The organism is Sulfitobacter sp. JL08, from assembly GCF_003352045.1.
In the GTDB taxonomy this organism is placed as follows: domain Bacteria; phylum Pseudomonadota; class Alphaproteobacteria; order Rhodobacterales; family Rhodobacteraceae; genus JL08.
This window is the reverse complement of the sequence record NZ_CP025815.1, coordinates 618,410-676,080: the sequence shown is the minus strand read 5'-3', so window position 1 is coordinate 676,080 and position 57,671 is coordinate 618,410. Positions and strand designations below refer to the sequence as shown.

Annotated in this window: 47 protein-coding genes, 1 tRNA gene and 1 pseudogene (1 of these 49 cut by a window edge); 31 read left to right on the top strand and 18 right to left on the bottom strand. The window is 56.3% G+C overall.

All coding sequences use genetic code 11. The features are described 5' to 3' along the window. The 6 genes from C1J05_RS03455 to C1J05_RS03430 form a co-directional block, all read left to right on the top strand. Positions 1 to 519 carry the end of an acetate/propionate family kinase gene (locus C1J05_RS03455; protein ID WP_114869049.1) on the top strand. 675 nt of this gene lie to the left of the window's left edge, so the window shows 519 of its 1,194 coding nt (coding positions 676–1,194); its start codon lies off the left edge, out of view; the stop codon is at positions 517 to 519. A 136-nt stretch (positions 520 to 655) separates the two neighbouring features. Further along, a complete protein-coding gene (locus C1J05_RS03450; protein ID WP_114869048.1) occupies positions 656 to 1,906 on the top strand; it encodes a sarcosine oxidase subunit beta family protein in 1,251 nt (416 codons plus the stop codon). Positions 1,907 to 1,918: 12 nt separating this feature from the next. Next, entirely contained in the window at positions 1,919 to 2,206 is a 288-nt protein-coding gene (locus C1J05_RS03445) for a sarcosine oxidase subunit delta (RefSeq protein ID WP_114869047.1), read from the top strand. After that, complete coding sequence (locus tag C1J05_RS03440) at positions 2,203 to 5,160, top strand: sarcosine oxidase subunit alpha family protein (protein WP_114869046.1); 2,958 nt, start codon at positions 2,203 to 2,205, stop codon at positions 5,158 to 5,160. The genes C1J05_RS03445 and C1J05_RS03440 overlap by 4 nt, the downstream gene beginning before the upstream one ends. Further along, the gene (locus tag C1J05_RS03435) at positions 5,153 to 5,719 is read left to right on the top strand and encodes a sarcosine oxidase subunit gamma (RefSeq protein ID WP_114869045.1); all 567 of its coding nucleotides are present in this window, start codon (positions 5,153 to 5,155) and stop codon (positions 5,717 to 5,719) included. The genes C1J05_RS03440 and C1J05_RS03435 overlap by 8 nt, the downstream gene beginning before the upstream one ends. Positions 5,720 to 5,784: 65 nt before the next feature. Beyond that, positions 5,785 to 6,627 carry a DMT family transporter gene (locus tag C1J05_RS03430; RefSeq protein ID WP_114869044.1) on the top strand — a complete coding sequence of 281 codons (843 nt, stop codon included), beginning with the start codon at positions 5,785 to 5,787 and terminating at the stop codon, positions 6,625 to 6,627. A gap of 10 nt (positions 6,628 to 6,637) precedes the next feature. Here the strand turns inward: C1J05_RS03430 and speB are convergent, their stop codons facing one another. Beyond that, on the bottom strand, positions 6,638 to 7,588 hold the full coding sequence (speB, locus tag C1J05_RS03425) for an agmatinase (protein ID WP_114872076.1): 951 nt from the start codon (positions 7,586 to 7,588) through the stop codon (positions 6,638 to 6,640). A 194-nt stretch (positions 7,589 to 7,782) separates the two neighbouring features. On the opposite strand from speB, the gene C1J05_RS03420 reads away from it, so the two are divergent. The 9 genes from C1J05_RS03420 (at position 7,783) to C1J05_RS03380 (ending at position 17,030) form a co-directional block, all read left to right on the top strand. After that, positions 7,783 to 8,490 carry an ABC transporter ATP-binding protein gene (locus C1J05_RS03420; RefSeq protein WP_114869043.1) on the top strand — a complete coding sequence of 236 codons (708 nt, stop codon included), beginning with the start codon at positions 7,783 to 7,785 and terminating at the stop codon, positions 8,488 to 8,490. Continuing rightward, positions 8,484 to 10,850: an ABC transporter permease gene (locus tag C1J05_RS03415; protein ID WP_114869042.1), complete on the top strand. Its 2,367-nt coding sequence runs from the start codon at positions 8,484 to 8,486 to the stop codon at positions 10,848 to 10,850. Before C1J05_RS03420 ends, C1J05_RS03415 begins: the two co-directional genes overlap by 7 nt. 6 nt (positions 10,851 to 10,856) lie before the next feature. Beyond that, positions 10,857 to 12,095, top strand: coding sequence for an efflux RND transporter periplasmic adaptor subunit (locus C1J05_RS03410; RefSeq protein WP_114869041.1), 1,239 nt, complete (start codon positions 10,857 to 10,859; stop codon positions 12,093 to 12,095). 126 nt (positions 12,096 to 12,221) lie between these two features. Continuing rightward, positions 12,222 to 13,424 (top strand): 3-oxoadipyl-CoA thiolase, encoded by a 1,203-nt coding sequence (pcaF, locus tag C1J05_RS03405; protein ID WP_114869040.1) that lies wholly within the window; start codon positions 12,222 to 12,224, stop codon positions 13,422 to 13,424. 16 nt (positions 13,425 to 13,440) lie between these two features. Next, positions 13,441 to 14,433 (top strand): 1,2-phenylacetyl-CoA epoxidase subunit PaaA, encoded by a 993-nt coding sequence (paaA, locus tag C1J05_RS03400; protein WP_114869039.1) that lies wholly within the window; start codon positions 13,441 to 13,443, stop codon positions 14,431 to 14,433. Then, on the top strand, positions 14,430 to 14,738 hold the full coding sequence (paaB, locus tag C1J05_RS03395; RefSeq protein ID WP_114869038.1) for a 1,2-phenylacetyl-CoA epoxidase subunit PaaB: 309 nt from the start codon (positions 14,430 to 14,432) through the stop codon (positions 14,736 to 14,738). The genes paaA and paaB overlap by 4 nt, the downstream gene beginning before the upstream one ends. Beyond that, positions 14,738 to 15,493, top strand: coding sequence for a 1,2-phenylacetyl-CoA epoxidase subunit PaaC (paaC, locus tag C1J05_RS03390; protein ID WP_114869037.1), 756 nt, complete (start codon positions 14,738 to 14,740; stop codon positions 15,491 to 15,493). Before paaB ends, paaC begins: the two co-directional genes overlap by 1 nt. Position 15,494: 1 nt before the next feature. Beyond that, positions 15,495 to 15,953: a 1,2-phenylacetyl-CoA epoxidase subunit PaaD gene (gene paaD, locus C1J05_RS03385; protein ID WP_114869036.1), complete on the top strand. Its 459-nt coding sequence runs from the start codon at positions 15,495 to 15,497 to the stop codon at positions 15,951 to 15,953. Between the two features lie 12 nt (positions 15,954 to 15,965). Continuing rightward, positions 15,966 to 17,030 (top strand): 2Fe-2S iron-sulfur cluster-binding protein, encoded by a 1,065-nt coding sequence (locus C1J05_RS03380; RefSeq protein WP_114869035.1) that lies wholly within the window; start codon positions 15,966 to 15,968, stop codon positions 17,028 to 17,030. Positions 17,031 to 17,034: 4 nt separating this feature from the next. Here C1J05_RS03380 and C1J05_RS03375 read toward each other — a convergent pair whose 3' ends face one another. From C1J05_RS03375 to paaI, 3 genes are read right to left on the bottom strand one after another with little or no spacing between them, the layout of a single operon-like run. After that, positions 17,035 to 17,631, bottom strand: a complete 597-nt coding sequence (locus tag C1J05_RS03375) for a TetR/AcrR family transcriptional regulator (RefSeq protein WP_114869034.1) — start codon at positions 17,629 to 17,631, stop codon at positions 17,035 to 17,037. A 4-nt stretch (positions 17,632 to 17,635) separates the two neighbouring features. Continuing rightward, the gene (gene paaK / locus C1J05_RS03370; RefSeq protein ID WP_114869033.1) at positions 17,636 to 18,946 is read right to left on the bottom strand and encodes a phenylacetate--CoA ligase PaaK; all 1,311 of its coding nucleotides are present in this window, start codon (positions 18,944 to 18,946) and stop codon (positions 17,636 to 17,638) included. Further along, positions 18,943 to 19,392, bottom strand: a complete 450-nt coding sequence (paaI, locus tag C1J05_RS03365; RefSeq protein WP_114869032.1) for a hydroxyphenylacetyl-CoA thioesterase PaaI — start codon at positions 19,390 to 19,392, stop codon at positions 18,943 to 18,945. Before paaI ends, paaK begins: the two co-directional genes overlap by 4 nt. Before the next feature lie 143 nt (positions 19,393 to 19,535). Between paaI and paaZ the strand changes: the two genes are divergently transcribed. Both paaZ and C1J05_RS03355 read left to right on the top strand, forming a co-directional pair. Beyond that, positions 19,536 to 21,569 (top strand): phenylacetic acid degradation bifunctional protein PaaZ, encoded by a 2,034-nt coding sequence (gene paaZ / locus C1J05_RS03360; protein WP_114872075.1) that lies wholly within the window; start codon positions 19,536 to 19,538, stop codon positions 21,567 to 21,569. Between the two features lie 42 nt (positions 21,570 to 21,611). Next, a complete protein-coding gene (locus C1J05_RS03355; protein ID WP_114869031.1) occupies positions 21,612 to 22,406 on the top strand; it encodes a PaaX family transcriptional regulator C-terminal domain-containing protein in 795 nt (264 codons plus the stop codon). A gap of 111 nt (positions 22,407 to 22,517) precedes the next feature. On the opposite strand, the gene fdhF is transcribed toward C1J05_RS03355, so the two are convergent. The 5 genes from fdhF to C1J05_RS03330 form a co-directional block, all read right to left on the bottom strand. Further along, the gene (gene fdhF, locus C1J05_RS03350) at positions 22,518 to 25,298 is read right to left on the bottom strand and encodes a formate dehydrogenase subunit alpha (protein ID WP_114869030.1); all 2,781 of its coding nucleotides are present in this window, start codon (positions 25,296 to 25,298) and stop codon (positions 22,518 to 22,520) included. 3 nt (positions 25,299 to 25,301) lie between these two features. Next, complete coding sequence (locus C1J05_RS03345; protein ID WP_114869029.1) at positions 25,302 to 26,990, bottom strand: NAD(P)H-dependent oxidoreductase subunit E; 1,689 nt, start codon at positions 26,988 to 26,990, stop codon at positions 25,302 to 25,304. An 84-nt stretch (positions 26,991 to 27,074) separates the two neighbouring features. Next, on the bottom strand, positions 27,075 to 27,980 hold the full coding sequence (locus C1J05_RS03340; protein WP_114869028.1) for a LysR family transcriptional regulator: 906 nt from the start codon (positions 27,978 to 27,980) through the stop codon (positions 27,075 to 27,077). 121 nt (positions 27,981 to 28,101) lie between these two features. Beyond that, on the bottom strand, positions 28,102 to 28,497 hold the full coding sequence (cueR, locus tag C1J05_RS03335; RefSeq protein ID WP_114869027.1) for a Cu(I)-responsive transcriptional regulator: 396 nt from the start codon (positions 28,495 to 28,497) through the stop codon (positions 28,102 to 28,104). Between the two features lie 10 nt (positions 28,498 to 28,507). Then, complete coding sequence (locus C1J05_RS03330; protein ID WP_114869026.1) at positions 28,508 to 31,021, bottom strand: heavy metal translocating P-type ATPase; 2,514 nt, start codon at positions 31,019 to 31,021, stop codon at positions 28,508 to 28,510. 391 nt (positions 31,022 to 31,412) lie between these two features. Here C1J05_RS03330 and C1J05_RS03325 point away from each other — a divergent pair. Next, positions 31,413 to 31,488, top strand: a tRNA-Thr gene (locus C1J05_RS03325). 502 nt (positions 31,489 to 31,990) lie between these two features. On the opposite strand, the gene C1J05_RS03320 is transcribed toward C1J05_RS03325, so the two are convergent. Next, positions 31,991 to 33,271, bottom strand: a complete 1,281-nt coding sequence (locus C1J05_RS03320) for a hypothetical protein (protein ID WP_162797904.1) — start codon at positions 33,269 to 33,271, stop codon at positions 31,991 to 31,993. Positions 33,272 to 33,786: 515 nt separating this feature from the next. Here C1J05_RS03320 and C1J05_RS03315 point away from each other — a divergent pair. Further along, entirely contained in the window at positions 33,787 to 34,494 is a 708-nt protein-coding gene (locus C1J05_RS03315) for a DUF6994 family protein (protein ID WP_114869024.1), read from the top strand. On the opposite strand, the gene C1J05_RS03310 is transcribed toward C1J05_RS03315, so the two are convergent. The 3 genes from C1J05_RS03310 to C1J05_RS03295 form a co-directional block, all read right to left on the bottom strand. After that, positions 34,491 to 35,180: a recombinase family protein gene (locus C1J05_RS03310; RefSeq protein WP_114869023.1), complete on the bottom strand. Its 690-nt coding sequence runs from the start codon at positions 35,178 to 35,180 to the stop codon at positions 34,491 to 34,493. The two genes, C1J05_RS03315 and C1J05_RS03310, sit on opposite strands and share 4 nt — an antisense overlap. A gap of 581 nt (positions 35,181 to 35,761) precedes the next feature. After that, entirely contained in the window at positions 35,762 to 37,012 is a 1,251-nt protein-coding gene (locus C1J05_RS03305; RefSeq protein WP_162797903.1) for a tetratricopeptide repeat protein, read from the bottom strand. 413 nt (positions 37,013 to 37,425) lie between these two features. Next, positions 37,426 to 38,646: a site-specific integrase gene (locus C1J05_RS03295; protein ID WP_114869021.1), complete on the bottom strand. Its 1,221-nt coding sequence runs from the start codon at positions 38,644 to 38,646 to the stop codon at positions 37,426 to 37,428. A 450-nt stretch (positions 38,647 to 39,096) separates the two neighbouring features. Between C1J05_RS03295 and tspO the strand changes: the two genes are divergently transcribed. Both tspO and C1J05_RS03285 read left to right on the top strand, forming a co-directional pair. Beyond that, on the top strand, positions 39,097 to 39,576 hold the full coding sequence (gene tspO / locus C1J05_RS03290) for a tryptophan-rich sensory protein TspO (RefSeq protein ID WP_114869020.1): 480 nt from the start codon (positions 39,097 to 39,099) through the stop codon (positions 39,574 to 39,576). Between the two features lie 153 nt (positions 39,577 to 39,729). Continuing rightward, positions 39,730 to 40,149: a DUF3010 family protein gene (locus tag C1J05_RS03285; RefSeq protein ID WP_114869019.1), complete on the top strand. Its 420-nt coding sequence runs from the start codon at positions 39,730 to 39,732 to the stop codon at positions 40,147 to 40,149. A gap of 66 nt (positions 40,150 to 40,215) precedes the next feature. On the opposite strand, the pseudogene C1J05_RS03280 reads toward C1J05_RS03285, so the two are convergent. Then, positions 40,216 to 40,348, bottom strand: a pseudogene (locus C1J05_RS03280) (transposase); the annotation flags it as partial. A 263-nt stretch (positions 40,349 to 40,611) separates the two neighbouring features. On the opposite strand from C1J05_RS03280, the gene C1J05_RS21260 reads away from it, so the two are divergent. From C1J05_RS21260 to C1J05_RS03255, 6 genes are all read left to right on the top strand, one after another. Beyond that, positions 40,612 to 40,875, top strand: a complete 264-nt coding sequence (locus C1J05_RS21260) for a hypothetical protein (RefSeq protein WP_162797902.1) — start codon at positions 40,612 to 40,614, stop codon at positions 40,873 to 40,875. Positions 40,876 to 41,210: 335 nt separating this feature from the next. Next, positions 41,211 to 41,540, top strand: a complete 330-nt coding sequence (locus C1J05_RS03275) for a DUF1330 domain-containing protein (protein WP_114869018.1) — start codon at positions 41,211 to 41,213, stop codon at positions 41,538 to 41,540. A gap of 207 nt (positions 41,541 to 41,747) precedes the next feature. Beyond that, complete coding sequence (locus C1J05_RS03270) at positions 41,748 to 42,041, top strand: ribbon-helix-helix domain-containing protein (protein ID WP_114872073.1); 294 nt, start codon at positions 41,748 to 41,750, stop codon at positions 42,039 to 42,041. Between the two features lie 91 nt (positions 42,042 to 42,132). Then, a complete protein-coding gene (locus C1J05_RS03265) occupies positions 42,133 to 42,528 on the top strand; it encodes a VOC family protein (protein ID WP_114869017.1) in 396 nt (131 codons plus the stop codon). A gap of 32 nt (positions 42,529 to 42,560) precedes the next feature. Next, positions 42,561 to 43,085, top strand: a complete 525-nt coding sequence (locus C1J05_RS03260) for a Twin-arginine translocation pathway signal (protein ID WP_114869016.1) — start codon at positions 42,561 to 42,563, stop codon at positions 43,083 to 43,085. A gap of 14 nt (positions 43,086 to 43,099) precedes the next feature. Continuing rightward, a complete protein-coding gene (locus C1J05_RS03255) occupies positions 43,100 to 44,671 on the top strand; it encodes a GMC family oxidoreductase (protein WP_114869015.1) in 1,572 nt (523 codons plus the stop codon). 481 nt (positions 44,672 to 45,152) lie between these two features. On the opposite strand, the gene C1J05_RS03250 is transcribed toward C1J05_RS03255, so the two are convergent. Further along, positions 45,153 to 45,782, bottom strand: coding sequence for a class I SAM-dependent DNA methyltransferase (locus C1J05_RS03250; protein WP_162797901.1), 630 nt, complete (start codon positions 45,780 to 45,782; stop codon positions 45,153 to 45,155). Between the two features lie 311 nt (positions 45,783 to 46,093). On the opposite strand from C1J05_RS03250, the gene C1J05_RS03245 reads away from it, so the two are divergent. Further along, positions 46,094 to 47,764: an adenylate/guanylate cyclase domain-containing protein gene (locus tag C1J05_RS03245; RefSeq protein WP_114869013.1), complete on the top strand. Its 1,671-nt coding sequence runs from the start codon at positions 46,094 to 46,096 to the stop codon at positions 47,762 to 47,764. A 390-nt stretch (positions 47,765 to 48,154) separates the two neighbouring features. Beyond that, positions 48,155 to 51,511 (top strand): ATP-binding protein, encoded by a 3,357-nt coding sequence (locus C1J05_RS03240; RefSeq protein ID WP_114869012.1) that lies wholly within the window; start codon positions 48,155 to 48,157, stop codon positions 51,509 to 51,511. Between the two features lie 300 nt (positions 51,512 to 51,811). Here the strand turns inward: C1J05_RS03240 and C1J05_RS03235 are convergent, their stop codons facing one another. Then, on the bottom strand, positions 51,812 to 52,195 hold the full coding sequence (locus tag C1J05_RS03235; protein WP_114869011.1) for a DUF2779 domain-containing protein: 384 nt from the start codon (positions 52,193 to 52,195) through the stop codon (positions 51,812 to 51,814). Between the two features lie 45 nt (positions 52,196 to 52,240). On the opposite strand from C1J05_RS03235, the gene C1J05_RS03230 reads away from it, so the two are divergent. Beyond that, complete coding sequence (locus C1J05_RS03230) at positions 52,241 to 53,158, top strand: polysaccharide deacetylase family protein (RefSeq protein WP_114869010.1); 918 nt, start codon at positions 52,241 to 52,243, stop codon at positions 53,156 to 53,158. 418 nt (positions 53,159 to 53,576) lie between these two features. Here the strand turns inward: C1J05_RS03230 and C1J05_RS03225 are convergent, their stop codons facing one another. Next, a complete protein-coding gene (locus C1J05_RS03225) occupies positions 53,577 to 55,439 on the bottom strand; it encodes an adenylate/guanylate cyclase domain-containing protein (RefSeq protein WP_114869009.1) in 1,863 nt (620 codons plus the stop codon). A 339-nt stretch (positions 55,440 to 55,778) separates the two neighbouring features. On the opposite strand from C1J05_RS03225, the gene C1J05_RS03220 reads away from it, so the two are divergent. Further along, positions 55,779 to 56,408, top strand: coding sequence for an MSMEG_1061 family FMN-dependent PPOX-type flavoprotein (locus C1J05_RS03220; protein ID WP_114869008.1), 630 nt, complete (start codon positions 55,779 to 55,781; stop codon positions 56,406 to 56,408). Positions 56,409 to 56,621: 213 nt separating this feature from the next. Here the strand turns inward: C1J05_RS03220 and C1J05_RS03215 are convergent, their stop codons facing one another. After that, positions 56,622 to 57,455, bottom strand: a complete 834-nt coding sequence (locus tag C1J05_RS03215; RefSeq protein WP_114869007.1) for an arylamine N-acetyltransferase family protein — start codon at positions 57,453 to 57,455, stop codon at positions 56,622 to 56,624. Positions 57,456 to 57,671: the final 216 nt, after the last annotated feature.

The window sequence follows — 57,671 nt, the reverse complement described above, 5'->3', positions numbered from 1 at the left end:
AGCATTGCCACCACCATGGGCCTGACGGCGCTGGACGGCATGCCGATGGGTCAGCGCTGCGGCACGATTGACCCCGGCGTGGTGCTGCATCTGATCATGGATCGCGGGTACAGCGCGTCCGAAGTGCGCGATATGCTGTATGAAGAATCCGGCCTGATGGGCGTGTCCGACATCAGCGGCGAAATGAACGATCTGCTGGCCAGCGACGATCTCCATGCCGCTGAAGCCATTGACTATTTTACCTATCACTTCACCCGAAACGTCGGGGCCTTGCAGGCCACATTGGGCGGGGTGGATGCGATCGTGCTGACCGGTGGCATGGGCAAATACATTCCCGCCCTGCGCGCCCGTCTGGTTGATGCGCTGGCTTGGATGGGCATCGCGCTGGACAGGGATGCCAATGCCGCAGGCGGCCCGGTTCTGACGACACAAGACAGTCGCTTTCCGGTTCTGATGCTGCCAACAGACGAAGAACTGATCCTTGCGCGGGGCGCGGCCGGCATTCTGGACAAGGGCTGACGCCGCCAGATATTGAAACGCACGAGGATTTTTGCGGAAAGTCCGTTTTTTGTCGCTATTCTTATGATCCGTGTCCGTTTCCGGCAGGGCTTTGATGCTGGTCTGTTGCAACAGTGCTGCCCAAAGGAGGCCCCGCATGCGATATTCCGGCTTCAAGGTGATCAAAGAGGCGCTGACCGGCCACAAAGGCTGGACGCCCGCGTGGCGCGATCCTGCGCCACAGGCCGATTATGATATCGTGATCATCGGCGGCGGCGGGCACGGTCTGGCGACGGCCTATTATCTGGCCAAACAGTTCGGCGGCAAGCGCATCGCGGTGCTTGAAAAAGGCTGGATCGGTGGCGGCAATGTCGGGCGCAACACCACCATCATCCGGTCCAACTATCTGCTGGATGGAAACGAGCCGTTCTACGAATTCTCGCTCAAGCTGTGGGAAGGGCTGGAACAGGATTTCAATTTCAACGCCATGATCAGCCAGCGCGGCATTCTGAACCTGATCCACACCGATGCGCAGCGCGATGCGTTCATCCGGCGCGGCAACGCGATGATGCTGAACGGGGCGGATGCGGAATTGCTGAGCGTGGCCCAGATCCGCGCGCGCTATCCTTTCATGAATTTCGACAATGCGCGCTTTCCCATCAAGGGCGGGTTGGCGCAGCATCGCGGCGGCACGGTTCGCCATGATGCGGTCGCGTGGGGCTATGCGCGCGGCGCCGACGCGCGCGGCGTGGACATCATACAGAATTGCGAAGTCACCGGATTCCGGATCGAAAACGGTATCTGCAAAGGTGTCGAGACCAGCCGCGGCTTTATCGGCGCATCCAAAGTGGGCTGCGCCGTTGCCGGATCATCGGGGCGGCTGATGGCCAAGGCAGGGATGCGTCTGCCCATCGAAAGCCACGTGTTGCAGGCCTTTGTATCCGAAGGATTGAAACCGGTGATGCCGGGGGTCGTGACCTTTGGCGCGGGCCATTTCTATTGCAGCCAGTCCGACAAGGGCGGGCTGGTGTTTGGCGGCGATATCGACGGCTACAATTCCTACGCCCAGCGCGGCAACCTGCCGGTGGTCGAAGACGTGGTCGAAAGCGGCATGGCGCTGTTTCCGATGCTGGGCCGCGTGCGATTGCTGCGGATGTGGGGCGGGATCATGGATATGTCGATGGACGGATCGCCCATCATTGACCGCACTCATATCGGCGGTCTCTATTTCAATGGCGGCTGGTGTTACGGCGGGTTCAAGGCCACGCCCGCGTCAGGCTGGTGCTTTGCGCATCTTCTGGCCCGCGATGAACCCCACCCCGTGGCCACGGCCTATCGGTTTGACCGGTTCGAAAAGGGCCGCATGATTGATGAAAAAGGCATGGGCGCGCAGCCCAATCTGCACTGAGGGACAAAGCACATGATTATCAATCACCCGCTTCTTGGCCCGCGTGACGCGCAGGAATTCACCTATCTGGGGGATGCGTCACTGATCGACCGGCCCGACTGGCAGGCGCCTGATGCGGCCCGCACGTTTTACGAATACCATTACCTGCGCGACAACCCCGCCGGTGAACACCGCGAATTGTGGTTCCACGAACAGGGCGACAGAAGCTGGCTGGTCGTAACGCGCAACACCCTGACCCACGAGATTACCAAAGTAGAGTTGGCCCGCGAAGTTGCCCGCACACGGGGGCGCAGCGCATGACCCAGTTGAACAGGCTTGCCGGCGGTCAGATCGACCGGTCCGAACCGATGACATTTACCTTTGATGGTAAATCCTATCAGGGATACGCCGGCGATACGCTGGCTTCGGCGCTTTTGGCCAACGATGTGCGCCTGATGGGCCGATCATTCAAATATCACCGCCCGCGCGGCGTGCTGAGTGCGGGATCAGAAGAACCCAACGCGCTGGTCGAACTGCGCAGCGGCGCGCGCCAGGAACCCAACACGCGCGCCACCACCGCAGAACTGTTCGACGGGCTGGTGGCCAACAGCCAGAACCGCTGGCCGTCGCTGACATTCGATGCAATGGCGATCAACGACCGGTTCAGCAATTTTCTGACTGCGGGCTTTTATTACAAAACCTTCATGTGGCCAGCCGCGTTCTGGGAAAAACTGTACGAACCGATCATTCGCCGCGCCGCAGGTCTGGGGACCGCGGCGCTGGAGCCAGACCCCGACAGTTACGACAAGGGGTTTTTGCATTGTGATCTTCTGATCATCGGGGCCGGGCCGGCCGGATTGTCTGCTGCGCTGACGGCGGGGCGTGCCGGGGCGCGGGTTATTCTGGCGGACGAAGATTTTGCCTTTGGCGGGCGGTTGAACGCTGAAACGCTGGATATTGGCGGGCAATCAGGCGCGCAATGGGCCGCAGCCAGCGCAGCGGAACTTGCCGATATGCCAAATGTGCGCCTGATGGCGCGCACCACGGTGATCGGGGCCTTTGATCACGGCGTTTATGGCGCGGTCGAACGGGTTAGCGATCATCTGCCCACCCCCGCCCCCGGCAAGCCGCGCCAGATCTTCTGGCGCATCACGTCGAAACGGGCACTGCTGTGCGCCGGTGCGATCGAACGACCCATTGCGTTTGAAAACAACGACCGCCCCGGCATCATGCTGGCGGGGGCGATGCGTGCCTATGCCAACCGCTGGGCCGCAACACCCGCACACAAGGTTGCCGTGTTTACCAACAACGATGACGGGCACCGCACCGCCGTTGATCTGATCGCCAAGGGCGTCACCGTTGCCGCAGTGATCGACACCCGCACAGACGCGCCCCGGATCGCCGATTGCGAATTGCTGGCCGGTGCGCAGGTCATCGACACCAAGGGCCGTCTGGGCCTGCGTTTCGTCGAAATACGTCTGGCGTCGGGCCAGACACGCCTTATCGAGTGTGGCGCACTGGGTGTGTCGGGCGGGTGGAACCCGAATGTCGGACTGACCTGTCACCAGCGCGGTCGCCCCCAGTGGCGCGAAGATATCGCCGCCTTTATACCGGGTGCAGATGGCCCCGCCGGGCTAAGTTGCGCCGGGGCCGCACTGGGCGAATTCAGCACCCATGCCGCACTTGGCACCGGATCAAAGGCAGCCGCTGCGGCCCTGCGCGATATCGGGATCAAGGCCCGCGCCCTGCCCGCGCCCAAGGCCGAGGATGCGCCTTTTTCGCTGTCACCGTTCTGGCATGTGACCGAAGGCAAGGGGCGCGCATGGCTGGATCAGCAGAACGACGTAACCGTCAAGGACGTGAAACTGGCGCATCAGGAAAACTATCGTTCGGTCGAACATCTTAAGCGTTACACGACGCTTGGCATGGCCACGGATCAGGGCAAGACATCGAATATGGGCGGTCTTGCGATCATGGCCGAACTGACTGGCCAGACGATACCACAGACCGGTACAACGATTTTCCGCCCGCCCTACACGCCTGTGTCGATGGGCGTGCTGGGGGGCCGGTCGGTCGGCACCGATTTTCGCCCCCTTCGTAAAACGCCCAGCCACGTTTGGGCGCAGGAACAGGGTGCTGTCTTTGTCGAAGTCGGGATGTGGTTGCGCGCGCAATGGTACCCCAAAGCCGGCGAAACCGAATGGCGCCAAAGCGTCGATCGCGAAGTGCTGGCGACCCGCAAAAGCGTTGGCATCTGCGATGTGACTACGCTGGGCAAGATCGATGTGCAGGGCAGCGATGCGGCCGCATTTCTGAACACCGTCTATTGCAACGGTTTTGCCAAACTGGCCGTCGGCAAGACGCGCTATGGGCTGATGCTGCGCGAAGACGGGATTGCGATGGATGACGGCACCGCGGCGCGACTGGCCGAGGATCATTTCGTTGTCACCACCACCACGGCCAACGCGGTGGGTGTGTACCGTCACATGGAATTCGTGCGCCAGTGCCTGTTTCCCGACATGGACGTACAGTTGATTTCCACGACCGAAGCATGGGCACAATATGCCGTGGCAGGCCCGAATGCGCGCAAACTGCTGCAAAAGATCGTCGACCCGAAGTTTGATCTGTCAAACGATGCGTTCCCGTTCATGGCCTGTGGTGAAATCACCGTTTGCGGTGGTTTGCGCGCACGGCTTTTCCGGATATCGTTCTCGGGTGAACTGGCCTACGAAATTGCGGTGCCGACACGCTATGGCGATGCCATGATCCGCAGATTGATGGCGGCGGGCGAAGAATTCGATGTGGTCCCCTACGGAACCGAAGCCTTGGGCGTCATGCGCATCGAAAAGGGCCATGTGACCGGCAACGAGCTGAATGGCACGACCACCGCGCTGAATCTGGGCATGGGTCGTATGGTGTCCAAGGCGAAGGACAGTATCGGGTCGGTCCTTTCCGAGCGAGAAGGGCTGAACGCCCCGGATGCGCTGGTTCTGGTCGGCCTGCAACCGGTCGACAAGTCGCACCGTGTTCTGGCGGGGTCCCACCTGATGACCAAAGGACACGATGTGAACGCAGCCAATGATCAGGGCTACATCACCTCTGCCGCCTATTCGCCGCATCTGGGATGCTCGATTGGCCTTGGCTTTCTGAAAAACGGCGGCGCGCGCAAGGGTGAGGTGATCAAGGCGGTCAGCCCGCTGACCGGCCTGAACGTCGATCTGGAAGTGGTCAGCGCGCATTTCATCGATCCAGAGGGGGAGAGGCTTCGTGCATGATCTGACAGCAATCACCGCCCTGGGGGGCAGCGTCGCGCGTGTCGATCACGTTGGTCCCATCACGCTAAGCGAACAGCCCGATTGGGTGTTCGCATCCGTTGCCGCGCGTTTGGGGCAGGAAAGCAAATGCAAGACAGCCCTGAAAAAGCTGCTGGGGGCAAAAGCGCCTGATGTAGGGGGCGTGTGCGTTGGAAAAGACCTGACAGCGTTCTGGACGGGGCCGGACCAATGGATGATCGAAGCCCCGTTTGCTCAGAATGAAGACATCGCCGCACAGGTGAAATCGGCTGTTGGCACAACAGCAAGTGTGAGCGAACAAACAGATGGCTGGTGTCGCTTTGACATGCTGGGCGACGGTGTCGTCGCTGTGTTCGAACGGCTGTGCAACGTCAACGTGGCTGCCATGGCCACAGGCACGGCAACACGCACCGTTATTGAGCATCTGGGGTGCTTTGTGATCTGCCGAGACGCAGGCACGCATCTGTCCGTCATCGGGCCGCGATCTTCGGCAGGGTCCATGCACCATGCGTTACTAACCGCAATGCGGTCTGTCTGGTGATCCGGTTCGCACCAAAACCATCCGTATAGGGCGCTTATGGGTCACAAAGCCTACAAGGTTTCCGCGTGAGCGCGCTATCGCTTGGTCTGTGTGCCGCGCTGGCGTGGGCCATTCATGATCTGTGCCTGCGCTATGTCAGCCAGCGGGCGGGTATCCTGCCAGCGCTGGCAGTTGTGCTTTTGACCGGCGCGCTGCTGGTGCTGCCGGTGGCAGCGTGGGTTGGCGCGTGGCAGGACATGTCAGGCACTGCCTTGGTGGCCTCTTTGTTTACCGGGCTGGCCTTCGCGTTCGCCAGTGTTGGTCTTTACAAGGCGTTCCAGATCGGCCCCGTCGGTCTGGTCGCGCCGGTGATCGGGGCCTATCCGGTGCTGTCACTGGCGCTGGCCGGTATCGAAGGTGATCCGGTCAAGGCCACGGACTGGGCGGCGGCCGTTGTTGTTATCGCAGGGATTACCGTTGTCGGGGTTCTGGGGCGTGACAGCAGATCGGGCGGATCACGCGCCGTGGCGCTGGCATGGGCCGTTCTGGGCGCGACGGGGTTCGCCCTGACCTTTGCGGTCGGGCAATATGCCACGCGCATCACCGGCGAATTACCGGTTCTGGCCATTGCGCGGCTGGCCGCGATCGCCGTGATCGTGCCCCTGGCGCTGCGCACGATCGACCCGATGCGCGGCATCATCCGGCATATGCCGCTATTGCTGCTGATGGGGGCGCTGGACGCGCTGGCCCTTGGGGCCGTGATGATCGCGGCACCGCTGGATCATCCTGAGTTTGCCGCTGTCGGCGCGTCTGCGTTCGGGATCCTCACCATATTGCTGGCGCGGATGGTATTGGGCGAACGGATGGCACCGGGCCAATGGGGCGGTGTCGTGCTGGCCTTTGCCGCTATCGGGTATCTGGGGTTGTGACCGCGCGGCATCAGCGCGGCAGAACACACAGCATTTCGTAAAGAAGGCCGGCGCCGATCAGCGCCGTGTTGCCGCTGGTATCATAGGGTGGCGACACCTCGACCAGATCACCTCCGACAAGGCTCAGCCCCGCGCAGCCGCGCACGATTTCCAGCGCCTGAATGGTGGTCAGCCCGCCAATTTCAACAGTTCCGGTTCCGGGTGCAAAAGCGGGATCAAGGCTGTCGATATCATAGGTCAGATAGGTCGGCGTATCGCCAATTCTGGCGCAGATATCAGCCATCAGAGGTGTCAACGACTTGTGCCAGCAGTCTTCTGCCGGAACCACGGTAAAGCCCTGCTTGCGGCCCCAGTCGAAGTCATCGGGCGCATAGCCGGTGCCGCGCAGCCCGATCTGGAATACCTTGTCATTCACCAGCAACCCGTCTTCGACCGCGCGGCGGAACGGCGTGCCGTGGGCGATCTTTTCGCCGAACATCTCGTCATTGGTGTCGGCATGGGCATCCACATGGATCAGAGCAACAGGCCCGTGTTTCCCGGCAATGGCGCGCAGCACCGGATAGGTCAGCGTATGATCGCCCCCCAATGTCAACGGCACAGCGCCATGCGACAGGATATCGTCATAGGCCGCCGTGATGATGTCAGCCGTCTTTTTCAGATCGAATGTGTTGATCGCCACATCACCTATATCGGCCACCTGCATTTCAGCAAACGGGGCCGCACCGGTGGCCATGTTGAACGGGCGCAACATGCAGCTTTCGGCGCGGATGGAGCGCGGACCATGGCGGGTGCCTGCACGGTTCGATGTGCCGATATCCATCGGCACCCCTACAAAACAGGCATCAAGCCCCGCAGCACTGTCCTGACGGGGCAGGCGCATCATCGTGGCATCACCGGCAAAGCGGGGCATATCATTGCCGCCAAGCGGCTGGTTGAAAGGGCGGTCTGTGGCGGTTGGCATGCTGGCGTTCCGTTCTGCTGGTTCCTTGCGCAGAATCCACATCCCGGATGCCATTTGCAATCGCTATCTGCACTGCCGGCCCCCATCGCCCCCTCGCAGTGGCAAAGGCGACTTTGACGCTGATCAACACGCGCGCCCTTTACTCTTGCTAGAGCGGTTTTTATCCTGCCCGTTCCCGACCGGACCTGCCGATTATGACCTTGCCCGCCTTTACAACGAAAAACCTGACCAAGGTCTATGGCGAGGGCCGTTCGGCGGTACATGCGCTACGCGGCGTTGATGTTGAAATTCCTCAGGGCGAGATTGTCGTCCTGCTGGGCCCCTCGGGCAGCGGGAAATCAACCTTGCTGAACATTCTGGGCGGTCTGGATAGCGCCACGGACGGCACCGCGCAATTCCGCGATCAGATGCTGACCGATATGCAAGACCGGGAGTTGACCCGCTACCGGCGCGATCACGTGGGGTTTGTGTTCCAGTTTTATAATCTGATGCCGTCCCTTACCGCCTATGAAAACGTTGAACTGGTGACCGAGATTGCCCGCAACCCGATGGACCCGGCCGAGGCGCTGCACATGGTGGGTCTGGGTGGCAGGATGGATCATTTTCCCTCGCAGATGTCGGGGGGCGAACAACAGCGCGTGGCCATCGCCCGTGCCGTGGCCAAACAGCCCGATGTTCTGTTCTGCGATGAACCCACCGGCGCGCTGGACAGCACCACAGGACGCACGGTTCTTAAGGTTCTGAAATCCGTCAACGAAACGCTGGGTGCGACTGTCATGATCGTAACCCATGCCGCCAGTCAGGCCGCGATGGCGGATCGCGTCATCCATTTCGCCGATGGCAATATCCGCGAGATCGTCAAGAACAAGACCAAGCAGAGCCCGGACGAAATCGCATGGTAGGCGCGCTTGATCACAAGCTGCTGCGCGATCTGTGGCGGATGAAGGGACAGGCGATAGCTATCGGACTGGTGATCGGCATGGGCGTCGCCCTGCAAGTGATGATGAGCGGGCTTGTCGCCACTTTGGGTGATACGCGCCAGGCCTATTACGACCGGTTCCGTATGGCCGAGGTTTACGCCCCGGTCACGCGCGCGCCATCCCATCTTACAGACCGTCTGGCGCAGATACCGGGCGTTGCGGCCGCCGAAGGACGTGTCAGCGGCGATGCCCTGATCGATATTCCCGGACAGGCCTTGCCGATGCAGGCGCGGGCCGTGTCGCTGCCCGATATCGGCACGCCGCGTCTGAACGCCGTACATCTGACCGATGGACGAATGATCAACGCCGCCCGTGGCGATGAGATACTGCTGCTGGATACGTTCGCGCGTGCCAACGGTCTGGGCCCCGGCGATCAGATTACCGCCACGATGAACGGCGCACGCCACAGCTTTCGCATCACCGGACTCGCACTGGGGCCGGAATTTGTTTACGTCACACCGCCGGGCGAACTGATGGCGGATGACGCCCGTTATGGCGTCATCTGGATGAGCAGTTCTGCCCTGTCGGCGGCCTATGACATGAAGGGCGCCTTTAACGAAGCGCTGATCAGTCTGACCCGGAACGCCCGCGAGGCCGCCGTGATCGCTGCTGCAGATCGTATTCTTGCGCCCTATGGCGGGCGCGGGGCCTACGGGCTGGATGATCATATGTCCAACCGGTTCCTGAATGATGAAATAACGCAATTGAAAACACTCAGCCGCGCCATTCCGCCCATTTTCCTCGGGGTGTCGGCCTTTCTCCTGTATATCGTGATTTCGCGGATGATTCAGGCCGAACGCGAAGAGATTGGCCTGATGAAGGCCTTTGGCTATTCCGATGGCGAAGTGGTGTGGCATTACCTGAAATTCGTCATCGTGATTGCGGCAGGCGGGGCGCTGGTCGGCTGCCTTCTGGGTATCCTTCTGGCGCGGCTGCAGGCCAACATGTACCTTGATTTCTTCAAGTTTCCGTTTCTGCTGTTCCGGCAGGATCCGGTTTCTTTCGTGATCGGTGTCAGCGTCAGCGTTCTGACGGCTTCGGCCGGCGGTTTGATCGTCTTGCGCCGCGTCTTTGCGCTGACACCCGCCACCGCCATGCGGCCCCCAGCCCCTGCCGATTACAGCCGCGCGGGACGCTATGCGCCATGGCTGGCGCGCATTCTGGACCAGCCCAGCCGCATGGTGCTGCGCCGGTTGACCCGCCATCCAATGCGCATGGCGGGCGCAACGGTGGGGATTGCCTGCGGCATGGCGCTGAATGGTGCGATGCTTACGTTGTTTCAGGGATTTGACCGCACGATCGATCTGTCGTTCAGCGTGATGGACCGGTCTGATCTGACGCTGGTGTTTACCCACGCCGTTTCGCAGGACAGCATTTCGGACTTGCGCCGCCTGCGCGGCGTGACACGTGTGGAACCGGCGCGGATAGTGCCGGTTGTGCTGCGCAACGGAGTCTATGATTATCGCGGCGCTCTCAGCGGGCTGGATCCCGATGCACATCTGGTGCGGGCGATGAACGCGGACCTGACACAGGTCAGCCTGCCCGACAGCGGCATCGTGTTATCAACGACACTGGCCGATCTGTTGCAGGTCCGCCCCGGAGACTTGCTGGAAATCGATGTGCGCGAAGGCCGCCAGCCGCTGTTGTCCCTGCCGGTTGTGGCACTCTCGGAAACCTTACTTGGGGCCACCGCCCACATGGACAGGCATGCCCTGAACCGTGCATTGGGTGAACCCCTGCGCGTGTCGGGTGCGTTTCTGGCTGTGGACCCCGCGCAAGCCGACGCAGTGTACGCGGCCTTGCGCGGTATGCCCACGGTTGCCGGCGTCAGCCGGTCTGATGATTCCGAACAGGCCTTGCAGGACATGATGAACGAAGGTGCGGGTGCCACCCGGTTTGTAATGGCCGCCATCGCGTTCGTGATTGCCTTTGGCGTTGTCTATAATGCCGCCCGCATCGCGCATGCCGAACGGGAACGCGATCTCTCCAGTCTGCGCGTGATTGGTTTCAGCCGTGGCGAGGCGGCGTTTGTCCTGTTGGGCGAACTTGGCGCTGTCGTGTTGGCAGCATTGCCGTTGGGGGTGGTGCTGGGCCATGTCGTCGCCATGCTGATGTCATGGGGGTTTTCCAACGAAAACTACCAGATACCGGCTGTGTTCAGCCCGTCCAGCCACGGGGCTGCAGCCCTTGTAGTGGTGTCAGCCGCCCTGCTGTCGGGCTGGTTGGTGAAGCGCGATATCGACAGGGCCGATCTTGTGTCGGCTTTGAAAACAAGGGAATGATGTGACATGGCCAAAGCCCGCAAACGATCGCGTCTGATCTTTACAACCCTTGCCGCTGTGCTGATCGGGGCCGGTTTGGCCGCCGCCTTCTGGCCGCGCGCAACGATGGTTGATCTGGGGCAGGTCAAACGCGGTGCCATGCAACTGACCATCGACGAAGAGGGGCGCACCCGCGTCAGCGACGGCTATGTCGTGTCCACCCCCGTGGCAGGCCGGTTGCTGCGGGTCAGCGTTGATCCCGGCGACCCGGTGATCAAGGGGGAAACGGTGGTGGCCCACATGCGGCCAACCAACCCCGCAGCGCTGGATATCCGCACCCGCGAACAGGCACGCGCCGCAGTCGAGGCCGCCGAAGCCGCCCAGCGTGTGGCACAGGCCGATCTGAATGCCGCCATAGCCAATCTTGAACTGGCCAACAGTGAACTGGCGCGCACCGAACGTCTGGCCGAGCGTGATATCGCATCCGATGCCGCGCTGGACCGGGCACGCCAGGTGGCACGCGTGGCACAGGCGAACGTGGATACCGCCGAAGCCGCGATCGCGATGCGGCGCGCACAGGTGGACAATGCCCGCGCGCAACTGATCCGCTTTGATGATCGCGGGCTGGCCGACGCCATTGCCGGTGAAAACGGGGGCGACGATATACCGGTTTATGCTCCGATCACGGGCCGTATCCTGCAAATCATGCAGCAAAGCGAAATCACGCTGTCTGCGGGAACGCCGATCATGGAAATCGGCGACATTACCGGCGATCTGGAAGTGATCGTCGACCTTCTGTCGACAGATGCGGTTCAGGTGTCCGTCGGGGATCCGGTGCTGATTGAAGACTGGGGAGGCCCGCGCGCATTGCAAGGCAGGGTTACCCGCGTCGATCCGTTTGGTGTCACCAAGTTTTCTGCCCTCGGGGTTGAAGAACAGCGCGTCAGCGCCTTGATCGAGTTTACCGAACCATCCGATACCCGTGCTGGATTGGGTCACGGCTTTCGTGTCGAAACCCGCATTGTTGTGTGGCAGGATCCCGACACCCTGATCGTGCCCTCCAGCGCGCTGTTTCGTGTTGGCCAGGATTGGGCCGTATTCCGCGTGATTGACGGCAAGGCGCAGCGCCGGATCATCTCTCTCGGGCGCAATAACGGGATCGAGGCGCAGGTTTTGGACGGGCTGGAAGACGGCGATACCGTGATCCTGTTTCCGACGTCGGGCCTGACCGACGGGGTGCGTGTGACGCAGCGGGTCGCCGATTGATCCGGACCTTCCGTCAAGACGTTACAGAATACTTTCGATTTCCAATTTTCTGTAACTTTATTCTTGATGGGAATCGGTTTTATCAATACACCGACCATGCGGTCGAAGAATGGAGGCTTTTGCCGAATGGACGCATTTATCTGTGACGGGGTGCGCACGCTGATCGGCCGCTATGGCGGGGCGCTGTCCAGTGTGCGCACCGATGATCTAGCCGCGCTGCCCATCACCGCCCTGATGGAACGCAATCCGCAAGTTGCGTGGGCACAGGTGGATGATGTGATCTTTGGCTCGGCCAATCAGGCGGGCGAAGACAATCGCAATGTGGCGCGTATGGCTGCATTGCTGGCCGGATTGCCGGAAGATGTTCCGGGCACGACAATCAACCGGCTGTGCGCCAGCGGCATGGATGCGGTGGGCTTTGCCGCGCGCGCGATCAAGGCGGGTGATTACGATCTGGCCATTGCCGGTGGCGTCGAAAGCATGAGCCGCGCGCCCTTTGTCATGCCCAAGGCCACCAGCGCCTTTACACGATCCAACGCGGTTTATGACACCACCATCGGATGGCGGTTCGTGAACCCGAAGATGAAGGCCCGATACGGTATCGATTCCATGCCGGAAACGGCGGACAACGTTGCTGCAGACTATGGCATCAGCCGTGCGGATCAGGATGCGTTTGCCGCGCGCTCGCAAGCGCGGTGGGCCGCCGCACATGCCGCCGGACTATTTGCAGATGAAATCGTACCGGTCCACATTCCGCAGCGCAAAGGTGACCCGTTGGTGTTTGACACCGATGAACATCCGCGTCCTGACACCGATGGCGCGGCACTGGCGCGGCTGAAAGGCATCAACGGGCCGGAACTGAGTGTGACCGCGGGCAATGCCAGTGGCGTCAACGATGGGGCTGCTGCACTGCTGATTGCTTCAGAACAGGCGGCAAAGGCACAGGGGCTGACACCGATTGCGCGCATTGTCGGCATGTCATCCGCCGGGGTCGCGCCGCGCGTCATGGGTATCGGGCCGGTGCCTGCGACACAAAAGCTGCTGGCGCGCACAGGGCTGCGCATCGACCAGATGGATGTGATAGAATTGAACGAGGCATTTGCCGCGCAAGGGCTCGCGACATTGCGCGCGCTGGGGGTGGACGATGATGCGCCGCACGTCAATCCGAACGGCGGTGCCATTGCGATCGGGCATCCGCTTGGCATGTCGGGGGCGCGGCTGGTGTTGACGGCAGCGCGGCAACTGCAGCGCACCGGCGGGCGCTATGCGCTATGTACAATGTGCGTGGGCGTGGGCCAGGGCGCTGCGCTGATACTGGAACGGACGTAAGGGGAAGGAACAGCAGATGTATGCACAGATGGTTCAGTCAACCGGCGCAGGCGTCAAGGACCGCGCGGACATGACACCGCAGGAACGTGCCTTTCAGGACCGGATCAACGCGGGCGAGAAAATCGAACCGAAAGACTGGATGCCTGACGGGTATCGCAAGACGCTGATCCGCCAGATCGGCCAACACGCCCATTCCGAAATCGTCGGGCAACTGCCCGAAGGCAACTGGATCACCCGCGCCCCGACGCTTGAACGCAAGGCCATCCTGCTGGCCAAGGTACAGGACGAGGCAGGGCATGGCCTGTATCTTTATTGCGCCGCTGAAACGCTGGGGGTCAGCCGCGATGAACTGACCCGCGATCTTTTGTCGGGCAAGATGAAATACAGTTCAATCTTCAACTATCCGACGCTCACATGGGCCGATATGGGCGCGGTTGGCTGGCTGGTGGATGGTGCGGCGATCATGAACCAGGTGCCGCTGCAACGTACATCCTATGGCCCCTATTCACGCGCGATGATCCGCATCTGCAAGGAGGAGTCGTTTCACCAGCGTCAGGGCTATGACATCATGATGAAGATGGCCGCCGGTACATCTGCGCAGAAACGCATGGCGCAGGATGCGGTGAACCGGATGTGGTACCCGTCATTGATGATGTTCGGCCCGTCCGACAAGGACAGCGTGCATTCGGCGCAAAGCATGGCTTGGAAAATCAAGATCAACACCAATGACGAACTGCGCCAGAAATTTGTCGATCAGACCGTGCCGCAGGCCGAATATCTGGGCCTGACCATTCCCGACCCGGATCTGAAATGGAACGACGAAAAGGGCGGGTACGATTATTCCGAACCCGATTGGGCCGAATTCTTTGATGTGATCCAGGGAAACGGCCCGTGCAATGCCGAACGTCTGAACGCGCGCAACGCCGCCTGGGATAATGGTGCCTGGGTGCGCGACGGGCTGTTGGCCCATGCCCGCAAACGGGCCGCAGGAAAGGTAGCAGCAGAATGACCGCAGACACCAATACCCCTACCCGCCACGAATGGCCGCTTTGGGAAATCTTTATCCGTGGTCAGCACGGAATGAGCCACCGCCACGTGGGCAGCCTGCACGCGCCGGATGCCGAAATGGCGATCAAGAATGCCCGCGATGTCTATACCCGCCGAAACGAAGGCGTCAGCATCTGGGCGGTCGAAGCACGCCATATTGCGGCCTCGTCCCCGTCTGACAAGGGGCCGCTTTATGAACCGTCGCAAAGCAAGGTGTACCGCCACCCGACGTTTTTCGACATTCCCGATGACGTGGGTGCAATGTGATGGACGACGCGCTGTTTCAATTCCTGTGCCGTATGGGCGACAACACGCTGGTTCTTGGCCACCGTGTCAGCGAATGGTGCGGCCATGCGCCGATTCTGGAAGAAGATATCGCGCTGGCCAATATCGCGCTGGATCTGATCGGACAGACCCAGATGTGGCTGGGTCTTGCCGCCGAAGTCGAAGGCCACGGGCAGAGTGCCGACGATCTGGCAATGCTGCGCGATGCCTGGGATTTTCGCAATCTGCTGATCGTGGAACAACCCAACGGAGATTTCGGGCAGACCATGATGCGCCAATACCTGTTTGATGCCTGGCATCTGGCGATGCTGAAAGGGCTGGAAACGTCCAGCGACGCGCGCGTGTCCCAGATCGCGCAGAAATCGGTGAAAGAAGTGGCCTATCATCTGGAACGGTCCACGGACACGGTGATCGGCCTTGGCGACGGAACGGACGAAAGCCATGCCCGCATGCAAGCCGCGCTGGACCTGTTGTGGCCCTATGTGGGTGAAATGTTTACCCCTGATGCGGTGGACCGTGAAATGGCCAAGGCGGGCATCGCGCCCGACCCTGCCAGCCTGCGCGCGCGTTTCGATGCCGATGTGGCGCATGTGATGGAACAGGCGACATTGAAAATTCCCGACACGGGCTTTGCCCACAAGGGTGGCAAATCCGGTGTGCAGCATTCCGAACATCTGGGCCATATCCTGACGCAGATGCAATGGCTGCAACGCGCCTATCCCGGGGCTACGTGGTAGGATGAAACCGGCGGTGGCCGACATATGGGACTGGCTTGATCAGGTGCCCGACCCGGAAATTCCAGTGATTTCGGTGGTTGATCTGGGTATCGTGCGCGGTGTGGCTTGGCAGGGAGACACGCTTGAGGTGGCGGTCACGCCCACCTATTCAGGCTGTCCCGCAACGCGGATCATCGCGCTGGATATCGAAACCGCGCTGCGCGATCACGGCGTTGCGGATATCCGCATCAAAACCCAGATTTCACCCGCCTGGACAACCGACTGGCTGACCGAAAAGGGCCGCGTCAAGCTGGAGCGTTTTGGCATTGCGCCGCCGCAAAAGGCCGGCGGACCAGAAAAATGCCCGCATTGCAGCAGTCGCGACATTGAGCGGGTCAGCCAATTCGGTTCCACCCCGTGCAAAGCGCACTGGCGTTGCCTGACCTGCCTTGAACCGTTCGACTATTTCAAATGCCTGTAAGGAGTGCGCCCCATGGCCCGCTTTCATGATCTGACTGTCACTGATGTTCACAAAACGATCCGCGATGCGGTTGTCGTGACGCTGAAGCCTGTCAACGGTGGCGATTTCGAATTCACCCAAGGCCAGTACCTGACGTTTCGCCACGATTTCGATGGTACCGAGGTACGCCGATCCTATTCGATTTGCGCGGGGCTGGATGATGGCCTTTTGCAGGTCGGGATCAAAAAGGTTGATGGCGGTGCGTTTTCCACCTGGGCGAACGAAAACCTGAAACCCGGTGATGTCGTGCAGGCGATGTCACCTATGGGCAATTTCTTTACCCCGCTTGATCCGTCACAGGGAAAAAACTATCTGGGATTCGCGGGCGGGTCCGGCATCACACCGGTTCTGTCGATCCTTAAAACCGTACTTGCGCGCGAGCCCAACAGCACATTCACGCTGGTCTACGCAAATCGCGGCGTCAACACGATCATGTTCCGTGAAGAGCTTGAGGATCTGAAAAACCGTTATATGGGGCGGTTGACCCTGATCCATATTCTGGAATCCGATGCACAGGAAATTGATCTGTTCACCGGGCGCGTGGACCGGGAAAAATGCGCCGCGTTGTTCGAACACTGGATCGATATCGCCAGTGTCGACACCGCCTTTATCTGCGGGCCCGAACCCATGATGCACGCCATTTCCGACAGCCTGCGCAGCCATGGTCTGCGCGATGATCAGATCAAATTCGAATTGTTCAAAAGCGGACAACCCGGCCGCCTGAAACGCAAAGCCGCCGCTCAAGGGGCCGCTGCCGCCAAGGCGACACAGGCCAGCGTGATCATGGATGGCACCGCCCGCACATTCACGATGGATCGGGATCAGTCCGTGTTAGAGGCAGCGCTGGAACATGCAATGGATGCACCGTTTGCCTGCAAGGCAGGCGTATGTTCCACCTGCCGCTGCAAACTGATCGAGGGCGAGGTCGAGATGATCGCCAATCACGCGCTGGAAGATTATGAGGTGGCGCAAGGCTTTATCCTGTCCTGCCAGTCCTACCCGCTGACCGACAAGATCGTCGTGGATTACGATCACTAATGGTTCAAAGCCCGCGCAGACCATCACAGGCAAGGGTGGTGACAAGGCGCGCATAGTCCTGTCGGGCCTGTGAATCGGCGCGCGGGTTCCACATGTAAAACCAGTTCAGCATCCCGAACACCGACATTGTCGTAGCCCGCAGTTTTACCGGGTCGTTCCTGAACACATCCGGTTCGATTTCGGCCAGCACATCGCCAAGCTGGCGCACCATATCGCGCTGGTATCCGCGCAAAACGGATTGCTGTTCCTGGGGCAACAGCGGCAGGCCTTCGGTCTGGATCTTGTGTTCGTGGTCCATGCCGTCATAGGCCAGCAGGGTTTGTTCCACGATCCGGTGCAGTTTTTCACGTGCAGGCAGCCCGCTCAGCGGCAGGTTGCAAATCCGGTCGCGCAAGGCAGAAAGATAGCTGTCCAGAATATCGAACAGCAACGCATCCTTGCTGCTGTAATAGTGGTAGATATTGGCCTTGGATATTCCACATTCGCGCGCGACATGGTTCATTGATGCTCGCGCCACACCTTCCTTGGCGAACACGCGGGCGGCGGTTTTCAGGATGTGGCCGCGCTTGGCGTCATAATCCTTGGCAATGGTACGGGCCAAACCGTCAGTCCTTTGGCCGGTTGTCGACGACGCGTTTGGCCTTGCCTTCGGATCGGGCCACCGCTCCGGGGTCGCGCACCAGAACCTCGCAACTGATACCAACGATATCCTTGATCCGTTTGGTCAGCATCCGTTCGGCGGCGGCGCGGCTGGCCTCGTCCGTGGCACCTGTCGCGGCTTCGACATTGACGCGCAGCGCATCCATATGGCCCGCGCGGTAAAGCTCGATCTGGAAATGCGCGGCCACCCCGCCTGTGGCCAGCACCTGTTCTTCGATCTGCGTGGGAAACAGATTGACGCCGCGCAGGATGATCATGTCATCGCTGCGCCCTGTGATCTTTTCCATCCGCCGCATGCTGCGCGCGGTGCCGGGCATCAGCCGCGTCAGATCGCGGGTCCGATAGCGGATCATCGGCAAGCCTTCCTTGGTCAGCGTGGTAAACACCAGTTCGCCTTTTTCCCCGTCCTGAACCGGCTGTCCGGTGTCGGGGTTGATCACTTCGGGATAGAAATGATCTTCCCAGATGTGCAGACCGTCCTTGGTTTCCACGCATTCGTTGGCCACGCCCGGCCCCATGATTTCGGACAGACCATAAATATCGACAGCGTGCATATCGAACGCCTGTTCGATCTCAAGCCGCATGGCATTGGTCCATGGTTCGGCACCGAAGATCGCGGTTTGCAGCGAGCTTTCGCGCGGGTTGAGACCCTGGCGATGAAACTCCTCAAGGATATTGAGCATATAGGATGGCGTGACCATGATCGCCTGCGGTTTGAAATCATCGATCAGCGTTACCTGACGTGCGGTTTGCCCGCCCGACACCGGGATCACCATCGCGCCCAGCCGTTCGATCCCGTAATGCGCACCCAACCCGCCAGTGAACAGGCCATAGCCATAAGCGTTGTGCACCATGTCGCCCCGCCGCACGCCAGAGGCACGCAGACAGCGCGCGACCAGATCGGCCCAGTTGGAAATATCGTTGGCGGTATAGCCCACGACCGTTGGTTTGCCCGTTGTCCCGGACGAGGCATGAACCCGCACGATCTGGTCGCGCGGCACCGCGAACATCCCGAACGGATAATGATCACGAAGATCGGATTTTGTGGTGAACGGGAACTTTGCAAGGTCGGACAGGTCTTTCAGGTCATCAGGATGTACACCGGCATCGTCAAACCGTTCGCGATACATCGCGACGTTGTCATAGGCGTGGCGCAGCGACCATTTCAGACGTTCCAGCTGCAGGGCCGTGATCTTGTCACGGCTGGCAATTTCAATCGGCTCCAGATCATCGCGATTTGGCGTCAGGTCTTTCATGTCATGTCCTCGGATGTCGGTTCTTCGTCAAACAACTGGCCGCGAATGGCGCGCGACTGGCCGCGGAATTCGGCAATCGCCTTGCCGTCCTGATTGGTGACACGCACATCGTAAATACCGTTGCGCCCGATCAGGGAAACCTCGTGCGCTGTGGCGGTCAGTACGTCGCCCATATGGGCGGGGGCCAGATAGGTGATGGCATTGTGCAGGGCAACGGTGGCCTGATTGCGACTGTTGCAGGCAAAGGCAAAAGCACTGTCGGCCAGTGAAAACGTCACACCACCGTGGCAATTGCCGTGCCCGTTACAATGGTGTGGCTGAACATCCATTTCCAGCGTCGCGGCACCTTCACCAACTGCAACGATCCGCATCCCCATCCATTTCGAGGCGGCATCGTCTGCCCACATGGCATCGGCCGATTTACGGGCGCGGGCCTGCGGGGTCATTGGTGACATCCTGCTGAAAAAACAGGCCCCTTCATACGCTTGATCATCCCTGCACCCTTGTCTCTGTGGTTGATTTGAAACTTGCATAAACCGACCGGTTGGTCAATAAAAGAACCTTAAACCGGGCCACGAAGGAACAGACCATGTCACTGCTTGAGGTTCAGAGCTTTGCCGCCGGACACTGGCGCGCACCAGATGCCCATGCCCGCACGATCGAAAACGCGGTGACGGGCGCACCGATGGCCCTTGCGGGCAATGACGCGCTGGATGTGGCAGGTATGCTGGATTATGCGCGCACCAAAGGTGGACCCGCCTTGCGCGCGCTAACATTTCACGACCGCGCTCGCATGATCAAGGCACTGGCCCTGCATCTGGGCCAGCACAAGCAGGCGCTATATGACCTGTCCTATGCCACTGGCGCCACACTGGCCGATCACAAGATCGATGTGGATGGCGGCATCGGCACGATGCTTGTCTTTGCGTCAAAAGGGCGGCGCGAAATGCCCGATGCGCAGGTGTATCTTGACGGACCGGTCGAACAGCTTTCGCGGCAGGGCAGCTTTCTGGGGCAACATATCTGCACGCCGCTGCAAGGTGTCGCGATCCAGATCAACGCGTTCAACTTTCCGGTCTGGGGCATGCTGGAAAAACTGGCGCCTGCCCTGCTGGCGGGCGTTCCCTCCATTGTGAAACCGGCCACGGCCACATGTTATGTGACCGAACGCGCGGTGCGGATCATGCTCGACATCGGCATTCTGCCCGAAGGCGCTTTGCAACTGGTCGCAGGCGGGCTGGGTGACATGCTGGATCATCTGACCTGTCAGGATGTAGTCGGGTTCACCGGTTCGGCCGCCACGGCGCTGAAATTGCGCAGCAAACCGCATCTGTTACAAAACAGCATCCGTTTTGTCGCTGAGCAGGACAGTCTGAACGCGTCGATCCTGGGGCCGGATGCCGCGCCCGGCACGCCTGAATTCGATCTGTTCATTAAAGAAACGCATCGCGAAATCACCACCAAGGCGGGGCAGAAATGTACCGCGATCCGCCGGATCATGGCCCCGCAGGATCACGTTGACGCGGTGATTGCGGCGCTTTCGGACAGGCTGGCGGGAACCGTGATCGGCGATCCGGCACTGGACAGCACGCAGATGGGCGCACTGGTGTCGAATGCTCAGAAACGCGATGTGCTGCAACAGGCCGCCCTGATCGGCCAGGAGGCCACACGCGTGTTCGGCGACCCCGACGCCGTTGCCGTTCAAGGCGCGGATGCAACCAAAGGCGCATTTGTACCACCAATGCTGTTTCACTGTGATGATCCCGACATCGCGCGGCATGTCCATGACACGGAAGCATTCGGCCCCGTTTCAACGATCATGGGCTATCGCGATACGGACCATGCGATCACGCTGGCCAATCGCGGCGGTGGCAGCCTTGTTCTGTCAGTCATCACCCGCGATCCGGATATGGCCCGTGCAGTGGCCACAGGGGCCGGAGCGCTTCACGGACGGATCTACTTCAACAACCGCGACAGCATGGGCGAAAGCACCGGACACGGATCGCCGCTGCCCCACATGGTGCATGGCGGGCCGGGCCGCGCCGGCGGTGGTGAGGAACTGGGCGGCGTACGCGGTGTCATGCACTATATGCAACGCACCGCCATTCAGGGCAGTCCCGACATTCTGACCGGGATCACCGGAACATGGGTGCCCGGCGCAGCCGAAGCAAAAGCGCCCGCCCATCCCTTCACGCGCACATTTCATGAACTGGAGATCGGCGAAACGATCCACACCAGCGCCCGCACCGTGACGCTGGAGGATATCGAGCATTTCGCCCGTTTTACGGGTGATACGTTTTATGCGCACATGGACGAGGATGCCGCCAAACGAAATCCGTTCTTTCCCGGGCGCGTTGCCCACGGATATCTGCTGTTGTCCTTTGCCGCCGGTCTGTTTGTCATGCCCGATGAAGGGCCGGTGCTGGCCAATACCGGATTGGACAACTTGCGGTTCATGAAACCGGTAGAAGCCGGGGATGCCATCAAGGTGCGTCTGAGCGTGAAACAGAAAACCCCGCGCAACGAAGACTATGGCGAGGTGCGCTGGCACGTGACCCTGACAAATCAGGATGACGATCCGGTTGCGGAATACGACCTTTTGACAATGAACGCCCGTCACTAGGGCACGCTTGGCCTGCGGCGCCCGGCGCGGTATAGCCTGCCTATGTCCGCGTATTTCGCCCCGCTTGTCCAGATCCTGACCGCCGGCCAGACCCACAGGGTCTGGTCGGTTTTGATCACCGTGTTCGGCGATCTGGCACAGGACCCCGGCCAGTGGATCAGTGGCCCGACCCTGAACAGCATCATGACCGAAATCGGGATCAAACCCGAAGCGACACGCGTGGCTCTGCACCGGCTTCGCAAGGACGGCTGGATCACCAGCCGTCGCGTCGGACGGCACAGTGATTATGGCCTGACCGATCAGGGGCGCGCGCGAAGCGTCGAGGCCAGCCCGCGCATTTATGGTTCAACAACCGCGCAATCGTCTTGCTATCTGGTGGTATCGGAAACCGGCGATCCGCCCCCTGACGCCACCACAGACAAAACGGGCGCACAGCAGGTGTTGTGGATCACGCCGGCCCTTGGACTGACGGTGGATCGTACAGTCGCGCGCGACAACCTGATCCTGCCAGTGCCGCAGGACAGGCCGTTACCGGACTGGCTGCGAAACCGGGTGTGCAGCGAACATCTGGTTGCGGCCTCTGTGCGAACCGAAGCCGCGCTTGGCGATCTGCGACAGGCGCTGGACACCGCGGTAGAGCTGAACGCTCTTAAGATTTCGGTTTTGCGCGTTCTGGTCGTTCATTCCTGGCGGCGCATTATCCTGCGGGCGCCTGATCTGCCCGATGATGTTTTCCCGGCAGGATGGCGCGGCGCTGAATGTCGTCGCATCACGGCCGCACTGCTGGCTACCCTGCCCCGACCCGATCTGGCGCAACTGGATGCCAAAGCGCCTTAAGCACGCGGATCAGGCGCGGCCAATACCAGCGCTTTGAAGACGCCGTAGCGTGATCGCTGCCGTTGAAACGGGGCAGCGCAACCTGTTCAGGGTTGCCCTGCCCGCCACTTGTCACTCGGCAGCGACCTGAGTGTCCGCCGCTTCGACCCTGACCGCGGAAAACTTGAACTCCGGAATTTTGCCGTAGGGGTCCACCGCCGGGTTCGTCAGGATATTGGCCGCCGCCTCGACATAGGCAAAGGGTAAAAACACCATATCCTCGGCAATGGCGCGGTCTGCGCGCGCCATGATCTGGATCGACCCGCGCCGCGTCGACAACCGCAACATCCCGCCCGGTTCCACGCCCAGACGGCGCAGGGTCTTGGGGTTCAGCGAGCAGTTCGCCTCGGGTTCAACCGCGTCCAGCACCTTGGAGCGGCGTGTCATCGATCCGGTGTGCCAGTGTTCCAACTGGCGACCCGTTGTCAGGATCATCGGATATTCTGCATCCGGTGCCTCGTCGGGCGGAATGACGGAAGCCGGGGTAAATTTCGCTCGGCCACCAGCACGCGGGAACCCGTCACCAAACACAATCGCCTGCCCCGGATCGGTCGGCGAAAGCGATGGATAGGTTACGGCATTTTCACCGCTCAGACGATCCCATGTGATGTTGTTCAGCGACTTCATGTTCAGCTTCATTTCGGCGAACACCTGATCGGGGCCAGCGTAATCCCACGGCAGGCCCAGCCGTTTGGCCAGTTCCACCTCGATCCACCAGTCTTCGCGCGCATCGCCGGGGGGCGGCACTGCGGGGCGGCCCATCTGGACCTGCCGGTTGGTGTTGGTCACGGTGCCTGATTTTTCGGCAAAGGCGCTGGCGGGCAGGATCACGTCCGCATAATTCGCGGTTTCGGTAATAAAAACATCCTGCACGACAAGATGGCTGAGCTTGGCGAGCGCATCACGCGCATGTTCCACATCGGGGTCCGACATGGCCGGGTTTTCGCCCAGAATATACATGCCATGCGTGTTTCCGGCATGCACGTCATCCATGATCTCGGTCACGGTCAGGCCTTTTTCGCTGGAAAAATCCTCGGTTCCCCAGACTTGCAAAAAGGCCGACCGCACGCCGTCATCCGTGACCGGCTGGTAATCGGGCAGGAACATCGGGATCAAACCTGCATCCGAAGCGCCTTGCACGTTGTTCTGCCCGCGCAAAGGGTGCAATCCGGTTCCGGGGCGGCCCACCTGCCCCGTCATCAGCGCCAGCGATATCAGACAGCGCGAATTGTCAGTGCCGTGAATGTGCTGGGAAATGCCCATTCCCCAAAAGATCATGCCCGCTTTGGCACCGGCAAAGGTGCGGGCCACATCGCGCAAGACTTCGGGCGCGATACCGCAGATTTCCGACATCTTTTCAGGGGTAAAGCCTTTCAGGTGTTCCTTTTCGGCCTCCCAGTTTTCGGTATAGGCCTGAATATACTGTTCGTCGTAAAGCTTTTCTTCGACGATCACGTGCATGATCGCGTTCAGCATCGACACATCCGCGCCGGGGCGGAATTGCAGCATATGGCTGGCAAACCGGCGCAGGCCGACGCCGCGCGGGTCCATCACGATCAGCTTGCCGCCGCGTTTGGTAAACTGTTTGAAATAGGTTGCGGCAACGGGGTGGTTTTCAACCGGATTCGCCCCGATGACGATCGCCACATCGGCGTTTTCAATCTCGTTGAACGTGGCGGTCACTGCACCTGATCCGACATTTTCCATCAACGCCGCCACCGAAGACGCATGACACAAGCGCGTGCAGTGATCGACATTGTTGTGGCCAAAACCCTGCCGGATCAGTTTCTGGAACAGGTATGCCTCTTCGTTGGTGCATTTGGCGCTGCCGAACCCGGCAACCGATTTGCCGCCATGTTCGGCCTTCAGCTTTTTCAGACCATCCGCAGCAAAACCCAGCGCTTCGTCCCATGTTGCCTCGCGGAAATGCGTCTGCCAGTTGGCCGGATCAACATTCAACCCTTTGGCCGGTGCGTCCTCACGGCGGATCAGCGGTTTGGTCAGGCGGTGATCGTGGTGGATGTAATCAAATCCGAACCGCCCCTTGACGCACAGGCGGCCTTCGTTCGCGGGGCCGTTGATGCCTTCGACGAATTTGATCTTGCCGTCCTTCACCTTGAGTGACACCTGACAGCCGACGCCGCAGAACGGGCAGACGCTTTCGACTTCGCTGTCGTAATCCGCACTGTCGCCGTGCTGGTGTTCATCCACAACGGTCGCGGGCAGCAATGCGCCTGTCGGACAGGCTTGCACACATTCGCCGCAGGCCACACAGGTGCTATCCCCCATGGGATCGGCAAAATCGAATGTCGGATAGGAATCGTGGCCGCGCCCCGCCATGCCGATCACATCGTTTACCTGCACTTCGCGGCAGGCGCGCACGCACAATCCGCACTGGATGCAGGCATCCAGATTGACCGACATCGCCACATGCGAATTGTCCAGCAGCGGAATGCGCTCTTGCTCCAGCGCGGGCAAGCGGCTTTCGGACACGCCGTTCAGTTCGGCCATATCCCACAGATGCGAGGACCGGTCATGTGCCTGTTCGCGCGGCGGCTGGTCGGCCAGCAGCATTTCCACCACCATCTTGCGCGCATTTTCCGCGCGGGCGGAATTGGTGGTCACAACCATGCCTTCTGCGGGTTCGCGAATGCAGGATGCCGCCAGCACGCGTTCGCCTTCGATCTCGACCATGCAGGCGCGGCAGTTGCCGTCAGGGCGATAACCGGGCGCGGGTTTGTGGCACAGGTGCGGGATGACCAGACCCCGGCCATTGGCCACCTCCCAGATTGTCAGGCCGGGCTTGGCTTCGACCTGTTGGCCGTCCAGTGTGAAACGGATTGTGTCGGACATGGCTCAGACCTCCTCGGGGAAGTGTTTGATGGTCATACGGATCGGGTTGGGCGCCGCCTGCCCCAGCCCGCAGATCGAGGCATCGCCCATGGCAACACATAATTCTTCCAGAAGCGGCTGATCCCAGGTGTCGGCCTGCATCAGCTTCACCGCTTTTTCGCATCCCACGCGGCAGGGCGTGCATTGCCCACAGCTTTCATCTTCGAAAAACCGCAGCATGTTCAGTGCGGCAGCTTTGGCGCTGTCGTGATCGGACAGAACCACAACTGCCGCCGATCCGATGAAACTGCCCAAAGGCTGCAAGGTGTCGAAATCCAGCGGCACATCATTGATCGATGCCGGCAGCAAACCCGAAGACGGGCCACCGGGCTGGTAGGCCTTGAAACTGTGCCCGTCGAGCATGCCGCCGCTGGCCGCGATCACGTCCATAATCGTCGATCCGGCAGGCAAAAGGTACACGCCCGGATTTTTCACGCGGCCCGATACCGAATAGCTGCGCAAACCTTTGCGTCCGTTCAGTTCGGTTGCCGACAGTACCTCGGGTCCTTCGCGGCAGATGCGCGCGACCCAGTGCAGGGTTTCCACGTTATGCACCAGCGTCGGGCGGTTGAACACACCCACCTGAGCGACGAAAGGCGGGCGATGTCGCGGCAATCCGCGCTTGCCTTCGATGCTTTCGATCATCGCGCTTTCTTCGCCGCATATATAGGCCCCGGCCCCACGGCGCAGATCAATATAGCCCGGTTCAACGATGCCAGCCTGTTCCAGCGCCTGAATTTCCTGCGCCAGAATATGCAGTACCGCCGGATATTCATCGCGCATGTAGATAAACGCAGTATCCGCCTCGACGGCCCAGGCGGCAATCAGCATGCCTTCCAGAAACAGATGCGGTGTGCGTTCCAGATAGTAGCGGTCCTTGAACGTACCCGGTTCGCCCTCGTCTCCGTTAACGGCCAGATAGCGCGGCCCGGCATTGGCGCGCACAAAACCCCATTTCTTGCCCGAAGGAAAACCCGCGCCGCCCAGTCCGCGCAGGCCCGAGGCCAGTATCTGTTCCTGCACCGCTTCCCAGTTGCCGCCCGCGCGCAGGGATTTCATCGTTTCATAACCACCCGCCGCTGCATAGTCGGCAAATGTTTCGTAGTCCGGGATATGTGCGTGTGTATCATGCGCGGCGATGGCGGCCTGCACCTTTTCCGGCGTGGCGTGATCGATATGGGCATGCCCCAGTTCCAATACAGGCGCGGTATCACACCGCCCCATGCACGGCGCGCGCAGCACGCGCACTTCGGTCGGGTCCAGCCCGTCCTCCAGCGCGGATTTCAGTGCCTGCGCACCCGCCAGTTCGCAACTCAGGCTGTCGCAGACCCGGATGGTCAACGCCGGTGGCGGGGTTTCGCCTTCCTTCACGACATCGAAATGCGCGTAGAACGTCGCGACCTCATAAATCTCGGCCATCGAAATGCGCATTTCCTCGGCCAGCGCCCGCAGATGCGCAACGTTCAAACAACCGTATTTGTCCTGAACAAGGTGCAGATATTCGATCAGCAGGTCGCGGCGACGCGGCGCATCGCCCAACAGCGCGCGCACGTCTTCCCATGCCTGATCGTCCAGTTGGCGGCCCTTGGGCGTGTGACGCCCCTTGCCCTTACCCGATTTCCAGATGCCCGGTTTGGATTCGTGTAGTGTCATGCGCTGATCTCCCTTGACGGGACCATATCTCAGGTCAGCGCGATAGTTTCCAATACATTTTCAAGAATACGTGATTTGATTTCATTATAATGCATTGCGCACGGCAACACGCAAAGCCCGCACCATCGGCAATTCCGGCGTTTGTTCCTTGATCGACAGGCCCACTGTATGGGTCACGACCGGATCAACCAGATCGAACTGTGCAGTTGATTCAAGGGCAAGGAACGTTTCCGCAACGGCCGTCGGCGCGATCGTTGCGGCGTTCCCGCTGGCCACCTGTGCCATGACGGCGGTAAAGCCTGTTGCCTGCATCACCACTGTCGGAACGGCAGAGACCTGCGCAAAAATAGCATCGATCAGTTGCCGGTTGCGCATATCCGGAGTGAGCAGACACAAAGGAAGCTCTGCCACTTCAGACCATGAGACTTGGGTCTTTCCCGCGGGAACCAGCGATGCAGGCGCGATCAGCACATAGCGTTCTTCATAAAGTTTCACGGTTGTTTCGGGGTCGGCATCCTCAAAATACATGATACCGGCATCCAGCGAAAAATCGTTCAGCCGGATTTCGATCTGGCGGGTGGACAGCGAATGAATTTCGATTGACAGATCGGGATGAAGGCGGCGCAACTGCGAGGAGACATGCGCGGCAAAAGGCATCGCAGTCGGGATCACACCCAGCGTCAGTTTGCCAAACAGATTGTTGTTCAGCGCATCAATGTCCTGGCGCAACCCTTCCACGTCATCCAGCAGTTTGCGGGCCCATTTCAGAACAACCTGACCTTCGCGCGTAAACCCGACAAACGTGTTCCCGCGGCGAACAAGAGGCAGCGCGAACCGGTCTTCCATTTTGCGGATGCGCGTGGAAAACGCAGGTTGAGAGATGCCGCAATCCGCCGCCGCACGCGAAAAATTCTTGTGTCGTGACAGGGCCACAAGCAGTTCCAGATCGCGTAGATCCGGCATCCCCCCGCCAAATTTCCGTTTTGCCATTGCGCCAGCCTGTTTTGCCCTGCGTAAGTTAGGTTTTTCTGCGCTTTTTCACCAGCACATTCGGGACTGTGGCAATGGGGCGGTCACGCCAGAGGCATCTGGCGAACGGCAAACGCCCCCTCTACCGCGTCGGGAGCTTTTCCAGCGTCTCCAGAATCGGGCAATCGGGCCGTTGGTCGCCCGCACATTCACGCACCAGATGTGACAGCGTATCCCGGATCGTCTGCAAATCGGCGATCTTGGCTTCGATCTGGGCAAGATGTTCCTTGGCAATCGCACGCACGTCCGCGCTTGCCCTGCTTTGATCGTCCCAGAGTGCCAGCAATGTACGGCAGTCTTCTATTGTAAACCCAAGGGCGCGGGCACGGCCCAGAAAGGCAAGTTTGTGCATGTCGCGTTCGCGAAAGCTGCGGTAGCCATTTGCGTCTCGCAGCGGCGAAATCAGCCCGATTTCCTCGTAATACCGGATCGTTTTGGCAGGCAGACCGGCGCGTTTTGATACGTCTCCGATATTCATCGGCTTCCTCCTATTCGGCGGCGGCTGCGACAACAGAGCCTGTCGGACCATCTTTGGATCGGGTCTCGTCCAAGGCAGGCGCGATCCAGCGCAGGCGCAGGGCGTTTGTCACCACGAACACGCTGGACAGGGCCATTGCGCCCGCCGCCAGCGCCGGCGACAGCATCAGCCCGAACACGGGATAAAAGACACCCGCAGCAACCGGGATCAGCAAGGCGTTGTACCCGAATGCCCAGAACAGGTTCTGACGGATGTTGCGCATGGTACGCTGGCTGACATGCAGGGCGTTCACGACACCTTGCAGGTTGCCTGACATCAGCACGACATCGGCGGCTTCAATCGCGACGTCGGTTCCAGTTCCGATGGCGATGCCGACATTGGCGGTTGCCAGAGCGGGGGCATCGTTGATGCCATCGCCGACAAAGGCAATTTTACCCTGCCGGTCTTTCAACTGCTCAATTGCCTCAACCTTGCCCTCTGGCAGCACTTCGGCAATCACCGTGTCGATGCCCAGACGGCCTGCGATAGCATGGGCCGTGGCGCGATTGTCACCGGTGATCATCGCCACGTTCAGGCCCAGATCATGCAGGGCAGCGATGGCGTCTGCGGTCCCGGATTTGATCGGATCGGACACGGCAATAACAGCTGCAAGGCGCCCGTCAATCGCGGCATATAGCGGCGTTTTCCCGTCTTCTCCAAACCGTGCGCCAATGCCGCGCGCCGCATCAAGGGATACCCCTTCGCGCTTCATCAACCGGTCCGCGCCGACCAGAACCCGTTTTCCATCTGCTGTCGCACTGATGCCATAGCCGGTGAGCGAGGTGAAGTCTTCCACCGCGACCAGAGAGACACCGTCTATTCGCGCACGTCGCACGATGGCGGCCGCAATCGGGTGTTCCGATTTCTCCTCGACCGAGGCGACAACGGCGAGCACTTCGGCTTCGCCGAAACCCTCCATCAACGCAATATCTGTAAGCTCCGGTCGCCCCTCTGTGAGCGTTCCGGTCTTGTCCAGCGCAATGGTTTTCACGTCATTCAGTGCTTGCAGCGCGTCACCCTGCCGGAACAGAACGCCCAGTTCCGCAGCCCGTCCGGTGCCGACCATGATGGATGTGGGCGTTGCCAGACCCATTGCACAGGGGCAGGCGATGATCAGAACCGCCACCGCCGCCACCAATGCAAAGCTGAGCGCGGGATCGGGGCCAACCAGCACCCAAGTCAGAAAGGTAAACATGGCAACACCCATGACCGCAGGCACAAACCACAGCGTAATCCGGTTCACAAGATCCTGTATCGGAAGCCTGGCGCCCTGCGCTTCCTCGACCATGCGAATGATCTGGGCCAGCATTGTATCGCTGCCGACCTTGGTAGCGCGAAACATCAGCGCCCCGGTTCCGTTCACCGTTCCGCCGACCACCTCGGAATCGACCGGTTTTTCAACCGGCACCGGTTCGCCGGTGATCATGCTTTCATCGACATAAGAACCGCCCTGGGTCACGACCCCGTCGATTGCGATTTTTTCACCCGGCCGCACCTGAACAAGATCGCCGACAACGATATCATCAACAGACAGTTCGATCAGGCGACCGTCCCTTTCGACTTGCGCGGTTTTGGCGCGCAGGCCCACCAGCCTGCGGATCGCCTGACCGGTGCGGCCTTTTGCGCGCGCCTCAAGATAGCGGCCCAACAGAATAAGTGTCACGATCACGGCAGCCGCTTCGAAATAGACAACCCGCGTTCCATCCGGCAGCAACCACGGCGCAACCAGGGCCACTGTGGAAAACCCCCATGCTGCGGACGACCCCAAAGCCACAAGGGAATTCATATCGGGCGCGCCTTTGAACAGCGCCGGAAAGCCGTTGAGGTAAAAATGCCGGCCCGGCCACGCCAGAACGATTGACGTCAACACAAACTGAATGGTCCAGCTTGTGTTCATTCCCAGTACGGACATCACCCAGTGGTGAATGGCGGGCACCGCATGGCTGCCCATCTCAAGAACAAAAACCGGCAGAGTCAGAACTGCCGCGATAACCGTCATTCGCTTAAGGTTGGCGGTTTCTTCAGCCTTCCGGTCGGTCAGCGAACGGTCAGTGCCCGGCGCATCTATCAATGTGGCAGGATACCCTGCGGCGGTTGCAGCCTGCGCAATGGCCCCGGCGGGCACCGATGTGCCCAACACCTGAACGATTGCCTGTTCCTGCGCCAGATTGACTGATGCAGAAACCACACCCGGCATTGCCGCCAACGCCCGTTCCACCCGCCCGACACAAGACGCGCACGACATGTTTTCAACGGCAAACCGGTATGTTTCCACATCGGCCGGGTATCCGGCACTTTCAAGCGCAGACGCGGCCTGATCTGCACTGAACGTTTCATCAACATCCGTGCAGGCCGTTTGCGCCGCAAGGTTCACGTGAACGTTCTGTACGCCCTTTACAGCCTGCAATGCCTTTTCAGCGCGCCCGACACATGAGGCGCAACTAAGGCCGTTCAGGCCGAATACCAGTGACTTCTGCTGTTCCACAACGGGACTCCGATCATAATCTGGCCTCTAGATAGGGGTTCCAGTTACAGGAAGGTCAAGCCCGTGGCCCCCGAAAACTTCAAACCGGCGCGGGCCGATCAAAATTTGGCAACCCGCTTTGCCTGAACCGTGAAAACCCCAATACATCAAAGTCCGATACGCTGTGACAGCGCCAGCAGTGCCCGCCTGAACCGCATGATCCAGCCACTCAAAACGGCAATTTCAACGCGCTTGTTTCAATCGCATCAATCGGTCTTGCATCCTCTCATTTCCTCGCATAATAGAAGCTCCGCAAGCGTCGGGATTCTGTCATCCAATTGCACCGCAATCAAATGACAGGGCTTTCAAAGCTTGCAAAAAAACCACGAAAGCGACAGTGTTTTCTCGGTTTGCCCCTATAGCTCAGCTGGTAGAGCAACTGATTTGTAATCAGTAGGTCCGCGGTTCGAGTCCGTGTGGGGGCACCATAAAATCAATAGCTTACCCGATTTTCCAAGCTTACAATCGATTGTTAGGACGCGTATAGGACGCAGGATTATACCTTCCATTTTCATCCCGTAAATCACAGTTGAATGGCAAATGTCTGTTAATCAATTGGTCGTAGGTTCGATCCCTACCGCCGGAGCCAAAAGTTTCAAGGGCTTAGCGCATTATTCGCTAGGCCCTTTTCTTTTTGATTTTGGTCTAGGACGCAAATAGGGCGCAGCGCGATGGTAAGTTCCGGTATCTTTCGGGAGGCCAACCGATGTGTTTTCTACGAAGACTTTAAAAGGGGCTCAAATGTGTTTGGCTACGAGCCCTTTCTTCCATAGGTTTTGGATACGGTTAATTCGCGACACAATGGGGCGTTGCAATATTGACGAATTCCGCGCCGAGGAACGCCAGACGCGCGCACTGGGCAGCTTGACCTCTTGAAGCTAGCGAATATGGCTCCGCGCGCGGAAAAACCGCCCCCCCGAGCCCAGAAGTTTAGACCCGGCCTAACTGGCGTCGCGCATATTCGTAGCGACGCGTGACCACGTAAATACTCCTGTCACTCTTGAGCGTCCTAAGAACAGCCGACTTTCCTGTCGCCAATCGTCTTACTGTGTCTCGGAGCGGGTCTCCGGGTGACAGGGCGATGCGCTCCCATCTCGCCAAATTATGGATCAGGGTCGTCGCAATAAACGGATCATTGGAGGCCGCGACAATTGCCGCACGTAATTCCTCCGGGGTGGCATCAAGCTCGTGGGGTTCGACCCAACCCCAAAGGTTCTCAAGGACTTTGTTCAACGTATCCGCAGCTTCTCGGGCCAGGTTCGATGACGCATTCCTGAAATCAGCGAAGCTGTTGTACGTGGAGCGCGTATGGGCTGTGCTTCTATAACCGGAAGGAAATTCAACTTCGAAGCGAATTCTACGGTTTGTTTTTGCGTATACCCGAAGCTGGCGTTTTCGGGTCAAGTAGATTGTGGCGCTTTGTGATTGAAAAGAGACTTCACGGGTTGTTCGGTCGATGTCCTTTTTGGTAACCCGCATTTGCTTTGCCACGCGCGGTAGAAAGTGCGTCAACGTGTCGACAAAAGTGATCGGTGTGGGGTGATCGAACTCCCAGTAAAACTCAATGTCACCTAGCTTGTACTCCGCCGGATCAAAGACGGGACCCTCGTTCTCATTAGGCTGTAACAAGCCATTCTGGATCAGGGCATCGCAGAACGTAGCCAGTGTGCCGGCCACGTGGTCTTGAAGGAACTCTTCAAAAGGCTTGCTCCGGGCGAGCTTGTACCTGCTGGCGTTGCCAATGATCAGATTGTCGCACGGGATCAGTGGCTGTTCTTCGCTCCACCAATCTGGTTGCGGTTCTATTGCATTTGGGAAGCCTCGCGACGCCATCCTCCGTGTTCCTTTCGCCAAGCGGATGACTGGATGGAGGGACTGGACGAACCTGGTCAGGTTCCAAACGCCATCGATTTCTATCGAAAGACGCCGGACCTGACTTTCGCTGACAGTAACTCCTTGGAGTTGGCCTACAACGGTCCCATGAATTAGAGGTCTAAGGCCAATCCCACCAGGACCACGACCAGTTCTCCGGAACTGCAAATAAAGTCTTCGATAGTCTTGTCTGTAACTGCTGTCTTGAAACCAAGGGATCGATACACCCTGAGCGGTCTGCACCTCAAAGCCTGACAGATTGGACCAAAGCGCAGAAAGTTCGTCACGAGCGCCTTCTGTTGTCCACGGTCCTACTTTGAGTTCGAGCCGATCAATCATGGCAGTTTCTTGCGAAACACGGGTTTCAACGTCGAGAGTTGGCAGAAACCGGCTCCTTTGTGTCATCTGTTATGTCCCCTATTACGGTCTTTACTAGGAGGACGCCTCCAAGGGACCTGTCAAGACGATACCTTGAAATCTGTTATGTACTCGATGAACCTTCGAAAAGTGCCAATTTCGCCAATTTGGCGTCTCGCCGCCACCTTTATTGAAGTGATCACGATTTGCTCAAGCGTCATGTTGTGTTACTTAGCCTACTAATTGTGCAACTTAGCCTACCAACGCTGGCAGCGCGCCTTTCTTTGCAAATCGATGGGCGTGGAACGTGAGCTTTGCGGAACAAGATAGAGCGCATCAGGGACTGCACAGAAGCGGAAGGCGAGCCGAATGAAAATGAATTTCTGGCGCAACCGAACTGAGGAGCAAGTGCATTGAACTCGGGGCAGAACAAAGACTTGTCGATCAGACAGGTCTATCGTCCTAGTAGTTCGTGAACCGTTGAATGGAGCCAATGGATGGGGATTAATACTCAGTTTTTCATGTTTGAGGATACGCCATCTGGCAAGGATCCTGACAAGTACAGCCCAACTCTTCGTCAATATCACCAGCTTTTGTGGAGCAAACCACTTCCTAGCGGTACGGAATTCAAACTTCAGGATGAACCGGGAGGATACATTTATCACATTTCAGAGGTTGGTGAATTCCGCCTAAGCAGTGATGCGATCACTAACACCCATAGCCACGTAGGAAAGATGGCGCCGATAACCTCTCAAATTTCTAAACACGAAATGGGTGAATTCTACAACCTCGGCAGCACGATTGGTGGATACATCGTCTTTCCCAGAAAGATGGTCGATAAAAAGCAGAACATTAATCAAGCGCGTGGCTGTAACGTAAAGATCAGGGACAGGATCGACCTGACACTTGAGTGTATCCGCCGCTACTACATTGGTGAAGCTAGTCCGCTTTCGGAAGTTCTGAGAAGATATGAAGATTTCTTTGCGTTGTTCGAAGATTTTAACGGCTACGTAGACTTCTTTTTATTAAACGATCTAATTGAGAATGGTTCGATCAATTTTATGCTGCCGTTCGACAACTTTCAAAGAGATGGCTACCCGCTCGACGTTGCCGAGTACCAAGAATACATGCGAGCCACGATGAAACTTTTACGGAGAAGAAACCGCAGAATAAATCTTTCATTACCAACGGTCGTGACGCGTTAATTCGACGCCAATGTTAGACCCCTAGGGTCCCCAATGGAAAGAACTTCTATGCGTCGTACAAGTCTTTGGACGGTGGTCGGATGCCATCGACCTCCCGAATAAGCTGCAACACCATCATAATTGAGCCTATCTGCGATCTTGCGTACCGACAGTCCTTCAGCTTTCATGTTCGCGATTGTCGGCGATAGTCGCAAGGCAAAAGTGTCAGCGGCATGTTTGTGCTTCGCTGCTAGCATCTTGCCGGTTGCGCCTAAAACGACGCCACGAGCCTTTGCCGCGCGCAGCGCAACTTTCGTGCGCTCACTGATCCGACGGCCTTCTTCCTCTGCCATTGCGGCGTACACGTGCAGCATGAACTTGTCCGCGTTGGGCATGTCCGCCGCACGAAAATTTACGCCCGCTTCGATAAGGCCGGAAATGAAGTGTACATTCCTGGCCAACCGATCGAGTTTAGCGATCACAAGGGTTGCTTTTGATTTCCTACAAATTTCGATTGCAGACGCTAGTTGCGGGCGATTATTCCTTTTGCCACTTTCAATCTCCACGAACTCTTCTGCGATCCTGCCCCCTGCTGATTTCGAATAGTTAAGTACCGCTTCCCTCTGAGCCTCGAGGCCAAGTCCGCTTTGCCCCTGCCGATTAGTGGATACGCGGATATAGGAAACAATTTTGGTAATTTCTGACATGGTGTGCTCCTGCGGATGTTGGTTCGCTTGTGCACACCACCTGGTAACCTCCTGTACCTATTGATAGGTTTGGGTAGCAATTTTTTGGGTTCGGCAACAAATGGGCAAGAAAACCGCGTGATTTTCTTGGTTTTTCCCACAAACATGGAGTTTTTCGTTACAATCGATTGTAGGATGCGTACCGGGTACGGTTCGTGGACGCCACATAACACGTTTTATCCATATAATTCATGAGCTTAAACCTATATGTGATACAAATCGAAGATACGCCATATGTAGGGGGTAAGCTTCGGGACGGTACTATCCAAGAAATAGGCCTATAGTTTTGTTATGTGCCATTTTCCGATTTACTGTCCATCGCTCGACTAATATCGATGTGGGGGCATCGTTTTTTGCAGTTGTGAAATGTGGGGCCCACATTCTGTCGGAACGGTCACTAACTGTTCGACCGTCAAACTGGCCGCTCGCCATAGCCCAACCGAATGTCTCAGTTGCGGAACGAAGCAGACAATCGCGTCGTCTGGGCATAGCAGGCCCAAGCCCGGCTTACGGACAAAGCGTAGTCTGATGCAGAGCAAGGTTTAATCAAGGCAACCCGCAAGTCCGAGGCTGACACATTTTCGGGCGCGGACCTGCGCTTCCCGGATTTGCTGTGAAGTCATCCGATCCGCTACTTCGTCACGTTTCGTTGCCGCGAAGTCGGTCTCACCTAACGTGCTCGCGGTGTTATACAGTGCATGCGCCATGACGAGATTTCCACCGCCAAGTTTTCCTTCTGCGTAAAGTCTTGCCACAGTCGCCATAGAGTTGTGGTCGTCCCGGTTTACAAGCCAAATGATGGCCCAGTCCTCGGCGTCTCGTTGAGTGTCAGGTGAAATGCGCAGAACCTCTGCGTCGATAAGTTTGTACATTAATCGCCTTTGCGCCTCGATGTTGCCCGCAACCGCTTGATCCTCAAGTAAATAAATCACAGCAACTTTGGCACGGTTCGCCTGCGCAAGGGATTTTTCCGTACCCTGCCCACGTTCATAGTACCTTGCAATATCTTCCGCCGCGTTTGGATCGCCACCCGCCATGGCTTCTTCTGCCAGCGCGAAACCGCGTGCGTAAAGTTCCTCGGCATAAGCTGGGTCTTGGATTGCCCCATTCGAACCGTCTTCGTAATAGTCTGCAAGCCTCATGACGGCTGGGTAGTACCCGGCATCTGAAGCAGTGGTAATAAATCGGATAGCATCGCGTCGATCATATTTTCCGCCCAGAGCCTTTTGCAAAGCCTTAGACGGATTTTTGCGATAAAGCTGAGTGATCAGATACCCGAAGTGGTTTTGGGCGGCTGGATGCCCTTCAATTGCTGCGGTTTCGAGGAAGATGATGGCCGTATCGAATGCTCCAATGGCAAGCAGGTCAAATAGTTGGTAGTTTGCCTCGATACGTTCTGCCTCATCTACCCCGTGGGTTCCCGGATTAATGACAGCCTCGAGAAAGAGTTTAATAGCCGTTTCATTGTCGGCGCGGTCTACAGCAGCAAAGGCCTTTTCCATCACCGAAGAAGAGTTTTGGCCAATCGCGTAGATGGGAAATAGGACAAGAATGAAAATGAAAATGAACCGCATGATAAGACGACCTCGGAACAATAGTGCTACGTAAACACGGAACGTTAACACAATTAGCTGATTTTCAATACATTCTTTGACTTCAGTTTGTCGCTTTAAACTTCGATAGCTGATGCCGACCGAAAAAAGTTCTCGTAATTCCGCGCGATTATTTGACCGTTTCGGGCACTTACCCGTCATTCTCTGCACCACGCACGAACGGCAGGTTTGGAATTTCACGCCATTCGTTGCACGTCGGATAAATTGGTTCTGATTGGGACAAAGCGGCAGTTCGCTGCATCCTCGCGAATGTCAGCTTCCAGTTACCGTCTGAATGCAGTGACTACGTAATTTTTTTTGGCAATCGATTGCCTGACTTTACTCGGCTATCCCGAAACTCCAAAATTGAAGAAAGTTCGTAAAATACACGGTTTCCTCGCTTGAAATACTCAGGTGGCTCACCTTTGCTCCTTCGATTGCGCAATGTTTGCACTTCAAGCTTTAGAATGTTTGCCGCCGCGACTTCGTTAAGTTCATCGTTGGACGTGTGAATGGATTGACGTTTGACTGGTGGCTTCCTTTTTTCGAATTCCTCTTTTGTGACCCATTTGGGTTTATTCCGGTTTGTCTTCGGGTCCTTCGCCCATATCCGTTTAAGTTTCATTATTTAATTTTCCTAACAGAAAGGTTTTCTCAACTCGATCGCCGGACGTTTCCAGCGCCGCTTGAGTAAGAGCAGATTTGGCGTGAATATATCGCATCGTTGATCGGATACTTTTATGTCCGCCAACGGCTTGCGCGGTCGCTATATCGTTGGCAGCTGCAATGTCCGATAATACGTTGTGACGAATATCATGAAGCCGGAAATTTGGAAGACCGGCACGGGTTCGAACTCGTTGCCACGTTTTCTTGATGTCTTTGATTGGTTCGCCCTTTTTCGAGCCGGGAAACAAAAATACCCCCGATGAACGCAACTTTAGCTCAACAAGCCACTCAAGCAGCGCTCTGGACATTGCTTGTTTTCGATCACCTGATTTCGCTCCGATGAAGGCAACCGTTCGTCGTTCTAAATCTACGTCATCCCACTTCATACGCATCGCTTCGCTTCGTCGGCTTCCTGTAAAAAACATGAACAGTATTGTGTTTATCGAGGCCTCAGTAGCTGGGCGCTCAAATCGGATTTGATGTAGGGCATCTGCAAGCCGCGCTGTCTGTTCTTCACTCAATAGCCGCTCTACCTGATGTTCTGTGTATGGTTTGACGCCACTTGCAGGGTTTGGCTTCTCTTGGAACAGGCCGTTTTCATTTGCCCAATTGAAAAGCCGCTTGATGAAAGCCAGCACACGATTTGCAGCATATGGTGTGTCGGAAAGCGAACGATGAACATCAAGAACATCGTTTCTTGAAATCGCAAGCAATGGCTTCCTGCCTACCCCAACCTCAATGTAAGCCCCGTAAATCTGTTTGTAGTTCCTTACCGTCGTTTGGCGTAGGTGATATAGCGCATGCTCACGCATGAACCGCTCGTACAGCTCGTTCAGTGTGAGGCCGTGCCGTCGCTGCGCACGTTCTTCCGCGGGGTCTTCTCCTGCTGCGATGTTGTTCAAATGCACCGCAGCAGTTCTTCTAGCCAAAGAGACACTCATGTCGGGAAAATTGCCAAGCTTATACTTTTTCTCGACGCCGTCGGCATTCCGGTACCGCAAGAGAAAGCTCATATTGCCCACGGGTGTTACTTTGAGTTTCAACCGCGGCACATCGGTATCCGCAACAAGGTAGTCCCGGTCTAAAAGGGGCAATTTTTCGATGAGCGACCCGCTCAGTCTAACCTTCTTAGGCGGCTTTTCAGGTGGTTTTCTTTTGGTAATCGGCATAATTGATATTGCGTCCTAGGACGCGTATAGGACGCGCCATACTGGTAAATAGTGGTAACTTGCTGTAGTCACATCGGTAAGTTGAGCCAATTTTATGCAATTAAGTCAAGATAGTTAATTGAAAACAGTAAATATCGGTAAGTAGAACAATAATGTTTTGTAATCAGTAGGTCCGCGGTTCGAGTCCGTGTGGGGGCACCATAAAAATCAATAAAAACAAAAACTTGAAAGACGCAAACGGAAGAGATCGTAGTCTCGGTAGTTTTGTGTCCGCCTGAAGTCCGCATGTCTCACTAATCAGCGCGTAGCCTCAACGGAAAAGAAATGGCTTCTAAGAAATGGGCACAGTTATGCTTATTCCAAGACATGGCAGGGCCTGAGTCCGACACAGCGATTGGCAGCGTCCGCCCGATAGCCTAGTTTTACGGGATTACCTAACGGGGGCCTTCCATGGATTTCCTTTTGTTCTTCCTTTTTCTTGCCGCATCAATTTGCGCTGGGGCAACTGGAGCGCTGTTCCCAACAGGGTCCTGGTATAAAGGTTTAAACAAGCCTTCTTGGGTACCACCAAACTGGTTGTTTCCGGTGGCTTGGACGTCCATCTATTTGCTGATCGCATTCGCTGGCTCTCGTGTGGCCGGTCTGGAGGGCAACGCATATGCGATGGCATTCTGGGCCATTCAGATCGTGCTCAACGCGCTTTGGACGCCAGTATTCTTTGGGCTGCGCCATCTACGTGCCTCGATCCCTATCATGGCCTGCTTGTGGTGCGCGGTTCTGGGGGCGACACTAACCCATTGGCAATTGGACACATGGGCTGGGCTTGCATTCATGCCCTATCTGGTTTGGGTGAGTGTTGCGGCAGCCTTAAACCTTTCCATGGTACGCCTGAACCCGGATCAGAAACCGTTGGATATGGCGAATTTGTGAGTTTTGGCACTGCTACTACAAATCACTATCTTTACGACTCATTCGCTGGGCACAATTCCGTTAGCCCAAACCTGAAACAAGCAGCACCGGGTAATCGGGTTATCAGATCAGAAAAGACTGGTAATGTGGGTTTAGCACATTGAGGAAAAGTACATGGTAGTATGTGGATGCGAGATTTCGGCAAAAGAGGTTCGGCTTGCCGTCGTCCACCTAAATGATGACGGTAACGTGGAGATGCGTCGACCAAAGACCACCCGAATAGAGCTCGAGGATGACACATCTGAGGCCGATCTACGTTCATTCCTAGCAGCTCTTCACGACTTTGCCCGCGAAAACGAAATTGACACCTTTGTGATCAAAACCCGTGCCAAAAAAGGCAGAATGGCCGGTGGAGCCGTATCCTTCAAAATCGAAACTCTAATCCAACTCGTTGAAGGTTGTGATACGAGGTTTGTCAGTCCGGTGGCCCTTGCTCACTTCGCCAAGAAAGAAGTCGAGGCATATCCAGATAAACTTCCTGTCTATTTGAAGAATGCCTTTCTTTCCGGCGCACATGCTTTGACTAGGGGCTGATACCCAACTTGGCTGAGCAGGTAAACGTGAGCATAGATTTCAGTGAGAAGCAGAGCCATTCGTAGGCTTCGTCCATTTGTAGAGCGAATGCGTGCTTACCCCCAAAACGCCGTGAAACCTCGCGAACCGGGTACCCCCGCACCGTGATCTGCTGCACCGCGTCCCGCTTAAACTCGTCGCTGTAATTGCTTGTCCCCATGTCGGCCTCCCAGCCTCAAAGTTAGTTGGCAAGGTTCTCAATAGCCTTCAAAGTACGCCTATCGTCTCCGATGGGCGCGATCCCGGGCGAAATCTGATTTGCGGGCACTATTCGTCGAATGGATCACAGACAGATCAGACCGTTTCGTCAGTGAGCTAGACGCATACCTCGCCTCCCAAGGCTCAATAGCGTCTGACTAATTGCCGCATTGTTCGCGTCTCGATGGTTCTGACGCTGCGCAGCGAAAGTGGGGTTTGGATTTAATGTCAAATAGCCAAGTTAAACGGCCGCAATGGCGACGTGAGCTGCAACGCGGCGACAGGCATGCCGCAAACGCGAAGCGATGCTGCGTCCGCGATGTAAGAAAACCGAATGACGGGAAAGTCCTCAAGGCGGTCATTAATACAGAGTGCAGCGAACGTCTGGTGCCGGTAAAAGCATTCGTTCAAAAGCAAAAATTCGAATTTGCAGCCATGAAGGACTGCTTTGCGCTGCACAGCAGACAGTCACCAAATTTCGGTGAATGACTGCATCGAGCCCATTGCAGCCAGATTGAAATCGCGATCTTCGCTCACGCAGCAAACCGGGCGCCCTTAAACGGACAATAATCCGGCAACTGAACGCTGCTTTGTTGCGAACTTCCGCTTTTAGCACTGTGCCGACAATCGTTTGGAAAGGTCGTTCACAACCACAGCGAATAACTACCGTCAGCTCCAAGCAGCTTTTGTTTAATCGGTTTGTTTTTATCCAAATCAGAAAGTACGCCAGAGTTGAAAATCATCATTAGCTGTAGTGAGGAGACACATGAGGTTTTCGCTGCTATGCTCCATTCATAAAAATAATTCCAAAAAAGGAGGGCAATATGTCCGTATTTCTGATCGCTGATGTTAAAGTTACGGATGACGCTTGGATTCCGGAATATGCCGCAAAGGTTCACGATATTGTTGCGAAGCACGGTGGCAAGTATCTGTCACGGAGCGGTAACATTCAGACCATTGAAGGCGAGGGCCTAGACACAACTCTGATTGCGTTGATTCAATTCCCATCGCGTGAGGCTCTTGATGCATTTGCAAATGATCCAGAATACAAGCCTTTTGGCGAAGCGCGCCAAGCAGGAAGTGTTAGCCGCTTCCATGTTATCGACGATACTGACCTTGCCGGAGCCATTCCCTATCTTCCGGCAGCCGGTTAATTAGAACATATAATGTTTGTCTGCGTCGCCTAACGGGTGGGAAAGACTGTTGTTGGGTTGGTGACTTGGCAACCGTACGATTTGTTCTGTCAGCGGTTTACAAAAATGCAGCATGTCGTAAGCTTTGACAACGCCAGAGCGTTCCATGAGTGTTTACGTTCGGCTCGTTATCTCGCTCTGGCTGGGGAGGACGAAAGGGAGAATTTTATGTGCCAGATATTTGCCGGTCAGGACCCTGAACGCTACAAGCGGGAAACTCGGCGCATGCGGTTGAATGGACAAAGCACCAGTGTACGCTTGGAAAAATCTTTTTGGGCGATTGTTGACGAACTTGCTGAAAACCAAGGTTATACAACGCCTGGCTTCGTCTCAAAGCTTCATGCCGAAGTGCTTGAGATATATGGTGAAACAGAGAATTTTACGTCACTTCTACGATGCACTTGTTTGCTTCATATGGAAATGCACCAAGGTTCGAGCACCGGACAGGTCGCGGCCGAATAGGTTGAATACAGCTTTGTAGTATTCCTTTACTACCCACAAGCATTTAAAAATGTCAGCCTGCCAGAACCACTTAAATAGTTGGGAGGCACGCATGGCAAAAGCCATACACAGCATGATCCGCGTATTGGACGAGGCGCGATCAACAGACTTTTATAATCGGGCGTTCGGGTTGAAAGTGGCACATCGCCTCGATTTCTCGTCGTTCACACTCATCTATCTCAGGAACGAAGAGACTTCGTTCGAACTAGAACTGACGATCAACAAAGACCGTACTGAACCGTACGATCTGGGCGATGGCTATGGGCACATTGCGTTCTCAGTTGATGATCTAGACGCCGAACATGCGCGTTTTGAGTCCGAAAATCTTAATCCGCGCAAAGTTGTTGAGTTTGCGCCAGATGGCGATGTCATCGCCAAATTTTTCTTCGTTCAAGACCCTGATGGGTACGAGATCGAAGTTCTGCAGCGTGCAGGTCACTACCAATAAAAGCACGCGCATTCATTAGGGAGGAAAGTGAAATGGAAAACAATAATCACAACAGGGCACTGACACGGCGGCAATTGCTGTCTCGGTCGATGGCTGCAGGCGCAAGTTTCGTTGTTGGCGCCGGATATCTTGCAAGTGCCGATGGTGCATGGGCGATGGAAACTTCAGCGCTCAAGCCTGAAACGATGGCAACGCTGGTTCAGATGGCCCGTGATATCTACCCGCATGATCATGTGGGTGATGAATATTACGCCGTCGCCGTCAAAGCCTATGACACCGAAGAGGCGGCACCGGGTGTCGAAGCTGGTATAGCAGCATTGAACGCAGCGGCACAGGGCAAAGGACATGCCGACTACCTGTCGATGGGATGGGAGCGAGATCGCGTCGATGTTTTGCGCGGCATGGAAAACAGCGCGTTCTTTCAGCAAGTCCGAGGCGGATTAGTGACCGGGCTTTATAACCAAAAGGCGGTCTGGCCGCTCTTTGGATATGAGGGCGAGTCCTTCTCTCAGGGCGGTTATATCGACCGCGGCTTCAATGACATCAACTGGCTATAAGGGAGAGTGGCACCATGACGGCACCATTTGATCTCACAGACGACAGCGTTGTTGTCGTAATCGGAACTGGCGCGGGCGGCGGCGTGCTCGCAAACGAATTGGCGCAAAAAGGCGTGAGTGTTGTTGCACTCGAGGCTGGCGGGCGGCACCTTCCACAAGACTTCATCAATGATGAGTGGGAAAGCTTTGGGCAATTGGCCTGGCTGGACCCACGGACCACGTCTGGTGATTGGCGCGTTGCCAAGGACTTTTCTGGCCTGCCTGCCTGGATTGTAAAATCCGTCGGCGGCACCACCCAACACTGGGCCGGTGCGTCTTTGCGATTCCAGGACCACGAATGGAAAGCAAAGACCACATACGGCGATGTTCAGGGGGCAAATCTTTTGGATTGGCCAATTGATCCAGGCGAAATGGACCAGTGGTACACAAAGGCTGAAGACAAGCTCGGTGTGACCCGCACGGGCGATCGTCCCGGACTGCCGGGAAACAATAATTATAAGGTCTTCGAAAAGGGTGCAAAGGCTCTGGGCTATGAACAAGTCCACACCGGCCGCATGGCGATCAATTCGGATGAAAATCGTGAACGTTCAATGTGCCAGCAGACCGGCTTTTGCTTCCAAGGATGTAAATGGGGTGCCAAGTGGTCGGCAGGCTACGTGGACATCCCTGAGGGCGAAGCGACTGGGAATCTTGAGGTGCGCTCCAAATCTCACGTTGCACGCATTTTGCACGATGACAGCGGCAAGATCACTGGTGTGGAGTACTTTGACGCAGAAGGTAATTTGCAGATGCAAAAGGCCCGCCTTGTTTGTGTGGCTGGCAATTCGTTTGAGTCGCCGCGCATGCTGTTAAACTCAGCGTCATCAATGTTCCCGGATGGTCTGGCAAACTCCTCTGGTCAAGTAGGTCGTAACTACATGCGGCACATGACCGGTTCGGTGTATGCGGTCTTTGACCAACCGGTGAAGATGTGGCGCGGTACCACAATGGCAGGCATCATTCAGGACGAGGCGCGTCATGATCCATCCCGTGGATTTGTGGGCGGCTATGAACTTGAAACGCTCGCTCTTGGCCTGCCCTTCATGGCGGCATTTCTTGATCCTGGGGGATGGGGACGCGAGTTCACCACAGCTCTGGACAGTTACGAGAACATGGCTGGCATGTGGATTGTCGGAGAAGACATGCCGCAAGAAACCAACCGTGTTACGCTGAATATGGACGTTAAGGATCAATTCGGCCTGCCAGTTGCAAACGTGCACTTTGACGATCATCCCAATGATATCGCGATGCGCAATCATGCCTACAAACAAGGCATGGCAGTCTATGATGCGGTGGGGGCCACGCGCACCTTCCCAACTCCCCCTTATCCTTCGACACACAATCTGGGCACCAACCGGATGTCGGAGAATCCGCGTGACGGCGTGGTCAATAAATGGGGCCAAACGCACGATATCGCAAACCTGTTCATTTCGGACGGGTCGCAGTTCACCACAGGGGCGGCGGAAAACCCGACACTAACCATTGTGGCGCTTGCCATTCGGCAAGCCGATCACATCGCTAGCGAAATGTCTCGCGGCAATCTCTGATTAAAGACTGACAAAAACAATGTGCTCCGGTGCCAACTTTAGTTTATCGGAGCACATACAATAACTCGACCAAGGCAATAGGTACTCAGTCGAAACGAAACCTCGAAAAATAGCCATATACGGTAGTCGATGTAGCGAATGTGACCTATCGATGATGATCTTTGTAGCGCCAACAAAGGCAGTATAGCTTGGTCTTGGCTGCCCCATCAGGTACTTTAAGCATTCTTTTGTTCTTGTTCGGTCGCACTGCGGCGAACGGCAGGTTCGTCCGCATGTGAGACATACGTCGCAACCGCAGCGAACGTCCGGTCCTGGTGAAAGCAGTCGTTTAGAACCAAAACTTCGAATTTCCGGTTGTGAGCGGCTGCTTAACGCGACGAACCGGTCATCAGAGAAGAACAGTCGAATGACTGCATCGAGCCCGGAGCGGACTTATTGTATGCCCACGGCTTTATGGGGCTTTGCTGCTCCAGACTAATTTCTAAAGAACGGCATACACTTGGAGCTGCGCTGTTACGTTTGGTTCTGCTAGAAGAAATGGCCTAAATACGGGCGAGGCTGCAACTTGCATCCACTGCTTTGATGTCTTGTGCGATTCAACAACAGCTTTTAGGCCTTGTTCCTCGTAGGTATCGTGCCTGACGTTTAGAATAACTTTACCACCAGGCCTCGTCACACGAATGAACTCTGCCAAACAACTTGCGGGCGCATGCCCCGGCCCTAGGGAGCCGATACACGCTACTGCGGCAAAGTAGTCATCCGTTTCCGGGAGGGGTTCCGCTAAGTCGTGCATGTAATGGCGTTCATAAACGCCTAATGAAGATGCCAGTTTCAGCATTTTAGGAGATAAATCCGCGCCTACAACATTGTCATATCCAAGAATTGACAACGCCTCTCCTACAAGGCCCGTGCCACAACCAGCGTCCAGAATTGGTCCAGAACCAAGTGGTACATGTCGCGCAAAAAAAGCAGCCGCTAGCCACGGTATCCTGTAGCCCTTACCAACGTTATCGGCATCGTAGCTAGCGGCCCAATCATTGTATGCGTTCTGTGCCGCTTCGGACCCGTCAACGTCGTACACATGCCCAAGTCCCTCAGTCTCGCCCGACATTTTCGCCTCCCCGAGAATAGCTTTGCAATCGCTCACCGGGTTTCACGCTAGCGCATTCCAAACTGCATTGCATTCTTTGTCCGCATTGTCGCCGGTGAAGGCACCCAGACCGAACGGCTGCCCCCAATCAGACCGGACCTTCTTGCTTGCTGCAGCGCTTGACCGCCTGGAGCCCAGAGCTGCCGGTTTGAAACAGTTTAAACCTTGAGAAACCTAGCTTGCTTCGTCAAACTTCAGTAGTCTTGATAATAAATTATTTTTGTTAGCGTGAAATCTTCAAGTCGCTGCGCCAATGGAAAGAGAGAACCAAAATGACGCGCCGTTTCGCGTTTATTCAAGCCGCCGATATTGCCGACTACTCTTTAATGATGGCGCAGGATGAAAGCGCCACGATCTCTCTCGTACATGAATTGCGTGATCGATTGCTCGAACCTGTTGTAGAGCGTCATGAAGGCGAGGTTCTTAAGCGGATGGGGGACGGTTGGATCATAGCGTATCCGTCAGTCGCTGCCAGTGTACTTGCTGCTTTGGAAATTCAGAACGGGCTTGCTGAACACCCGAAAACCCGCCTGCGGATTGGCATTCACATGGGTGATATCGTACGCGACGAAGCAGACTTGTACGGAGCAGGCGTAAATATCGCTTGCCGATTACAAACAGAAGCACCTCCCGGAGGCGTTTTGGTATCGGCAGATATATACAATCAACTGTCAGAAAAGCAGTGTCAGGGATTTTCAGATGCTGGCACATTCAAACTCAAAAACATCCCGCGACCGATCCAGTGTTTCCAGTGGCGGCCGGAAAAAATGTTTGTCGGCAGTCGGTCGGAAGAGGTTCCGGTGATTGGAGTAGAAAAACTGGTTGCCGCACCTGCTACAGAGGAAACGGCTGCTGCTGCGGACGATTTACACGAACAAATCGTTCACGGCTTGTCCCGTCGAACCGGCATCAGAGTACGCGACGTGTCCGTAGGATCGAATGACAGGACAACCTATACTCTGCGCGGCAGATTTCGCGCATCTGGAGGGCGCGCCCGCGTCAACCTATCACTCATCCTGCGCGACGACGCCTCAACTGTTTGGGCGGACGTATTTGAAGGAGATGCCACTGATCTATATGATTTTTGCGACGATGTATCCGCGCAAGTCGATGCAAAGCTGCGACTGTTCGTAAATTCACTAGACAATAACCGTATTGGCGAAATTCCCGACGAAAATCTTAGTGTATCGGAACTGCGCACAAGAGCAGCGGGTCTATTCTACGAATGTACGATCCCAGATTTGGAGCGCTGCATCTCGGTAATGGACCGCGCGCGGCGCTTGAACCCCAAAGACGGGATGAGCTTGAGCATGTTGGCTATCGGCGTCGTGATGCGTTATCAAATTCGCTTCGAGCCTATCGAAGGTGACAAGCTGACCGAGTTGATTGCCGCGCATGACCGTGCGGTGGAATTGATGCCACAAAGCGATTTTGTATTTTTCACCAGATGTTTGTTTCGCAGCATCACCGAGCGCGATCCCGAAAAAGTCATGTCGGACGCAAAACGATGTTATGACCTCAGCCCAAATTATCCGCAGGCTCACATAGGTCTTGGATATGCTTTCATACTTACGGAAGATTTCGACAAAGCCGTTAAGGCCATGAGAAAAGGTACGGAGCTAAAATACGATCCCTATTGGGCATACCGTCGCCTGCATATGGCCGTAGCACAGTTCTGCGGCGAGGATTTTGAAGGCACTATCTCAACTCTGAAAGAGATGATTGACCTGAAGCCGAGTGTGCGCGGATTTAGAAAGTTGCTCATCCTTTCGCTAAAGGCACTCGGCCGTGACACCGAAGCGCAGAAAGAGGATCAGGCTGCTGCGCTCTTGGATGATGGAGAGAATTTCCATGTTCAGGAGCCAACCGTGCCCGACAGCCACTTATGGCTACGTGAAGCGTTGGCTCCAGGTTCTGGTGGAATATTGGAAAACACGAAATGACTGTTTTGTCCGCGTTGCAGTCATTAATGGACGACATAGCGAACGGCAGCAATGAGCCCAATGCAGCCGCGCCGCAATGAGCCCATTTAGCATTTGCAGCATGACCTGGAAATCCACGACCAGACCAGACCTGCCGTTAAGTTACATCCTGCATTTTTCTGTGCTGTTTTCGCTTTGTGGACATTCATTTATCCCGCTGCTTTTCCAGCCATCATGGGTCAGTCCACCTGGTTGGAACCACTTGGATCCATTCGTCGTCGACAGGTTGATCAGCCGTCAAACGGTCTAGTTGAACGCGCAAAGTAAAGGCATGACACAAACTAAAAATGGGCTAGTGTCGGGTTTTCGGGAGGCGTCGGTTGGTGAGACCGGCATCCGTGGGGGATCAAGTTGCAGGACGTTCAAAGCTGGCTCGCAGAACTCGGACTGGAGAAATATGCCTCAGCTTTTGCCGAGGCTGAGATTGATTTCGAGATTTTGCCTAATCTGGTCGAGGAAAATCTCAAAGAGCTGGGCCTACCCTTAGGCCCGCGGCTCAAAATATGGGCCGCGATTCAACGCCTTGGAGAGCCACCTGCCTCACTTCTTGAAACCGCTAAAGACACGGCGCCCAAGACAATCACCGCGGACGCTACAGCAGCCTCCTCCGACGCGGAACGCCGCCACCTGACGGTAATGTTTGTTGATCTTGTGGGTTCAACAGAGATGGCGACGCGCTTTGACGCGGAAGACATGCGCAACGTCATCACGGGCTATCAGAACACGGTGGCCGGTGTTGTTGGCCGCTATGAGGGGTTTGTAGCCAAATTCATGGGCGATGGCGTGATGTGTTACTTCGGCTGGCCCCGTGCCGGTGAAGACGATGCGGAGCGCGCTGTGCGAGCGGGGCTGGCGATCATCGAAAGCGTCAGGTCAACAAAGGCTCCCGATGGCACAGCTCTTGCAACGCGGATCGGGGTCGCCACCGGTGTTGTGATCGTTGGCGACCTGATAGGCAGCGGTGCAACACAGGAAGCGGCCGTTGTCGGCGAGACGCCCAACCTAGCCGCGCGGCTGCAAGGCGTTGCAGGGCCGAACCAGCTTGTTCTGCCCAGCGAAACCCGGCGTCTGCTGGGCAGCACGTACAAGCTGACGTCAATCGGCGCACAAGAGTTGAAAGGCGTGGGTGCCCCGGTTGAAGCCTTCGTCGTTGACGGCGAGGCAGTGCAGGAAAGCCGCTTTGCGGCGCGCCAGTCCGGCACCTTGACCCCCATCGTCGGACGCGACCGTGAGATCGAGCTTATGCTGGAACGCTGGGCGCTTGCCAAAGCGGGCCAAGGCCAGATGGTCATCGTGAGCGGCGAGGCCGGCATTGGCAAGTCGCGCATCACAAGAGCGGTCATCGACGAGGTTGCAAAGGATGATCACACCCGCATCACCTATCAATGCTCGCCCTATCACACAGATTCTGCATTTTACCCGGTAATTCAGCAATTGTCCTTTGCAGCCGGGTTCGCACCATCGGATGGGCCTGATACCCGGCTGGACAAGCTGGAGGTGTTGCTCGGTCAGGACCCCGAGATGCTGAAGCTGATCACGCCGATGATGGGTCTGGACGGAACCGCGCGGTACGGTGCGCTTGACCTGACACCAGCCCAGCAACGGGCGCATACCATGAAGACACTGGCCAAGCTGCTGGTTCAGCAAAGCCAGGACAGGCCGGTGCTCTTGGTCTACGAAGACCTGCACTGGATTGACCCGACTTCGCTGGAGTTGCTGGACCTGCTTTTGGATACTGTTGCGGATCAAAAGATCATGATCCTCGCCACGGCGCGTCCCAGCTTTGAGTATGGCTTTGGCGGACATCCCATCGTGACGAGGTTCGCATTGAACCGGCTGGGGAAGGATCAGATCGGAGACATCGTCACCAAGCTGACTGGCGGCAAGGCACTGCCAGACGAGATCATGGCAATCATCGCGGAGCGCACCGATGGCGTGCCACTCTTTGTTGAGGAACTGACTAAGACAATTCTGGAGTCCGGTGCACTGAAAGAAGATGGAGACCGTCTCCTTCTCGATGGGCCGCTGAACACTGTCGCCATTCCGACCACGCTGCATGACAGCCTGATGGCGCGGCTGGACCGGCTACAACCGATCAAGGAGGTCGCGCAGACAGCTGCCTGTATCGGGCGGGAGTTCAGCCATAGTCTTTTGGGACAAGTATCCCATTTGTCAGACGCCGAAATGACCGCCGCACTGGACGGCCTGATCGCAGCCGAACTTATCTACCGCAGGGGCCTGCCTCCAGAAGCAACCTATCTCTTCAAACACGCCCTGGTGCGTGACGCCGCCTATGAAAGCCAGCTGAAGGAGACGCGCCGGGCCATCCACGCGCGCATCCTGACGGCACTGGAGACCGACCCCGATATCGCCCCCGAAGTCCTCGCCACCCACGCCGAGGCGGCTGATCTTACTGACCGCGCCATCGACCTGTGGGAAACCGCAGGCAAAGCCGCCATCGCGCGACCGGCATTCAAGGAAGGCATCTCCAATCTTCGTCGCGCGATTGCCTTGCTAAATCCAAACGTCGAAGACTGCGAACACCAGGTCGTCGAGCGAGCCCTTGCCTTGCAGGTTCAACTAGGAATGGCCTGTCTCCAAGGCCTCGGATATGCTGCCGACGAGACAAAGACAGAAATGGAACGCGCGCTGGTTCTCGCGGACCTGATTGGGGACACACCGCTGCGGTTCAATGTACTCTATGCACTTTGGGCTGGAAGATATGTGAGGTCGGAACACTCTGAAGCGGGCTTTTGGGCGCAAGAACTTTTAAGGACTGCCAAGAGCTCCGGAGATCCTACGCGACTTACATTGGCGCATCGAAGTGTAGGCATATATTCGATGATGTCTGGCAAGTTCCAAGAAGCGCAATCATCTTTTGATGAGTCACTGGCTAATTATGACCCAGCCAAACACGATGGACTTGCACACTTGTTCGGTCAAGAACTGGGCGTTGCTGCGTATGCCTACCAATCTATCAATAAGTTGTTTTTGGGTGAGACCCGTCGCGCCAAAAAATATGCGATCGAAGCCGAAAAAAGAGCGCTGACCTCAGGTCATTTCAATACGATCTGCTACATGCATGGGCACCTTCTCATGACGGCTATAGCTGCCAATGATGAGACGGCTATTGAGCGGCATGTTACAAGCTTGAAGCCGATTGCCGAAGAGCACAATCTTCATATCTGGTTAAGCTGGGCGCGACTAGGAGCTCACTTCTTGAAGCTCAAACAAGCCGATCCATCTGGTTTTGACGAGGCCTTCGAAGTCGATAGTGCAATGATTGCATCCAAAAATAGAATTTTTGCTCCGATCTTTCGAACCGAAGCGGGGCGTTGCGCCCTCGCGCTTGGCCTTCGAGACGAGGCCACGCAACTGGCGACTTCTGCTCAGGAGTTGATGGGCCAGACTGGCGAAATTATGTGGATGTCGGAACTCACCCGGTTGCAGGCGGCTTTGGCCAAGACGGATGGCGACAATAAGACTGCAGAAGAACATCTTCGAGCAGCCCTCGACGTCGCCCAGAAGCAGGGCGCCAAACTTTTGCAACTTCGTGCGGCCATCGACCTCGCCCGCCTATGGCAGGAACGCGGCCGAACTGATGAGGCCAATACTCTTTTAGTCTCCGTAAGCGACAGCATCGCCGAAGGAGAATGCCCCGAAGATCAGGCAACTGCCCGCGAACTGCTCGCTGAGTTGACAGCATAATGCCCTTTCGAAAGATTGCGGTGGCAAATCGTTTCTGGGAATCTGCCAGCCTCAGGGCTCTTCGAACGTCAGCTTTACCGATTTTTATTTTTTTTCATTTTCCCTGGCAGCCGAGGCCGACAAAATCCCTCTCAAATACACGTCGCACTTTAGAAAGCCAAGATTATGCAGGTGCAGCGAAAGCACGGTTTGTCCGCAACTCGGTCATTACCTCGATTTCGGCGAACGTCCGGTGTTAGTAAAACCTGCCGTTGAAGTCCTGACCTGTTTATAGGTCCAGAGCCTGGAACACACCGCTGCTCACATCGCCATCAGCGTCTTGTGGATCGCAACCATCGCCCAAGTGTCACGAGTGCAATAATCCACTAAATCCGCATAAACCTTGTCACGCTCCAAAGCTGCTGGATTGGCCAGCGTAACTTCCTTCCACAGACGTGATGCACTTGCACCTTCCTTGATGTCGAGGTCGTCATACGCAAGTTCCGGCACCAAAGCTGGAAGAATCTTCTTGATCGAAGCGCTGCCCATGAATGCAGGATCGGTGATGGTCTCGTCCGAAAACGGCTGCATGAGGTCAATCACGCGCTCGTTCAAATCGCCTAGAAATGCTGCATGCTCCGGAAAAGCCGCCGCCATCTCAGTATTGCGGCTCTTCTCGAAGCCCGATACTTCTTGCTTGCCCATCAACCACGTGAGACTCTCTCATGGTTCGATTAGGAGAATTATTGCATGCAGATGGCCTTTACCCTGGATGACCTGCCGGTTTACCCACATATGGCTTTACCAGATGGTTACACGCCACATTCAGTTGCCACGCAGATCATTGGTGCCTTTGCACGGAACGGGGTGTCGGGTGTTTTTGCCTTAGCCAATTCGTGGCCGCTCGATATTGAGCCTACCTATGAGCGTATTCTGGATGACTGGGTCGCTGCAGGCCACCATATTGGCAACCACACTCACACGCATCCGTTGCTGAATGAGACATCTGCAGAGGATTTTATTCACGACATATCCGTCGCCGACGAATTGCTGGCGCCTTGGATCAACAAGGCCCCTCTGCGTGCATTTCGACATCCGCTCGAGCTTTGGGGAAACACCGAAGAAAAACGCGTCCGCGTTAATGAGCACATTGAGAGGTTGGCCTATCGCAGCGCGGGCGTCACCAGTTGGTTTTACGAATGGGAATGGGATCGTGCGTGGAGGCATCTACTGCAAACCGGGCGTTCCGAGGAAGCCGAGCGTCTGAAAACAGATTTTGTAGAGTATGCGGCGGCGCAGGTGGCACATGATGCCGCGGTCTGTAAATCGGTTTTTGGTCGCGAAATAGTTGGTATCGGTCTTATCCACCCGGTCGCCTTTTTCACCGAAGTTGCGGATGCGTTCTTCGCCAGTCTGTTTGCTGACGGCGTCGCTTTTGTTTCTTTGGCTGAAGCCTTAGATGATCCGGCTTATGTTCGATCCGGATCATTCGTCAGCGATGCGTTTGAAGTGTACCAAATCAAGGTAGCAGCGGCAGATGGACGTGCATTGGACGCGGTTCCGCCAACGCATAAGGCGCTCATTGAAAGAGTGTTTGAGCTAGGCGCACCACTTCGTCCGCCACGCCGCGGGATGCTGGTTCAAAACAAGCGCCAAAGAGCGACCTAGCCTAATACTCACGTGCCTTTATGCCCAGTGCATGAGGGAAAGTGTTTGTTTTTGAGACAAGAAAGTGGACCTTCAAAATGATGAGGTGATTGTCCGCCCCGCACAGCGGAGCTAGACATCCCAAATCTTGCTGCGCTGTGAATGAATGGCGGCTTTCCTCTCTGCGGCGCAGCTAACAATTTTGGCTTACAGATTGCTGCGAGACCGAGCGTTAGCACAGGAGCACTTCCGGTATGGGCTCGAAGCGGAAATTGACAGGTTTTTGGCGGGTGTCTGCTGTGTCGCGTCAAGCCGCCGTTAGCGACTGGAAATTCGAAACTTTGGTTCTAAACGACTGCTTTCACCGGCACCAGACGTTCGCTGCACTCTGTATTAATGACCGGCTGGCGGGACAAAGCGGTCATAAGCTATTGAAGTGTCATAAGGGCATACCGGAAGCTTCCATCGCCGCAAGCCAGCGGTCCAGCACTCCGGGCGCAATCCACATATCGGTGTTGATACTACGTTCCCGCGACACGGTCCATTTGGGGTTTTCCGCGACATAGTCGGTCATTGCCATGGTCGCCTTTTCAGTATTGCCAAGGCAATGATGAATGGCGGCGAGCATCTTGTTGGCGGCGTTTGGCATTGAGGGCGCTGACTGAAATGTCGCAAGAGCCTCGTCGCACTCCCCCATCTGCCATTGAATTCTGGACTTTTCCCACTGCACATCATGCCCGTACAGCGGATCAACGCGCTCAGACTCGGCGATCACCGCCAGAGCCTCATCCGTTTCCCCGACAAAGGTTAGTGCCTGGGCCAACGCGTTGCGTGCAAAAAAAGACGACGGGTTCAATTCGATCGCGCGACGGTAAGCGACAGCAGCGCCCTCGACATCACGGTTCATCAGCAAAGCGCGCCCCAAAGCGAAATAGGCCATGAAATTGTTCGGGTCGAGTTCTACGCCTCGGCGGGCGAGATCGTACATTCTTTTGCGCGTCGCCTCTTCATCGCCTTCAATCCAGCCATACCGCAGGCCAATGCGAAGCGACAAAGCCTGACCAAGATGACCCCAAGCAGAGTCGGGGTGGTCATTGAGGGACTGTTCTTGCTCTTCGATATTGGTCAGCAGGTTTTCGCGATTGAAGTTCCGCATGATCCGGCTTTGCGCCGCATTGGCAATCAACAATGCACTGACATCGCCTTCGGACATCCGCGCGGCGGCCGTATCGATCACCTTGCTACCTACTGCACTCGCGACCTTCAGACTGATACTGTTGTTCGCTTCGAGCAATTCGTCGAGCGGCACATCGATGTTTTCGGCCCATATGTTGGCTTCTGTGTCACCGTCAATCAACTGAGTGGTAATCTGAAGTCTCGTGCCATCATATCTCTGGCTGCCTTCCAGAATAAAGTCTGCACCAAGCTGGGAAGCAATTTCGGATATGCCGAGACCGGAGTCCCGAAACTGAAAACTGGAACGTCGTGAAATGACGGTCAGCTGCGGAAATCGCGCGAGAGAGTTAATGATATTATCAGCCACGGCATCGCTGAGATAGTCTTGGTATTGTGGGGCGCTGTAGTCGTCAAAAGGCAATACCGCGACCACCGTCCCCGTTGAGGAATTTGATTGAAATTGGAGTGTCGCAATAGCAAAGCCAATGATCACCACACCAGCGACCATCATCCAGCCCAAAGCTCTTCGTAGTCGAGGTTTTCTGGTCGGGGTTGCGGTTGAGGCAATGGCATCTGTGGCGAAAGATTGGGAGCGTTCGTCAAGTTCGACTTTGTAAGTTTCCATCGGGGATGGAATGTTCTTTAACTGCTGCGGCCCCATGGGTACGAAACTTAGATCGAGCTTGCCTTTAACGTGATCGAAAACGGTTTGAGATACGCAAATTCCACCCGGTTCAGCCAATCCCTCGATCCGCGAAGCAACATTGACGCCATCGCCATAGATATCGTCCCCATCGACCATCACATCGCCGACATTGATCCCAATGCGGAATCGAATTCGGTCGTTTTCGGCCCTATTTTTCTGAGAAGCGGCAAGAGCGATCTGGACGTCTACAGCGAAGCTTACAGCGTCCACCACACTCGCAAATTCAACAAGGCTCCCATCGCCCATAAGCTTGACGGTTCGACCATAGTGGTCTTCGATCCGCGGATCGATCAAACTCCGACGAAGTTCTTTGAGATTCGCCAGAGTTCCGCTCTCATCCTTACTCATGAGCTGGGAGTATCCAACAACATCAGCTGAAAGGATCGTCGTCAGTTTGCGTTCCTGATTGTCATTTTCCAAAAGACTGATCTCCGTTGCAACGAGCTTATCTCAAAGGAGATCATCGCGTCGAGAGCGCAGGAGACCTCCCGACAGATTGGGTTGACCTGATAAGAAGCTGATGTCTGGATTGGGCTCAAAGCGGAAGTTCACAGGTTTTTGGCGGGTGTCTGCTGTGTCGCGTCAAGCCGCCGTTAGCGACTGGAAATTCGAAACTTTGGTTACGAATGTCCGCTTACCACAAGAGCGGACGCTACTAAAAAATATGCCTACTTCCGCTGTGCGGACAAAGTCGCCGTCTCTGTTGCCTGAAAATATCGCTCGGCTTAAGGTGAGATTTCTTAGATCGAGGGATGCGGCATGTTGCAGGTCGACGAAGAAATTAAAGACATTGAGAGACTCCGGGAACTGCTTCCTGAATACAAAGGTTCCAACACCGACCTGAAAGTCACAGACCGGATCAATGACGTTGCGAAGAGGTTTATCTCTTCCTCGCCTTTCGTTGTCGTCGCCACAAAGGCATTGAAGGGATTGGTTGATGTCTCACCAAAGGGCGATCCAGCGGGCTTTGTTGAGGTCTACGACGAGAAGACGCTGATCATCCCCGACAGATTAGGCAACCACCGCGTGGACGGATTTGTGAACCTGCTGACTGACCCAAATATAGGCCTGATTTTTGTCTTGCCCGGACATGGCGATACTCTTCGGGTCGCTGGAAAAGCCCGCATTGTAAAGGATCAAAAAATTAGCAAGCGCTTGGCTGTTAACGGCAAGGAACCACTGCTGGCATTGGTCATAGATGTGGGTGAGGTTTTCATGCATTGTTCGAAAGCTTTTATCCGCTCACGACTTTGGCATCCTGACCATTGGCCAGCACGAGGGACTGCACCTACACTCGCCGAATGGGTGATCGACACGGTTGATCGAGAGCAAGTGCTCAAGGAGGTTCAGGCCATCCACACTGACGACGAGGATAAACGTCTTTACTAACAAACGCAGCTGCCGCTTTGGGCTCGGAACGGACCTTCGCCGAATTTTGTTGAGCGTCTCCTGTCTCGTGTTTAGCCGTCGTTCGCGACTAGAAAATCGAAGTTTTGGTTGTGAATGATGGGTTTCAGCGGTACCGGACATTCGCTGCACGCCTGTCGAATGTCTCAGTTGCGGGCTTAGTTGCCGTTCACCATCGACTGTGGATGCCATGATCTAAAACCCATCGAATTTAATTTCCGTTATCTTTTTATCACCAAAGACAGCCTTGTGCCGTGCATCAATATCTGGCCATAGGCTCGCGATATCTTGGTCCCTAATTCCAAAAACATCGGCTAATATATTTTCGAATTCCGATTGAGAAACCAGAGATTTTTTCGTGCCACACTGGGTCTTGGTTCGCAATATGCGACCTGTCAGGCAAATGATTTGCTCTGGCTGCATGATTTGACACACAAGATTTTGAACGAAACCAGACTCCGGATCAGTCTGCAATTCGTGACATTGCTTAATCAGTTTATCGAAGTCAGGCTGGTTGGGGTCAAAGTCATAGTTGTCTGGAATCGCCCATGCATGATTGCGAAAACGCCAGTAACCATCAGGTAGTTTTTCAAGCGTAAACTCAAAGTGACCTTGCGTAAAAGTTCCTTCACGAAAGGGGATTGGCTCACGTGGTCCGTCCCCAAGCCCGAGGTCAACCAAATATGTTTCGTCCAGATCCACGAGAAGAATTGAATGGTTCCCCAGCATTTTGTCGCCATCTTCCGCTCTATGAATACCAGCGGCCACAGTTGAAACGTCAAAGCCTATTTCTCGTAGCGCCCACGAAAAAAGCAAGTGCAGTTCAAAGCACCAACCTCCGCGTTTTAGAGTTACGATCTTGTGGAATATTCTTTCCAAATCAAAGTCCAGAACCCGAGAAAGCTGAACATCTACGTTTTCATATGGCACAGACAATGCATGGCATCGATGCATCTCGGTCAAACAATCTATCGTGAGACTGGTATCCCCGGCAAAGCCTATACGGGCCAGGTAGTCAGCTAGTTTCATTGGAGCCTCGGGTGCTGCGCACTTATCTTTCTCAATTGGTTGACGCTAACCGAGTTATACCGTTGGCGTAATAGTTTTGTGCGAAAGTGCAACTCCGCCGATCTTGAATAGCGGGGCAGTCGGACGCCCAAGTGCTACTAGATCCGACCTTTTACAATGTTGACGCCCGATCGCCAAATATCTCAAATCACGGATGAGGGTGTGAGAAGAAATTTA

Coding starts and splice junctions, on each gene's coding strand:
- C1J05_RS03235 (WP_114869011.1), bottom strand. CDS start 52,195: ATGGGCAAGCAAGAAGTATCGGGCTTCGAGAAGAGCCGCAATACTGAG.
- paaI (WP_114869032.1), bottom strand. CDS start 19,392: ATGACCCCGCAGGCCCGCGCCCGTAAATCGGCCGATGCCATGTGGGCA.
- C1J05_RS03310 (WP_114869023.1), bottom strand. CDS start 35,180: ATGTCAGAAATTACCAAAATTGTTTCCTATATCCGCGTATCCACTAAT.
- C1J05_RS03260 (WP_114869016.1), top strand. CDS start 42,561: ATGGAAAACAATAATCACAACAGGGCACTGACACGGCGGCAATTGCTG.
- C1J05_RS03295 (WP_114869021.1), bottom strand. CDS start 38,646: ATGCCGATTACCAAAAGAAAACCACCTGAAAAGCCGCCTAAGAAGGTT.
- C1J05_RS03440 (WP_114869046.1), top strand. CDS start 2,203: ATGACCCAGTTGAACAGGCTTGCCGGCGGTCAGATCGACCGGTCCGAA.
- pcaF (WP_114869040.1), top strand. CDS start 12,222: ATGGACGCATTTATCTGTGACGGGGTGCGCACGCTGATCGGCCGCTAT.
- C1J05_RS03265 (WP_114869017.1), top strand. CDS start 42,133: ATGGCAAAAGCCATACACAGCATGATCCGCGTATTGGACGAGGCGCGA.
- paaK (WP_114869033.1), bottom strand. CDS start 18,946: ATGAAAGACCTGACGCCAAATCGCGATGATCTGGAGCCGATTGAAATT.
- paaB (WP_114869038.1), top strand. CDS start 14,430: ATGACCGCAGACACCAATACCCCTACCCGCCACGAATGGCCGCTTTGG.
- C1J05_RS03345 (WP_114869029.1), bottom strand. CDS start 26,990: ATGACACTACACGAATCCAAACCGGGCATCTGGAAATCGGGTAAGGGC.
- C1J05_RS03215 (WP_114869007.1), bottom strand. CDS start 57,455: ATGAAACTAGCTGACTACCTGGCCCGTATAGGCTTTGCCGGGGATACC.
- C1J05_RS03415 (WP_114869042.1), top strand. CDS start 8,484: ATGGTAGGCGCGCTTGATCACAAGCTGCTGCGCGATCTGTGGCGGATG.
- C1J05_RS03445 (WP_114869047.1), top strand. CDS start 1,919: ATGATTATCAATCACCCGCTTCTTGGCCCGCGTGACGCGCAGGAATTC.
- C1J05_RS03450 (WP_114869048.1), top strand. CDS start 656: ATGCGATATTCCGGCTTCAAGGTGATCAAAGAGGCGCTGACCGGCCAC.
- paaC (WP_114869037.1), top strand. CDS start 14,738: ATGGACGACGCGCTGTTTCAATTCCTGTGCCGTATGGGCGACAACACG.
- C1J05_RS03320 (WP_162797904.1), bottom strand. CDS start 33,271: ATGATTGATCGGCTCGAACTCAAAGTAGGACCGTGGACAACAGAAGGC.
- C1J05_RS03285 (WP_114869019.1), top strand. CDS start 39,730: ATGGTAGTATGTGGATGCGAGATTTCGGCAAAAGAGGTTCGGCTTGCC.
- cueR (WP_114869027.1), bottom strand. CDS start 28,497: ATGAATATCGGAGACGTATCAAAACGCGCCGGTCTGCCTGCCAAAACG.
- C1J05_RS03410 (WP_114869041.1), top strand. CDS start 10,857: ATGGCCAAAGCCCGCAAACGATCGCGTCTGATCTTTACAACCCTTGCC.
- C1J05_RS03250 (WP_162797901.1), bottom strand. CDS start 45,782: ATGTCGGGCGAGACTGAGGGACTTGGGCATGTGTACGACGTTGACGGG.
- C1J05_RS03315 (WP_114869024.1), top strand. CDS start 33,787: ATGGGGATTAATACTCAGTTTTTCATGTTTGAGGATACGCCATCTGGC.
- paaA (WP_114869039.1), top strand. CDS start 13,441: ATGTATGCACAGATGGTTCAGTCAACCGGCGCAGGCGTCAAGGACCGC.
- C1J05_RS03340 (WP_114869028.1), bottom strand. CDS start 27,980: ATGGCAAAACGGAAATTTGGCGGGGGGATGCCGGATCTACGCGATCTG.
- C1J05_RS03245 (WP_114869013.1), top strand. CDS start 46,094: ATGACGCGCCGTTTCGCGTTTATTCAAGCCGCCGATATTGCCGACTAC.
- C1J05_RS03420 (WP_114869043.1), top strand. CDS start 7,783: ATGACCTTGCCCGCCTTTACAACGAAAAACCTGACCAAGGTCTATGGC.
- C1J05_RS03255 (WP_114869015.1), top strand. CDS start 43,100: ATGACGGCACCATTTGATCTCACAGACGACAGCGTTGTTGTCGTAATC.
- fdhF (WP_114869030.1), bottom strand. CDS start 25,298: ATGTCCGACACAATCCGTTTCACACTGGACGGCCAACAGGTCGAAGCC.
- C1J05_RS03230 (WP_114869010.1), top strand. CDS start 52,241: ATGCAGATGGCCTTTACCCTGGATGACCTGCCGGTTTACCCACATATG.
- speB (WP_114872076.1), bottom strand. CDS start 7,588: ATGCCAACCGCCACAGACCGCCCTTTCAACCAGCCGCTTGGCGGCAAT.
- C1J05_RS03380 (WP_114869035.1), top strand. CDS start 15,966: ATGGCCCGCTTTCATGATCTGACTGTCACTGATGTTCACAAAACGATC.
- C1J05_RS03220 (WP_114869008.1), top strand. CDS start 55,779: ATGTTGCAGGTCGACGAAGAAATTAAAGACATTGAGAGACTCCGGGAA.
- C1J05_RS21260 (WP_162797902.1), top strand. CDS start 40,612: ATGTCAAATAGCCAAGTTAAACGGCCGCAATGGCGACGTGAGCTGCAA.
- tspO (WP_114869020.1), top strand. CDS start 39,097: ATGGATTTCCTTTTGTTCTTCCTTTTTCTTGCCGCATCAATTTGCGCT.
- paaD (WP_114869036.1), top strand. CDS start 15,495: ATGAAACCGGCGGTGGCCGACATATGGGACTGGCTTGATCAGGTGCCC.
- paaZ (WP_114872075.1), top strand. CDS start 19,536: ATGTCACTGCTTGAGGTTCAGAGCTTTGCCGCCGGACACTGGCGCGCA.
- C1J05_RS03355 (WP_114869031.1), top strand. CDS start 21,612: ATGTCCGCGTATTTCGCCCCGCTTGTCCAGATCCTGACCGCCGGCCAG.
- C1J05_RS03275 (WP_114869018.1), top strand. CDS start 41,211: ATGTCCGTATTTCTGATCGCTGATGTTAAAGTTACGGATGACGCTTGG.
- C1J05_RS03270 (WP_114872073.1), top strand. CDS start 41,748: ATGTGCCAGATATTTGCCGGTCAGGACCCTGAACGCTACAAGCGGGAA.